General features: G+C 71.5%; 47 protein-coding genes (1 of these 47 running past the window's edge). 24 read left to right on the top strand and 23 right to left on the bottom strand.

What is annotated here, in order from left to right; genetic code table 11:
* Positions 1-108: 108 nt before the first annotated feature.
* The 3 genes from ACZ3I4_RS36270 (at position 109) to ACZ3I4_RS36280 (ending at position 3786) form a co-directional block, all read left to right on the top strand.
* Positions 109-1260, top strand: a complete 1152-nt coding sequence (locus ACZ3I4_RS36270) for a sensor histidine kinase (RefSeq protein ID WP_465386615.1) — start codon at positions 109-111, stop codon at positions 1258-1260.
* Positions 1257-1862 (top strand): response regulator transcription factor, encoded by a 606-nt coding sequence (locus ACZ3I4_RS36275; RefSeq protein WP_465386616.1) that lies wholly within the window; start codon positions 1257-1259, stop codon positions 1860-1862. Before ACZ3I4_RS36270 ends, ACZ3I4_RS36275 begins: the two co-directional genes overlap by 4 nt.
* Before the next feature lie 172 nt (positions 1863-2034).
* Positions 2035-3786, top strand: a complete 1752-nt coding sequence (locus ACZ3I4_RS36280; RefSeq protein WP_465386617.1) for a TIM barrel protein — start codon at positions 2035-2037, stop codon at positions 3784-3786.
* Here the strand turns inward: ACZ3I4_RS36280 and ACZ3I4_RS36285 are convergent.
* Entirely contained in the window at positions 3753-4679 is a 927-nt protein-coding gene (locus ACZ3I4_RS36285; RefSeq protein WP_465386618.1) for a lysostaphin resistance A-like protein, read from the bottom strand. The two genes, ACZ3I4_RS36280 and ACZ3I4_RS36285, sit on opposite strands and share 34 nt — an antisense overlap.
* 92 nt (positions 4680-4771) lie before the next feature.
* Here ACZ3I4_RS36285 and ACZ3I4_RS36290 point away from each other — a divergent pair, with 92 nt between their 5' ends.
* The 3 genes from ACZ3I4_RS36290 to ACZ3I4_RS36300 are packed head-to-tail and all read left to right on the top strand — an operon-like array spanning position 4772 to position 7605.
* The gene (locus tag ACZ3I4_RS36290; protein ID WP_465386619.1) at positions 4772-6664 is read left to right on the top strand and encodes a sensor histidine kinase; all 1893 of its coding nucleotides are present in this window, start codon (positions 4772-4774) and stop codon (positions 6662-6664) included.
* A complete protein-coding gene (locus ACZ3I4_RS36295) occupies positions 6664-7311 on the top strand; it encodes a response regulator (protein ID WP_465386620.1) in 648 nt (215 codons plus the stop codon). Before ACZ3I4_RS36290 ends, ACZ3I4_RS36295 begins: the two co-directional genes overlap by 1 nt.
* Before the next feature lie 30 nt (positions 7312-7341).
* Positions 7342-7605 carry an STAS domain-containing protein gene (locus ACZ3I4_RS36300; RefSeq protein ID WP_465386621.1) on the top strand — a complete coding sequence of 88 codons (264 nt, stop codon included), beginning with the start codon at positions 7342-7344 and terminating at the stop codon, positions 7603-7605.
* Here ACZ3I4_RS36300 and ACZ3I4_RS36305 read toward each other — a convergent pair.
* On the bottom strand, positions 7597-8616 hold the full coding sequence (locus ACZ3I4_RS36305; protein WP_465386622.1) for an aldo/keto reductase: 1020 nt from the start codon (positions 8614-8616) through the stop codon (positions 7597-7599). The genes ACZ3I4_RS36300 and ACZ3I4_RS36305 overlap by 9 nt on opposite strands.
* Before the next feature lie 88 nt (positions 8617-8704).
* On the opposite strand from ACZ3I4_RS36305, the gene ACZ3I4_RS36310 reads away from it, so the two are divergent.
* The 7 genes from ACZ3I4_RS36310 to ACZ3I4_RS36340 all read left to right on the top strand — a co-directional run bounded on the left by ACZ3I4_RS36310 (position 8705) and on the right by ACZ3I4_RS36340 (position 21537).
* Complete coding sequence (locus ACZ3I4_RS36310) at positions 8705-9316, top strand: TetR/AcrR family transcriptional regulator (protein WP_465386623.1); 612 nt, start codon at positions 8705-8707, stop codon at positions 9314-9316.
* A gap of 9 nt (positions 9317-9325) precedes the next feature.
* Positions 9326-11302: an NAD-dependent DNA ligase LigA gene (gene ligA, locus ACZ3I4_RS36315; protein ID WP_465386624.1), complete on the top strand. Its 1977-nt coding sequence runs from the start codon at positions 9326-9328 to the stop codon at positions 11300-11302.
* Positions 11303-11786: 484 nt separating this feature from the next.
* Entirely contained in the window at positions 11787-12488 is a 702-nt protein-coding gene (locus ACZ3I4_RS36320; protein ID WP_465386625.1) for a DUF6338 family protein, read from the top strand.
* Complete coding sequence (locus tag ACZ3I4_RS36325) at positions 12485-13489, top strand: hypothetical protein (RefSeq protein ID WP_465386626.1); 1005 nt, start codon at positions 12485-12487, stop codon at positions 13487-13489. The genes ACZ3I4_RS36320 and ACZ3I4_RS36325 overlap by 4 nt, the downstream gene beginning before the upstream one ends.
* On the top strand, positions 13479-16436 hold the full coding sequence (locus ACZ3I4_RS36330) for a hypothetical protein (protein WP_465386627.1): 2958 nt from the start codon (positions 13479-13481) through the stop codon (positions 16434-16436). Before ACZ3I4_RS36325 ends, ACZ3I4_RS36330 begins: the two co-directional genes overlap by 11 nt.
* On the top strand, positions 16436-18988 hold the full coding sequence (locus ACZ3I4_RS36335; protein ID WP_465386628.1) for a Clp protease N-terminal domain-containing protein: 2553 nt from the start codon (positions 16436-16438) through the stop codon (positions 18986-18988). Before ACZ3I4_RS36330 ends, ACZ3I4_RS36335 begins: the two co-directional genes overlap by 1 nt.
* A 26-nt stretch (positions 18989-19014) precedes the next feature.
* Positions 19015-21537, top strand: a complete 2523-nt coding sequence (locus ACZ3I4_RS36340) for a hypothetical protein (protein WP_465386629.1) — start codon at positions 19015-19017, stop codon at positions 21535-21537.
* 156 nt (positions 21538-21693) lie between these two features.
* Here ACZ3I4_RS36340 and ACZ3I4_RS36345 read toward each other — a convergent pair whose 3' ends face one another.
* Both ACZ3I4_RS36345 and ACZ3I4_RS36350 read right to left on the bottom strand, forming a co-directional pair.
* Positions 21694-22080, bottom strand: a complete 387-nt coding sequence (locus ACZ3I4_RS36345; RefSeq protein ID WP_465386630.1) for an HPF/RaiA family ribosome-associated protein — start codon at positions 22078-22080, stop codon at positions 21694-21696.
* Between the two features lie 68 nt (positions 22081-22148).
* The gene (locus tag ACZ3I4_RS36350; RefSeq protein WP_465386631.1) at positions 22149-22706 is read right to left on the bottom strand and encodes a TetR/AcrR family transcriptional regulator; all 558 of its coding nucleotides are present in this window, start codon (positions 22704-22706) and stop codon (positions 22149-22151) included.
* A gap of 87 nt (positions 22707-22793) precedes the next feature.
* Between ACZ3I4_RS36350 and ACZ3I4_RS36355 the strand changes: the two genes are divergently transcribed.
* Complete coding sequence (locus ACZ3I4_RS36355) at positions 22794-23516, top strand: SDR family oxidoreductase (RefSeq protein WP_465386632.1); 723 nt, start codon at positions 22794-22796, stop codon at positions 23514-23516.
* 112 nt (positions 23517-23628) lie between these two features.
* The gene (locus ACZ3I4_RS36360) at positions 23629-25332 is read left to right on the top strand and encodes a DUF6311 domain-containing protein (protein ID WP_465386633.1); all 1704 of its coding nucleotides are present in this window, start codon (positions 23629-23631) and stop codon (positions 25330-25332) included.
* Positions 25333-25400: 68 nt separating this feature from the next.
* On the opposite strand, the gene ACZ3I4_RS36365 is transcribed toward ACZ3I4_RS36360, so the two are convergent.
* Both ACZ3I4_RS36365 and ACZ3I4_RS36370 read right to left on the bottom strand, forming a co-directional pair.
* Positions 25401-26477, bottom strand: a complete 1077-nt coding sequence (locus ACZ3I4_RS36365; protein ID WP_465386634.1) for a hypothetical protein — start codon at positions 26475-26477, stop codon at positions 25401-25403.
* A complete protein-coding gene (locus tag ACZ3I4_RS36370; RefSeq protein WP_465386635.1) occupies positions 26474-27013 on the bottom strand; it encodes an RNA polymerase sigma factor in 540 nt (179 codons plus the stop codon). The genes ACZ3I4_RS36365 and ACZ3I4_RS36370 overlap by 4 nt, the downstream gene beginning before the upstream one ends.
* A 227-nt stretch (positions 27014-27240) precedes the next feature.
* Between ACZ3I4_RS36370 and ACZ3I4_RS36375 the strand changes: the two genes are divergently transcribed.
* Entirely contained in the window at positions 27241-28206 is a 966-nt protein-coding gene (locus ACZ3I4_RS36375) for a pectate lyase family protein (protein ID WP_465386636.1), read from the top strand.
* Positions 28207-28338: 132 nt separating this feature from the next.
* Here ACZ3I4_RS36375 and ACZ3I4_RS36380 read toward each other — a convergent pair whose 3' ends face one another.
* The 3 genes from ACZ3I4_RS36380 to ACZ3I4_RS36390 all read right to left on the bottom strand — a co-directional run bounded on the left by ACZ3I4_RS36380 (position 28339) and on the right by ACZ3I4_RS36390 (position 31508).
* Positions 28339-29646: an FAD-binding oxidoreductase gene (locus ACZ3I4_RS36380; RefSeq protein WP_465386637.1), complete on the bottom strand. Its 1308-nt coding sequence runs from the start codon at positions 29644-29646 to the stop codon at positions 28339-28341.
* On the bottom strand, positions 29643-30596 hold the full coding sequence (locus ACZ3I4_RS36385; protein ID WP_465386638.1) for an NADP-dependent oxidoreductase: 954 nt from the start codon (positions 30594-30596) through the stop codon (positions 29643-29645). The genes ACZ3I4_RS36380 and ACZ3I4_RS36385 overlap by 4 nt, the downstream gene beginning before the upstream one ends.
* A 99-nt stretch (positions 30597-30695) precedes the next feature.
* Positions 30696-31508: a helix-turn-helix transcriptional regulator gene (locus ACZ3I4_RS36390; RefSeq protein ID WP_465386639.1), complete on the bottom strand. Its 813-nt coding sequence runs from the start codon at positions 31506-31508 to the stop codon at positions 30696-30698.
* A gap of 239 nt (positions 31509-31747) precedes the next feature.
* Between ACZ3I4_RS36390 and ACZ3I4_RS36395 the strand changes: the two genes are divergently transcribed.
* Genes ACZ3I4_RS36395 through ACZ3I4_RS36410 form a run of 4 tightly spaced genes read left to right on the top strand, consistent with a single transcriptional unit; the run spans position 31748 to position 35559 of the window.
* Positions 31748-32764 (top strand): efflux RND transporter periplasmic adaptor subunit, encoded by a 1017-nt coding sequence (locus ACZ3I4_RS36395; protein WP_465386640.1) that lies wholly within the window; start codon positions 31748-31750, stop codon positions 32762-32764.
* Positions 32761-33453 carry an ABC transporter ATP-binding protein gene (locus tag ACZ3I4_RS36400; protein ID WP_465386641.1) on the top strand — a complete coding sequence of 231 codons (693 nt, stop codon included), beginning with the start codon at positions 32761-32763 and terminating at the stop codon, positions 33451-33453. Before ACZ3I4_RS36395 ends, ACZ3I4_RS36400 begins: the two co-directional genes overlap by 4 nt.
* On the top strand, positions 33450-34724 hold the full coding sequence (locus ACZ3I4_RS36405; RefSeq protein ID WP_465386642.1) for an ABC transporter permease: 1275 nt from the start codon (positions 33450-33452) through the stop codon (positions 34722-34724). The genes ACZ3I4_RS36400 and ACZ3I4_RS36405 overlap by 4 nt, the downstream gene beginning before the upstream one ends.
* 10 nt (positions 34725-34734) lie before the next feature.
* Entirely contained in the window at positions 34735-35559 is an 825-nt protein-coding gene (locus ACZ3I4_RS36410) for an arylamine N-acetyltransferase family protein (RefSeq protein ID WP_465386643.1), read from the top strand.
* Here the strand turns inward: ACZ3I4_RS36410 and ACZ3I4_RS36415 are convergent.
* Positions 35539-36414, bottom strand: coding sequence for a DUF998 domain-containing protein (locus ACZ3I4_RS36415; RefSeq protein WP_465386644.1), 876 nt, complete (start codon positions 36412-36414; stop codon positions 35539-35541). The genes ACZ3I4_RS36410 and ACZ3I4_RS36415 overlap by 21 nt on opposite strands.
* Positions 36415-36531: 117 nt before the next feature.
* Here ACZ3I4_RS36415 and ACZ3I4_RS36420 point away from each other — a divergent pair, with 117 nt between their 5' ends.
* On the top strand, positions 36532-37302 hold the full coding sequence (locus ACZ3I4_RS36420; protein ID WP_465386645.1) for an SAM-dependent methyltransferase: 771 nt from the start codon (positions 36532-36534) through the stop codon (positions 37300-37302).
* A 575-nt stretch (positions 37303-37877) separates the two neighbouring features.
* Here ACZ3I4_RS36420 and ACZ3I4_RS36425 read toward each other — a convergent pair.
* The 5 genes from ACZ3I4_RS36425 to ACZ3I4_RS36445 form a co-directional block, all read right to left on the bottom strand.
* The gene (locus ACZ3I4_RS36425; protein WP_465386646.1) at positions 37878-39233 is read right to left on the bottom strand and encodes a M20/M25/M40 family metallo-hydrolase; all 1356 of its coding nucleotides are present in this window, start codon (positions 39231-39233) and stop codon (positions 37878-37880) included.
* 353 nt (positions 39234-39586) lie between these two features.
* Complete coding sequence (locus ACZ3I4_RS36430) at positions 39587-40357, bottom strand: SDR family oxidoreductase (protein WP_465386647.1); 771 nt, start codon at positions 40355-40357, stop codon at positions 39587-39589.
* Entirely contained in the window at positions 40354-41703 is a 1350-nt protein-coding gene (locus ACZ3I4_RS36435) for an FAD-binding oxidoreductase (RefSeq protein ID WP_465386648.1), read from the bottom strand. The genes ACZ3I4_RS36430 and ACZ3I4_RS36435 overlap by 4 nt, the downstream gene beginning before the upstream one ends.
* A 30-nt stretch (positions 41704-41733) precedes the next feature.
* A complete protein-coding gene (locus tag ACZ3I4_RS36440; protein ID WP_465386649.1) occupies positions 41734-44712 on the bottom strand; it encodes an ATP-binding protein in 2979 nt (992 codons plus the stop codon).
* Between the two features lie 352 nt (positions 44713-45064).
* Positions 45065-46270 (bottom strand): AI-2E family transporter, encoded by a 1206-nt coding sequence (locus ACZ3I4_RS36445; protein WP_465386650.1) that lies wholly within the window; start codon positions 46268-46270, stop codon positions 45065-45067.
* Positions 46271-46644: 374 nt separating this feature from the next.
* On the opposite strand from ACZ3I4_RS36445, the gene ACZ3I4_RS36450 reads away from it, so the two are divergent.
* Entirely contained in the window at positions 46645-48036 is a 1392-nt protein-coding gene (locus ACZ3I4_RS36450) for a hypothetical protein (protein WP_465386651.1), read from the top strand.
* Positions 48037-48245: 209 nt separating this feature from the next.
* On the opposite strand, the gene ACZ3I4_RS36455 is transcribed toward ACZ3I4_RS36450, so the two are convergent.
* The 7 genes from ACZ3I4_RS36455 to ACZ3I4_RS36485 all read right to left on the bottom strand — a co-directional run bounded on the left by ACZ3I4_RS36455 (position 48246) and on the right by ACZ3I4_RS36485 (position 55964).
* Entirely contained in the window at positions 48246-49847 is a 1602-nt protein-coding gene (locus tag ACZ3I4_RS36455; RefSeq protein WP_465386652.1) for a PQQ-dependent sugar dehydrogenase, read from the bottom strand.
* 474 nt (positions 49848-50321) lie between these two features.
* A complete protein-coding gene (locus ACZ3I4_RS36460; RefSeq protein WP_465386653.1) occupies positions 50322-51227 on the bottom strand; it encodes a LamG-like jellyroll fold domain-containing protein in 906 nt (301 codons plus the stop codon).
* Between the two features lie 41 nt (positions 51228-51268).
* Positions 51269-52009, bottom strand: coding sequence for an ABC transporter ATP-binding protein (locus ACZ3I4_RS36465; RefSeq protein WP_465386654.1), 741 nt, complete (start codon positions 52007-52009; stop codon positions 51269-51271).
* Entirely contained in the window at positions 52002-52730 is a 729-nt protein-coding gene (locus ACZ3I4_RS36470; protein ID WP_465386655.1) for an ABC transporter ATP-binding protein, read from the bottom strand. The genes ACZ3I4_RS36465 and ACZ3I4_RS36470 overlap by 8 nt, the downstream gene beginning before the upstream one ends.
* 76 nt (positions 52731-52806) lie before the next feature.
* The gene (locus tag ACZ3I4_RS36475) at positions 52807-53856 is read right to left on the bottom strand and encodes a branched-chain amino acid ABC transporter permease (protein ID WP_465386656.1); all 1050 of its coding nucleotides are present in this window, start codon (positions 53854-53856) and stop codon (positions 52807-52809) included.
* Positions 53840-54727 carry a branched-chain amino acid ABC transporter permease gene (locus ACZ3I4_RS36480; protein ID WP_465386657.1) on the bottom strand — a complete coding sequence of 296 codons (888 nt, stop codon included), beginning with the start codon at positions 54725-54727 and terminating at the stop codon, positions 53840-53842. The genes ACZ3I4_RS36475 and ACZ3I4_RS36480 overlap by 17 nt, the downstream gene beginning before the upstream one ends.
* A gap of 7 nt (positions 54728-54734) precedes the next feature.
* Complete coding sequence (locus ACZ3I4_RS36485) at positions 54735-55964, bottom strand: amino acid ABC transporter substrate-binding protein (protein WP_465386658.1); 1230 nt, start codon at positions 55962-55964, stop codon at positions 54735-54737.
* 148 nt (positions 55965-56112) lie between these two features.
* On the opposite strand from ACZ3I4_RS36485, the gene ACZ3I4_RS36490 reads away from it, so the two are divergent.
* Both ACZ3I4_RS36490 and ACZ3I4_RS36495 read left to right on the top strand, forming a co-directional pair.
* On the top strand, positions 56113-57144 hold the full coding sequence (locus tag ACZ3I4_RS36490; protein ID WP_465386659.1) for a LacI family DNA-binding transcriptional regulator: 1032 nt from the start codon (positions 56113-56115) through the stop codon (positions 57142-57144).
* A gap of 73 nt (positions 57145-57217) precedes the next feature.
* On the top strand, positions 57218-57565 hold the full coding sequence (locus tag ACZ3I4_RS36495; protein WP_465386660.1) for a DUF6401 family natural product biosynthesis protein: 348 nt from the start codon (positions 57218-57220) through the stop codon (positions 57563-57565).
* Positions 57566-57622: 57 nt separating this feature from the next.
* Here ACZ3I4_RS36495 and ACZ3I4_RS36500 read toward each other — a convergent pair whose 3' ends face one another.
* Positions 57623-57671, bottom strand: the 3' portion of a protein-coding gene (locus ACZ3I4_RS36500) for a PRC and DUF2382 domain-containing protein (protein WP_465386661.1). It continues 836 nt past the right edge of the window; the window shows 49 of its 885 coding nt (coding positions 837-885); the start codon falls outside the window, past its right edge; the stop codon is at positions 57623-57625.

Below are 57671 nucleotides of genomic sequence, written 5' to 3' on the forward strand. Positions count from 1 at the left end.
ACGGATACCGCCGTTCACGCTCCACCCCGACAGCATCACGGCGTTCCCGAAACGGGCAGGGACACGCCGTGCGACACCACTCTCAAACACTCACTGAGGCCCCGACTCATGAGCAGCCAGACCGACCGGTTCGAGCTCTACATCAAGGCCACGCTCTACAGCAACGTGCTGCTCGTGCCGCTGATCGCCGGCGGGGCGGTGCTCTCGGCCGATCAGATCGGCTCCGAGGTCGTCCCGGTGGCGGTCACCACCACCGTCCACGTTGTCCTGTGCGTCCTGCTGATGCGCGCGGGCATCGCCTCCTACCCCACCGGCCCGCGCCCGGTCCGGCTCATCGCCGCCGGCGCCTTGTCGGCCGCGGTCACCTGCGCCGCCACCGTCATCGCCTATCGGGGCACAGCGCCCGCCGACCCCGACAGCCCCACCGCCGCCGTCCTCCTGATGATCATCACCCTGTACGCCGTAGCCTTGGCCACGGTCCTGCGGGCGGCCATCGTGGTGTGCACGCTCGGACTGGCCGGCGGCGTCACGCTGGCCGCGGTGACCGGCCCCGGTTCCGCGATCGCCCTGGCCGGCGTGCTGCTGGTGCTGGCTCCGGCCACCCGCGTCACGCTCTGGGCGCTGGGCCTGGTGCGCGAGCTCGACGAGGCCCGCCGCGTCCAGGCCGGCCTCGCGGTGGCCGAGGAACGCCTGCGCATCTCCCGCGACCTGCACGACGTCCTCGGGCGTACGCTCTCGGTCGTGGCTCTCAAGGCCGAACTCTCCGCCCGCCTGGCCCAGCGCGGCCGCCCCGAGGCGGCGGACGAGATGCTCGAGGTCCGCCGCATCGCCCAGGACGCGCTGGCCGACCTGCGCGCCGTGGTCGGCGGCTACCGCACCACCGACCTTCCCGCCGAAATCTCCGGCGCCCGCTCGTTGCTCGAATCCGCGGGCATCGCCTGCCAGGTGACCGCCGACGCCACCGTCCTTCCCGGCCCGACCCAGACCGCCCTGGGCTGGGTCGTCCGCGAGGGCACCACCAACGTCCTGCGCCACAGCGAGGCCCGCGCCTGCCACATCACGCTGACCACCACTCCCGGCGCGGTAACGCTGACAATGTCCAACGACGGATCGCCGGCCGGCCCGCCGGTGCTGCTGGGCAATGGCCTGACCGGCCTGACCGAGCGGATCACCGGCCTCGGCGGCACGGTCAGCGCCGAACGGCAGCACCCCGACGGCTTCCGCCTCACGGTCTCACTCCCCCGGACGGAGACGTCGTGATCCGGGTGCTGCTGGCCGACGACGAGCACCTCATCCGCGGGGCCATGGCCGCCCTGCTGGCCCTCGAGGACGATCTCACCGTCTCGGCCCAGGCCGCCACCGGCGCGGAAACCCTGGCGATGGCCCGCGCCCTGCGCCCCGACGTGGCCGTGATCGACCTGCAACTCCCCGACATGGACGGCGTCGCCGTGGCCGCAACCCTGCACCGCGACCTGCCGGCCTGCCGCACGATGATCGTCACCAGCCACGGCCTGCCCGGCCACCTGCGCCGCGCCCTGGCCGCCGGGGTCCGCGCCTTCCTCCCCAAGACGGCCGCGGCCGAAGTGCTGGCCGGCGTCATCCGCACGGTCGCCGCCGGCGGCCGCTACGTCGACCCCCAGCTGGCCGCCGAGGCCATCAGCGCCGGCGACAGCCCCCTGACCGCCCGCGAAACCGACGTCCTCGTCCTGGCCGCCTCGGGCGCCCCGATCGACGAGATCGCCCGCCGGGCCAGCCTCTCCCCCGGCACGGTCCGCAACTACCTCTCCGCGGCCGCCGGCAAACTAGGCGCCGCCAACCGCCACGAGGCCGCCCGCCTGGCCCGCGAACAGGGCTGGATCTAGCCGCCCGCAGGCCCCGCAAGCCGCATCGTTCCACCCGCGCCCGTATGGCCCCGCCACACCGCCTAAAGCATCCTAGGATCCTGGTTCGCTTCTTCATCCCCAAGCCTTGCCACCCCCGCCGCCCCCTCCTAGAGTGAACGTACCGGTTCGTACATAAAGGGAGACGACGGCCATGACGCGCACGAGCATCGCCACCGTCTGCCTCTCCGGCACCCTCGAGGACCGCCTGGAAGCGGCCGCCGCCGCCGGCTTCGACGCCGTCGAGATCTTCGAGAACGACCTCATCGCCTCGGCCCGCTCCCCCGAAGAGATCCGCCGGCGCGTCGCCGACCTCGGGCTCACCATCGATCTCTACCAGCCGTTCCGCGACGCCGAGGGAGCCGACCCGCAGCGCTTCGCCGCGACCGAGCACCGTTTCCGGGCCAAGCTCGACCTGATGGCCCGCCTGGGCACCGACACGATCCTCATCTGCTCCTCCGTCGCCCCCGACACGATCGACGACGACGCCCTGGCCGCCGACCAGCTCCGGCATCTGGCCACGCTGGCCGCCGAACGAGGCATGCGCATCGCGTACGAGGCCCTGGCCTGGGGACGCCACGTGTCGACCTGGGAACACTCCTGGGACCTCGTGCGCCGGGCCGACCATCCCGCGCTCGGCCTCTGCCTCGACTCCTTCCACGTCCTCTCGCGCACCGACGCGTACGGGGAAATCGCCCGTCTGCCCGGTGACCGCATCTTCTTCCTGCAGCTGGCCGACGCGCCCCGCCTCGACATGGATGTGCTGCAGTGGAGCCGCCACCACCGGCTGTTCCCGCTGCAGGGCCGCCTCGACCTGGCCGGCTTCACGCGCGCGGTGCTCGACGCCGGTTATCGGGGCCCGCTCTCGCTGGAGGTGTTCAACGACGTCTTCCGCCAGGCCGATCCGCACCGGACGGCCGTGGACGCCCGGCGTTCGCTGATCGCGCTGGCCGGCGATCTCACCCCGGCGCCGCGCCTGCACGGCATCGCCTTCGCCGAGCTGGGCGTGGACCCCGAGACCGGTCCGCAGCTCGAGAACGTGCTGCGGTCGCTCGGTTTCGCGCACACCGGCCAGCACCGCTCGAAGGCCGTCCAGCTGTGGGAGCAGGGACGCGCCCGCATCCTGCTCAACTCGGGCGCGCCCCGGCCCGACGAGGGTTCGGCCGCGATCCGCGCCTTCGCCCTCGAGAGCAGCGATCCCGCCGCCGGCGCGCAACGAGCGGCCGAGCTTCTGGCCAAGCCCCTCCCCCGGCGCCGCCGCCGGAGCGAGGCCGATTTCACCGCGGTGGCCGCCCCCGACGGCACCGAGATCTTCTTCTGCCGGCACGACGCCGAGGACTGGCGGGGCGACTTCCTGCCCACCGGCGAACGTCCGTCCCAGCAGCTCATCATCGCCATCGACCACCTCTCGCTGGCCCAGCCGTTCGACCGCTACGACGAAGCCGCCCTCTTCTACCGGAGCGTGCTCGGCATGACCGACGACGAGGCGGGCGAGTTCGCGGCGCCGTTCGGGCTGATGCGCACGCTGGCCATCCGCAACGAGGACCGCAGTGCGCGCCTGTCGCTGAGCGTCCCCCTGCTGCGCCGCGGCGACTGGGCCCCGGCCGTGCCGCATCCCCAGCACATCACGCTGCTCACCGACGACATCACGGCGTTCAAGGACACCGTTCCGATCCCGGCCAACTACTTCGACGACCTGGCCGCCCGGGGCCGGACGGCGAGCACCCTGTACGACGAGGACGAACACGGCCACTACCTGCAGCTGTTCACCCCGGTGATCGGTCAGCGGGTCTTCTTCGAGATCGTGCAGCGGGTCGGCGGCTACCGCGGTTACGGCTTCGCCAACGATCCGGTGCGGATGGCCGCCCAGCGTCACGAGCGGATGGCGTCGGCGAACGGCCGCTGATCCGGCACGACCGGCTCCGGCTGCGGCTTGCTCGTCATTTTCCGGACCACGATTGCGTACGCGGTGAGCACCACGACGTCGACGGCGGCCATCTGCCACGGCATGTCGGCCGCCGTCTCGGTGATGGTCAGCTGCCCGTAGGCCGCCGCGAGTCCGGCGCTGACCAGGTTGTTCATGACGTGCAGGGCGATCGCCGCCTCGAGACCACCGGTCCGTACGGTCAGCCAGCCGGTGACCGCGCCGAACACGAACAGGTCGGCGAAGCCCCACGGCGTGCCCCAGCCGTGCGCCGCCGCGAACACCAGCGCCTGGAACGCGATCGGCACCCACGGGCGGCGGAACCACACGCCGGTCGCCTGCAGCAGCCAGCCGCGGGTGAAGTACTCCTCGGCGGCGGCCTGCGGCGGCACCACCATGACCAGCAACAGCATCGACACGGCGAACGGTCCCCAGCCGGCGAGCTGGTCGTCGAGGCCGAGGTCGCCTATCCCGCCGGTGAGGGCCGACAACCCGACGGCGCCCGCGATCAGCACCACGACGGCGATCAGCGCGACCGGAAGCAACCTCAGAAGCAGCCGCCACCGCAGGCGGCCGGTGACCGACGACAGGGTGCCGGCCGGGCGGCGCTGGACCCAGCGGGCCGCGAGCAGGGTCAGCGGCAGCACCACGGCGATCGTCAGGAAGGCGATCGCCAGGTCGGCATGCTCGCCGAAGCTGGGCAGGCCCTCCGCGTTCTCTCCACGACCGGCCAGCACCGCGGCCGCGGTGAGGACGAGGTAGCCGGCCACGGTGGCGAACGCGCCCGCGGCCAGGATGAACAGGGTGCCGAGGACGGGCCGCCACCAGCGGTGGGCGGAGGTCCGGGCGAGGCGGTGGTACGGCGTGGCTGACATGGGGAAAGTCTGTCGATTCGGGCGTCCCGGCGAATCGGGCCGCGGACGGAAAACCGTCCCTGCCCCAGGGCATAGATAAGCTGTCGCCCATCATGGCCCGCTGGAAGGTTTGGTTGCTGCCCGCGCTCGTCGCGGCGGCTCAGCTCGCGTACTGGCCGGGCCTGGATTTCTCCGTACGGGCCGCGGCCGGCCTGGCGATCGTCGCGGTGGTCGTCGCGGGTCTCTGTCTGCGCCGGCGGCGCCCGGTCGTGGCCGCGGCGCTCGTCACCGGCGGGCTGGCGCTCGGCACGTGGGCCGTGCCCCAGCAGGAGTACTTCTTTCCCGGCGACGCCCTGCTGGTGCTCTCGTTCACCGAGTCGATCGCGCTGTTCAACGTGGCGCTGCGCTGCTCGCGCCGCACGACGGTGTTCGTCGTGCTGGGCATGCTGGCGATGCAGGCGATCCTGGTCGTCGACGACGAGCCGCTCGACCTGCTGGTCAGCCTGGCGATGTATGCGCTGGTGGGTGCGGCCGGGCGGGTGCGGCGGCGCTGGCTCGGCGACCGGTCGGCGGCGGCGCACCGGCTGGCCGAGGCCGAGGCGGCCCGGCAGGACGCGGCCGCGGCCGAGCAGCGGCGGCTGGCCCGCGAGCTGCACGACGTCACCGCGCACCACCTCACCTCGATCGTGGTCAACGCGACCGCGGCCCAGTTCGTCGGCCGGCCCGAGTTGCGGGCCGAGTCCCTGGCCTTCGCCGCGCGCACCGGGCGCGAGACGCTGACCGCGCTGCATCAGCTCGTCTCGGTGCTGCCGGACACCCCCGAGGCGGTGACGCTGGCCGATCTGGCCGACGACTTCCGGCAGCTGGGCCAGGTGGTGCAGCTGTCGGAGTCCGGTTCGCCGCCGCCGGCGCAGGCCGAGGCGCTGCACGGCATCGCGCGCGAGGCGCTCACCAACACCCTGCGATATGCGCCGGGTGCGACCGTCACGCTTTCCCGGACGTACGACGAGACGGGCGCGACGCTCGTGGTGGCCGACGACGGCCCGGCGGGCGCGGCCGGTCCGACGGCCGGTCTCGGTGGCGGGCGCGGCCTGTCCGGGATGCGGGATCGCGCGGCGGCGTTCGGCGGCACGGTCGAGGCCGGGCCGCGGGAGCCGGGCGGCTGGGAGGTGCGGGCCCACCTGCCGGTCGAGGCGGCGCCCGCGCGGCTGCGCGTCTGGTTGCGGAGCGAGGCCGTCCTGGACGCCGGGCTGGTGCTGCTGGCTCTTCTGCTGCCGCTGGCCGGGGTGGCGGTGCTGATCGACGAGAGTGGGGTCTCCCCCGCGGCCGCCGCGCTGGCGTTGCTGGCGGTGGCCGCGCACGCGGTGCCGTTGCTGTGGCGGCGGCGGCGCCCGTGGACGGTGCTGGTCGCGGTCGCGCTGACCGGCTGGTCGGGCCCGTTGCTGGTGGCCACCGAGGTGTTGCCGGCCGCCGACGCCTGGTTGTTCCTCTACAGCTCCGGGGCGGACTTCGCGGCCGTGTACGCCGTGGCGGCGTACGGGAAAAGGCCGGCCCTCACCTGGATCAGCCTGGTCGGATCGATGTTCTCGGCCGCGCTGGGACTGGGTGCGCTGGTGGTCGTGGCCGACGACACGGGCGCCGGCACGCTGGTCATGTTCCTGTTCACGGCGGTGCTCGGCTGGTTCGCGCTGGCGGTGCCGTTCTCGGCGAGCTGGATCGCCGGCTACGCCACCCGGCGCCGGCGGGAACGACGGCTGGCCGGCGAGGAGAACGCGGTGGCCGTGGTGTCGGCCGAGGCCTCGCTGCGTGCCCGCGACGAACGGGCCCGGGTGGCGGCGGGTCTGCAAGCGACGGTGCTGTCGGCGGCGGCCCGGGTGCCGCGGGCGGCCGAGGACAATGATCTCGACGGCGTGATCGAGGCGGCCCGGGACGCCTTGGCGGCGATGCGCGGCCTGCTCGACGGTCTGCGCCCGGCTCAGGAGGTGTCATCATCACGATCCGCGTGATGGTCGTCGACGACCAGGCCATGGTCCGCGCCGGGGTGTGCGCGATCGTCGGCTCGCAGGACGACCTGACGGTGGTGGCCGAGGCGGCCGACGGCGCCACCGCCCTGACGGTGGCCGGCGAGGTCCGCCCCGACGTGGTGCTGATGGACGTGCGCATGCCCGGCATGGACGGCCTGACCGCCACCGCCCGGCTCACCTCGGCGCCGGGCGCACCCCGGGTGATCGTGCTGACCACGTTCCACCAGGACGCGTACGTCTATCAGGCGTTGCGGGCGGGCGCGTCCGGCTTCCTGCTCAAGGACTCCGACCCGGCCGCCCTGGTCGCCGCGATCCGTACGGTGGCCGCAGGCGAGGCCATGCTGAGCCCGGCCGTGACCCGGCGCCTGATCGACGCGTTCGCCGGCGGCGCGGTCGCCCCGGTGAACGACGACGACCCGCGGCTGACCCGGCTGACCCCGCGCGAGCGGGAGGTCCTCGTCGAGCTGGCCAAGGGCTTGTCGAACGCCGAGGTCGGTGCGGCCCTGGGCATCGGGGCCGGCACGGTCAAGGCCCATGTGAACGCGTTGCTGCCCAAGCTGGGCGCCCGCGACCGGGTGCAGGCCACGATCGTCGCGTACGACCTGGGCCTGGCCCGCCCGCGGGTGTAACGGAAACGGGGTGCCGCGCGCTCTTGAAGCATGACGACACTGCACGTGCGAGGTGATATCGATCTGACCAACCGCGAGGCCTTCGAGGCGACGATCGAGCGCAGGACGGGCACCGGCGACGACCTGGCCATCGATCTCAGCCAACTGACCTTCATCGACGCCGGTGGGCTGCGCATTCTCGCGCGGGCGGCCACCCGGATGGAACGGCACGGCCGGCTGTTGCGGCTGGAGCAGCCGTCCCGGCACCTTCGCCGGATGCTCAACCTGGTCGGCCTGGCCCATCTGTCACCGTGACGCGGCGCGGTCCGGACGGCGGCGTACGGCCGGGTCGGTCACGGCCGGAGGCACGTACGCCTGGTCGAGGCGGGTGACGTCGGCGCCGGGCGGGACGATCTCGTCGATCCGGTCGAGAATGTCGTCGCTCAGCACGACCTCCGCCCCCGCGAGCAGATCGTCGAGCTGGTCCAGGGTGCGCGCCCCGAGCAGCGTGCTGGTCACACCCGGATGGGCGGCGGTGAAAGCCATGGCCAGGTGGGCCAGGGGCAGGCCGGCATCCGCGGCCACCGGCAGCAGCCGTTCCACGACGTCGATGCGGCGCTCGTCGGTCAGGTGCCGGAAGAAGCGGGCGCGGCTCAGGTCGTTGGGCCGGCCCTTGCGCACCCGGCCGGTCAGCATGCCCTGCCCGAGCGGGCCCCACACCAGCGTGCCCAGCCCGTATCGCTGGGCCGCGGGCAGCACGTCGTTCTCGGCGCCCCGGTTGAGGATGGAGTACGGCAGCTGCTCGGTGTGGAACCGGGCCAGTCCCCGGCGCTCGGAGAGCCAGTGGGCCTCGGCGATGTCGGCGGCGGGAGTGTTGGACGAGCCGATCGCCCGGACCTTTCCCGTACGGATCAGGTCGGTGAGCGCGGACAGCGTCTCCTCGAGGTCCGTGTCCGGGTCGAGCTGGTGCACCTGGTAGAGATCGATGTGGTCGGTCCGCAGGCGGCGCAGCGAGTTCTCGACGGCCCGCATGATCCAGCGCCGCGAGGCGCCCTGCTGATTGGGATCGGTGCCGGTCGGGCGGCCGAACTTGGTGGCGAGCACGACGGTGTCCCGCCGGCCCTCGATCGCCCGGCCCACGACCTCCTCCGAGTCCCCGTACGCATCCGAGGTGTCGATCAGGTTGAGGCCGGCGTCGAGCGCCTTGTGGATCACCCGGATCGAGTCCTCGGGGTCCGGGTTGCCGACCTGGGTGGCGAACATCAGCGCGCCGAGCGCGTACGGGCTGACCTTGATGCCGGTCCGGCCCAGGGTGCGGTATCGCATGAGCGTCTCCTGGCGGTATCGTGACTGAAGCGGAAAGCTTTTCCGGAACTATACGGAAAGCTTTTCCGGATCAGCAAGAGGAGGTTCTGTGTCCGGCACCACCGAACCGGCGAGCCCGCCCCGCCGGATGCGCACCGACGCCCGGCGCAACGTCGAGGCGCTGCTCGACGCGGCCAAGACGGTCTTCGGCACGTCCGGGGTCGACGCGCCCGCAAAGGAGATCACCGACCTGGCCGGGGTCGGCGTGGGCACGCTCTACCGGCATTTCCCGCAGCGCGCCGACCTGATCAAGGCGGTGCTCGAGCGCGAGATCGACGCCTGCGCCGCCGCGGCCCCGGAACTGGCGGCCGAGCACGAGCCCGGGGACGCCCTGGCCTTGTGGCTCGACCGGCTGGCCGTGTTCGTCGCGACCAAACGGGGATTCGCCGCCGCGCTGCACTCCGGCGATCCGGCGTTCGACGGGCTCGCCGCCTTCTTCATGGCGAAGCTGGAGCCGGCCCTCGGGTCGCTGCTCGGCCCGGCGACCGCCGCCGGTCAGGCCCGGCCCGGCCTCAGCCCGCCGGATCTGCTGTACGCGGTGGCCAAGCTGTGCGCTCCCCGGCCGGACGAGGAGCCCGATTACGGCCGTCGCATGGTCGCGCTTCTCGTCGACGGGCTGCGGTCCGGCCGGCCTCCGGGAATTGTCGTACCGGGGTCGTAGGTTGTCGCCATGACCGAAACGGGGCTCTCCGAGGCCGACTTCGCCACTGCTGTCGGGCAGGCTCAGGCCGCCGCCAAGTCGTATTACGACACCGGCGATGTGCTGATGACCGACGCCGGCTACGACGCTCTGCTCGACCGCATCGCCGAGGCCAAGCGGGCCCACCCCGAGTGGGACGACGGCGGCCTCACCACGCGGGTCGCGGCCGGGGCGTCCGGCGGCGGCGACGTGCGCCATCCGGTCCCGATGATGTCGCTGGAAAAGATCAACGGCGACGAGGGCGTACGCGGTTTCGTCGCGACCCTGGGCGGCGAGCCGTGCCTGGTCGAGGTCAAGCTCGACGGGCTGGCGATCCGGGTCGAATACGAGTCGGGGCGGCTCGCGCTGGCCGCCCTGCGCGGTGACGGCAGCACGGGTGAGAACGTCACCGCCCAGGTGCTCCGCGGTGTCGCCGGTCTGCCCGCGCGGCTGGAAACGCCGTGGACGGGTGAGGTCCGCGGCGAGGTCTACATGACCGTCGGCGACTTCGAGGCGGCCAGTGCCAACCGGGTCGCCGCCGGCGGCAAGCCGTTCATCAACTCGCGCGGCGCGGTCGCCGGCTCCATCCGCACGGTGGACCGCGCCTACGACGCGCCGATGACCTTCTCGGCCTACGACATCTCCGGCGACTTCGGCTCGCATCGCGAACGCATGGGCCACGCGGCCGGGCTGGGCTTCCCGGTGGCCGGGCGGCTCGCCACCGGTGACGTCGTGGTCGCCGAGGATGCGGAGGCCGCGCTGGCCGCCATCGCCCGGATCGGCGAACTGCGCCGCGATCTGGAGTTCCCGATCGACGGCGCGGTGCTGACGGCCGACCGGGAATCGACGCGCCGGCGGCTCGGCTCGGGCAGCCGCACCCCGTACTGGGCGGCCGCCTTCAAATATCCGGCCGACACCGGCTCGACGGTGCTGCGCGACATCGAGGTGCGGGTCGGCCGCACCGGTCGCATCTCGCTGCGCGCGGTGCTCGACCCGGTCTTCGTCGACGGCACCACGATCTCCTACGCGACGTTGCACAACCCCAAGTTCGTCCAGGAGCAGGGCCTGGCGATCGGCCAGACCGTGGCGGTGTGGCGGGCCGGCGACGTCATTCCCCGCGTGACCGCACCGATCGGCGAGCAGCCGCACGGGCTCACCCCGTGGGCGCCGCCCGAGACGTGCCCCCAGTGCGGCGAGCCGTGGGACAAGTCGAGCCTGCTCTGGCGCTGCCACACCGCCTCGTGCAGCGCCACCAACGCCCTCGAGTATTGGTGCAGCCGCGAGGCCATGGATGTCGAGGGCGTGGGCGAGGCCCTGTGCGTGGCGCTGGTCAGCACCGGGCTGGCCAACGACGTGGCCGACCTCTACACGCTCACCGAGGAGCAACTGGCCGGTCTGCCGGTCGGCAACACCAAGGCCGGCGGCGTCGTCCTGCTCGGCAAGCTCAACGCGGCCAAGGTGGTGGCCTCCCTCGAACGCAGCAAGGCCCAGCCGTTCAACCGGGTGATCACCGGCCTCGGCATCCGCATGACCGGCCGCAGCGTCGGCCGCTGGCTGGCCGCCCGTTTCAAGACCATGGAGGCGTTGCGAGCGGCCACGGTCGAAGAGATCGCCGAGATCGACAAGATGGGCCTGATCAAGGCCCAGCACGTCGTCGACGGCCTGGCCGCCATGGGCGGCGTCATCGACCGCCTCGCCGCCGCGGGCGTCACCATGAGCGTCCCCGAAACCGAGGGCGAGAAGCCTTTCGAGGGCCGCACTTACGTGGTGAGCGGCAGCGTGCCCGGCTACACCCGCACAACCGTCAGCGAGCGCATCGAGCAGCTGGGCGGCCGCGCCACCGGCAGCGTCTCGGCCACCACGACAGCCCTGATCACCTCCGAAACCACAACGGCCAAGGCCACCAAGGCCGCCAAGCTCGGAATCCCCATCATCGACCCAGCCGACTTCGCCCAGATGCTGAGCTGATCCACCACGCCCCAGCCGGCCGGGCCACGCGTACTCGGGCAAGGTGGAGCACCCAAAGCCCGCAAGCCTGCGGTCACCGACCGAAAACCCGCGCCGCCGGCAGTTTTGGCGCCGACCCACCCGGCGCTGCTTGCCTCCCTGGCCGGTCGGCACCCGGACGCCCGGGTGCCGATTGGCCGCGCCGTCACCACCGCCTATTTGCCCCTGAGGCGTTGCCACCACGTCTGTTTGGGTTCGGGCTGTTTCGGACCGGCCGGCAGAGCGCCCGGCACCGTCGCCGAGGTCGGTGGCCGTTGCCCGGAGACGGTCGTCTGGCCCAGTGGACCGCCCAGATCGTCGTCGTCGAGATGCCCGGAAACAGACGGCGGATCCGCCGGTTTCGGTCCATTTTCGTCCGGCATCTAGTACCCCCTCAGTCTATGGACACTCGACTCCGGCTCCGCCTAATGTGCACTGAAATTGCATCCTGGACCTCGGAGAGCGCATGCCCACGACGGTTGTGAGTCTGTTGTTGACAATCGTCTTCGCACTGCCCGGCCATATCTACCACAGGATCACGCAACGCAAGAGACCCGAACGCGTGGAAAGCGCCGTCCAGGAGGTGCTGGTCACCATCTTCACGGGCGCCGTGATCGATCTGGTGGCGATCGCGGTACTGAGCATCGTCGCCCGGGTGTTCTCACTTCCGGTGCCGGACTTCTCCCGCATGCTGCTCGGTTCGAGCCGCTACATCTCCGCGCACCTGCCGCTGGTCGCCACCTGGGGCGTGGCCCTGGTCGCCACCACGATCGGAATCGCGGTCGTGGCCGGTCTGACCCGCTGGGAAAGGGTCCTCCCACCCGGCATCCGGCGGCGGCGAGCCGATTGGCTCCGGCGTACGCAATCCCAGCAGTCGGCCTGGTGGCTGCTGTTCCATGAGCACAGCCACGCCGACATCCACGTCGGATGCTCGCTCGACGACGGCAGCTACGTCGCGGGCAAGCTGCACTCCTACAGCCGCGCGCCGGTCGAGAACAGCGATCGTGAGCTGACCTTGAGTGGCGAGATCTTCTACCGCCCGTCGGGCGAGCCGGACGGCGCGGTGCTGCCCGACGTCAACGCGGTGTCGATCAGCGCGCGACGCCTGGTGCTGATGACGGTCACCTACGTCGTGCCGCCGGTAACCGCGCCGCAGGTCGCGCCGTGACCGCGACGGTTCTGCTGGCGGGCGAGTCCTTCCCGGTCAGTCATGTGGTCGCGACCGCGCTGGCACAGGCGCGGTCCCGATCGGAGGCCCACGACGGGCGCCTGCCCGACCCGGCTGAGTTGGCCGTCGCGGTCCTCGCCGTGCCGGACGCGCTGGTGGCGCGGGCGCTGATCGCGACCGGCCGGGATCCGGACGATCTCATCCGCGCGATCCGCTCGCCGTCGCACCCGGACGGGCCCGGGCAAAAGCGCGATGGAACGCTGGTGGCCGTGCTGCGGCGCGCCGACGAGGAACGCCGCAGCCGGGACGACGTGGTGCTCGGATCGGTGCATCTGATGTCGGCGCTGGCCGAGTCGGGCGATCCCGGACTGACGGCGCTGCGCACGGCCGGGATCGACACCCACCTGCTGCGCACCGGGCTCGCCCGGGTCGCCGACGGTGAGCCGCGAGATGACGACGACGCGTACCGGGCCGCGCCGGCGCCGCCGGTCCTCGAGATCCCGCCGCTGCCGGACCTGGACGACCTCGGCACGCGGAGCCCGACCCCCCGATCGGGGGACCTCAAGAAGATCCTCGACGCCCAGCTCGTGTCCGGACGGAACGCCGTGAGCTCGCCGTACGGGCAGGTGCGGGCCAACCGGTGGGCCCTGATCAATGTCGTGCAGCAGGTGATGATGATCGCCATCGTGCTCGTCGCGATTCGGCAGCACGCGCCCTGGTACGCGTACCCGCTGATCATCGGCGGAGCGACCATCACGACGCTGGCGCCGGCCTGGTTCATGGTGGCCCAGATCGTGCTCCCGGTGATCTTCCTGCCGACCGGCTTGCTGGCGCCGGTGATCGCGGCGGCGCTGGTGTCGATCGTCAAGTGCTGGTACGACCTGTCGATCAAGCGGGTCGATGTCGGCGAGCCCGCCCTGACGCTGCGCGGGTTGCGGGCGCAGGCCGGCGGCACGGCGAGGTCGATGTTGATGAGGCGGTTCGGGCTCGATGACGACTGACCGGACCGTCGGCACCAGGCGGCAGCTGCACGAGTACGCCGCCGAGGAAAAGCGGATCTTCCAGCTGGCGACTCCGGTCGAGGTCTTGCTCGCCGCCCGGAACTTCGGACCGAAGAACGCGGTCGAGCAGTTGCTGGCCGCGTTCGACGCGAGAAGCGAGTTGCGGTCCGCGCGGACCACCGGCGAGCGACTGGGTTCGTTCCACGCCGACGCGGTGCGGCCGCTGACCCGGACGGCAGCTCGTCCACTGTGGTGGCGGCTGGCCGTCGCGACGGGCATCGTCGCCGCGCTGGCGGCCACCCGCTGGCCGCTGGATCTGCAAGCGGCCGCACAGATCGGTTTGGCGGCGCTGTGCGTCCCGTTGGTCGGCCGGCGCGATCGCCGTGCCGTCATGGGCCTCTGCGCGGTGGTGATCGCCGCGGCGGCGGTTGACCATCGCGCTTGGTGGGTCGGCGTGCTCAGCGTCTACGCTGCCTGGCTGTTGATCAGCTACGGCGCGATGGCCCCGGTGCGGGACGCGCCCTGGTGGGCGCGGGGGCCGGTGCTGGGCATGGTGCCGCTGCGTCTCCGGTTGCGGCTGGCGATCACCGGCCGTTCCGTACGCCTGGCCAACGCGGTTGACCTGGCCACCTCCTCCCGGGCCCACCTCGCTGAGCCGTTCGTCGCCACCTGCGCCGACCTGCCGGAAGCCCTGCGACCGCTCGTCGACATGTGCTCGGCGCTGGTCGCGTTCGATGAGGGCGAGGTGGACACCGCGCTGTCGCTGGCCTCGACGGCAACCGAGCCGCGTGACGGCACGCCGGCCACCGTTGAGGGATGGTGTCTCGCCCAGCTGGCGACGATCCTTGAACACAGCGGCGCAGCCAACGTCGCGCAGGTGCGGGCACGCGCGCTGGGCCTGCTGCAACCCCGGTCCTGCCGGCGGTACGCGCGGGCGTTGGAGCTGATCGAGGCACAGCGCCGGATAGCCGAGGCGCCGGTCGCCGAGGCCCTCGCCACCGTGCACGAGTACCGGATGCTCGGCGTCCGCCTGAGCGACTTCGACGTGCTGCAGACCACCGAGATGTGGATGGCCCGGCTGATGATCCGCGAGGGGCTGACCACCGACGCCGCGGTGCTGCTGGAGTTTCTCGTCGGCGGCGAGGACGGCCGGATCGGCATGTTCGCCGCCCGGGACGAAACAGCCGGCAACCTGCTGTTGCGGGCGAGCGTGCAGGTCGGCCGGCTGGCCGAGGCGCGCACCGATCCGCGGAGGGACGTCGTGGCAGCGCTTGCCATGATCGACGCCGACAGCCGCCCGCTGGCCGCCACCACCGGCCGGCTGTTGCTGGCCAAGCTCGACCAGGCCGCGGGCGAGCCGCGGCGGGCGCTCGCCTACGCGGCGTCCGCCCTGGTCGCGGCCCAGCACGGCCGATACATGCTGCCCTCGGCCGAGTGGCGCGAGTCTTGGAGCCGGACGCAACTCGACGCCCACGCCACGATGCTGGCCTTCGCCTCCGCGGACGCCGACAGCACGCTGGTCGCCGAGGTCATCGAGCTGACCCGCGGCGAGGCACTGCCGGCGGCGACCGACTCACGCGCACTGTCGGCCATGGGCGCGCTGGACGCGGTCGCCGCCGGGAGCCGGCGAGCCGGCGAGCCGGTCATCGTCTCCGGTCCGGTGGCCGAGGACACCGAAGCGGTTGCTGTCCTGCAGGGGCTCAGCCCGGTTCGACAGCCACCCAGGGTCCGGGTCGGCTCGGGTCTCCGGCTGCCGCGACTCGACGACTCGGCCGCCGAGATCGTGCTGGACCGGGAACTGGCCGCGATCGGGCCGCGCACCTGGTATTGGAGTGCCGCGACCGTGCTGGACGACTGCTTCTGGGCCGTTCGGGATCCGGGAGGCACCTGGTCGCACGGCCGGATCCCGCTCGGTGCGGACTCGGCGGCCGCCGAAGCGTACGCCGCCTTGCTCGCGGCGCTGCCGTTCACCCTGCCGGAAGAAAGCCCGGACGACGTGCGCGAGCGCCTGTCCTCGGGCGCCCTCGGCCCGAAGGCCACCCGGGAGGCGGAGCGCGAGTTGCTCGCCCGCGTCACCGCAGCCTTCCTTCCCGAGCCGCTGGCCGACGGCCTGCTCCGCAGCCACGACGGCACCCTGGTCGTGTCGCTGCCAACCGCGCTCGGGCACCTGCCGGTCGCCGGGCTGCCGCTCGGGCCCGGCACCGATCTGCGCGTGGTCGACCGCGCCGCGGTCATCCACATGCCGTCCTGGGCGGTGATCTATGCGAGGCCGCGGCCGGGAACAGCCGACCGACCCGGACGCCGGCCCGCCCGGCTGGCCGTCACCGCTCCACATGGCGACACCGACATGGAAATCCTCACCCAGCCCGAAGGCGTCGATCGGGTGGTGCGCGGCCCGCTCAGCCGCGAGGACTGCCGCCATCTGCTATGCACGTTCGCGGACGACCGGGCGTGGACGCTGACCGTCGTCGGCCACGTCGACGCCGAACCCGGCAATGCCACCCGCAGCGGCCTGCGGCTGGCGTCGGACGGCAACGAGGGCAACGAGCGGCTGACCATGGCCGACCTCGTGCCGTCCGGCGACGCCGGGCCGGGGTTCGCCCTGCCCGAGCGGGTGGTGCTGATCGGTTGCGGCAGCATCGGCATCGGGACCGCGCCCGAGCTGGTTTCCGGGCAGACCCCGACCAGCGAGTGGCTGGGTCTGGGCGCCGCCGTGGTGCTGGCCGGGGCGACCCACGTGTGCTGCACGCTCTACACCGTTCACGCCAACAAGCACGTCAAGCGCATCACCGACGCGCTGATCGCTGGGTTCTCCACGGAACCGGACCCGGTGGCGGCGCTCCGCCGGGTGCAGCTCGGCGAATTGGACCGGTGGCGGGCGGATCAGAGCACCTACCCGGCAGCGTGGCTGTCGCTGGCGTACGTCGGCGCCGGTTGGGAGCGGTGATGCTGCGGCGAGTCCTCGCGTTCCTGCCGGGAGCCCTGCCCTTCCCGTTCTTCGCGTTCGTCTGCGTCACGCGGCTCGGGTGGATAGATGGCGCGGCCGTGCTGCTCGTCTGCTTGCTCACGAGCCGGCACGCGATCTCGGCCGCGGTGGTCGCCGTGGCCGCCCTAATCGGTCTGAACATTCCGCTGAGTTTCCTGATCGTCGCGGTGACGCTACGGCTCTGGGACGGCGCGTGGGAGTCGTTCGTCGCCGGTCGGATCCGGTTGCCGGACAGGACCGTGCCGGTGGTGCCCCGGCTGCGTTGCCCACACGGGGTCAAGGCGCGGCTGACCGATGCCGATGAACAGCTTCGGTACGGCGATGCGCGGACCGCCGTGGACGGATACTTGGCCCTGATCGCCGACCATCCGCCCGCGACCCCCTGCGAGCCGCGGCTGCTCCTGCGGGCCGCGGAGGCCGCCGCCCGCGCCGGCAGCCTCCAGCTCGCGACCGAGCTGGCGGACGCGGTGACCGCTGACGTCTCGCCTGACGCGACCGGCAAGGCGGCGACCCTCGCGGTGCGCGCCCATCTGACCCGCGCCACGGCTCTGCTCGGGCTCGGCGACCAGGAGAGGGCCCGCGCTGCTCTGCGGCGTGCCCAGCGGCTGACGCAGAGCGACCGGCGCACCGATCAGGATCTGCGCTGGGCCGCCGCTGACGTCTTCCTCGCCGACCGGCCGGTGCGCACCGTGGCGGGTTTGCACGAGGAGCTCACCCCGGTGCTGGTCGGGCAGGGGTTGAAGCCCGGCAACAACGTGCGCTTCGTGAGCCTGCTGAACCGGCAAGGGTGGCGGATCCTGGCGAACGGCGAGGCCGGGGAGGCGAGGCTGGCCTTCGTCAGCGCGGTCAACCGGATTCACGAGGAAATTTCCGATGAAGACATCCGCGATGCCCTGGGAAACATCAAGATACGGCGGGCCGACCGGCCGGGCTGGCTGGCCATGCTGGGTGGCGTCGATGGCATGGTGGCCGCTGTTGCCGCTTCGCCGTCCGGGACGCTGGACGATGACGAACAGGAGATGGCGACCGTGACGGTCGACATCGCCGGTCACCTCGGCGAGCGGCTGGCCGAGGTGCGCCTGCTGCGCTCGCTCGCGATCATCGGCCATCGCCGGGCTGACTCTTCCGCCGAGGTTGCCGGCCTGCTGCGCCGGGCGCTCGCGGTCGCGGACCACCGCCCGCACGTGCTGGCCGACGAACACCAACTCGTCGTCTGGGGCCGATGCCGCCGGGAGGTCGCGGAGTCCCTGCGGCATCTGACCGGCGTCGACGAGCCGGAACCACCATCGCCCAGCCGCGCGGAGGCCGGTACGCTCTTCGATCGCCTGGCCGCCGGTCGTCCCGACGTTTTCGGCCCGGCCCGCGACCGTCTGGCCGGATCGCCTGCGCCTTCGCCGGACAAGGCGACTCTCCGGGCGGTCTGGGGACCGCCGCCCGAATCATCATCCGCGCCGTTGCCGGTCACCGCCGAGCCGTTGCCGGTCACCACCGAGCCGTTGCCGGACACCACCGAGCCGTCGCTGGTGACTGCCGTGCCGGCCGCGGTGGTCATACCGGAGCCTGCCTGGCTGGCGAGCCTGACGGCCGAGACCGGAGGCCGGGCGTGGACCTTGCCGCTGGCCGTGGAGATGGCGCGTGACTTGGGGCACCTCCATGTCGGTCCGGAGCATGTTCTGCTCGCCACCCTGTCCGACGGTGGCTGCGCCCAGTTGCTGATGCCGATGGGCGGGACGTTCGCTGAGCTGCGCCGGACGATTTCGTCGTGGTACGCCTCCGGCGCGGACGACGTCACCGAGGCCGACCCAGCTCTGTGGACACTGGCTCGCTCCGCCCTTCAGGTGGCCCGAGGGGCCGGCGAGACCCGGGTGCGGCCCGCGCACCTGCTGCTGGCCTTGCTGGCCGACTCCGGGAGTGGCGGCGCGGCGGTCCTCCTTCGGCACCGGGTGGACCTCGAGGAGGCAGCCGTCCGGATCACGGCAGACCTTCTCGGCCCGGCACGGGAGGCCTGGCTCGCCCCGCTCTTCGCCGCGGGTCCGGTCGCGGGCCGGCATCGGCTGACGCTACCGGCCTGGCTGGCGATCGGCGCCGCGCTCGACCTTGCCGCCGAGGCGCCCGGCGCCATCCTGGCCCCCGCCCATCTCCGGGCCGGCCTGCACGCCCCGGCCGCGCCGGCTGACCCGCGCCGGAGTCACGTCCGGGTCGGATCCGAGGCGCGTGCCGTGCTGACGGCGGCCCGCAACACTGCCGATCACGACCGAAGCTGGGGAATCGAGGTGTCGCACTTGGAACGAGCGTTGACCGGCGACCCGGGCCGGTCGCCGGCCGGAGCCACCGACCTGACCCGCGCGGCCGCCGCGGCCGCATGGCGCCGCCGTTCCCGCTGGATCGGCCCGGAGGACATCGGCGCGGCGTCCGAGGCGTCCCAGGAGCCGGCGGGCCGGCCGTTGCCGGTGCTGACCCCGCAGGCGAGGCGGATGATGGACACCCACCGCCCCGTCATGCGCGTCGCATGAGAGGGTGCCGGCACGATCGGGCCGCGGTGCGGCGGGCGGCTCGGCTGGAGAGCGCCGGACGGCTCGCCGAGGCGCTCGACGCCTCTCTGGAAATCCTGGCCCGCCACCCGGCCGGGACGCGATGCCGCTGGCCGCTCGCTCTGCGCGCCGGCAACCTGGCCTACCTGCTCGGAATCTTCGAGCTGGCCTGGCGGCTGGCCGGCGCCGCCTTTGACGACTCGCCCGCCCGCAGCCGCGGCGAGGCGCGGGCCCGGTTGCTGATGGCGCTGACTGCGGCGCGCGGCGGCGATCACGAGGCGGCCGCCGACCACCTCGGCAAGGCGGCCGCCGAGGTCCGCCGTCCGGACGCCCGGCTGAAGCGCCTGCTGGCGAACGCGCGAATCGTCACGGCCGTGCTCGCCGGCTCAGACCGGCCTGACACGGTGATAGCCGGTGCCGACCGGACCGAGCGCGCGTCGGCCGGTCTGGACCGGGCGTCCGCGTTGCGGGTCCGGGGCCGGGACGAGGAGGCGGCGCGGGAGTACGCCGGCGTCCGGGAACTGCTGGCCGGCGCCGACGACGCGCTCGAACGGATCTGCTGGGCCCTCGCAGTCGAGCCGGGCGGCGCGGACGCCGCGTCCGCCGCCTCGATCCTGGCCGGGGCCGGACTCGTTCCGCAGGCGGCACGGCTCGAACCCAGGCAGCGGTACAGCTCTCAAATCTGCTGGTACGCACAGGCCGACCTGATCGGCGACTGGGCCGGAGCCGCCGGGCCGGTCGGCGGCTGGCTGCTCGATCAGGACGCGGGTGCCCTGATCGAGCGTCTGCAAGCGGTCTACGGCGGCCTGAGCCGGATCGACCCGGAAAACTTCACCCGCGCAGACCTGCGTGCGCTGCGCAGCGTCTCGTTGCACCTCGCTCGCATCGGACACCGCGCTCTCGCGCTGGAGGCCTCGGCGACCGGCCTGCGCGTGGCCCGTGCGCGGTTCGCGGACAGCGGCGGGGAGTCCTGGAGGGACCTGGCCTGGGCCCTGGCCAGGCGGTCCTGGTCTCTCGAGGAGGCCGGCGCGGTCCGCGGCCGGCGCGCGGCGCTGACCGAGGCGGCCGAGCTCTTCGGGCAGCACGGCACGGACGAGGACGACCGCGGCACCGCGCGTGATCTCTACCAGGAGATCCGAAAGATCCATGAGCAGCGTGGGGAGTGGGATGCTGCGGCCGGCGTCGCGGTGCACATCGCCGAGGTCCTCGGCGGGCCGACGGTCGACGTCGCCCTCGGCGCGTTGCGACGCGAGGCGCTCAACGATGGCGCAGGACTGGCCGTCGCCCGGTTCGATCAGGAACGGCTGGAGGTGCTGCGTCTGATGGCGAGCCGCGATCCCGCGGTGTACGCCGCCGGCTATCTCGCTCTGCTGCTCGGCGATCCAGCCGACGCCAGCCACGCGTCCGGGGAGGCGTTCGGCTACCTGGCCCGGATCCTCGGCGACCACCGGCTGCTGGACAAGGCGGCGCTGAACCGTATCGTCCTGGACGCCGCCCGCCGATGTGCCCGCACCGCCCCCGATCGGACGCTCGACTTGCTCGACCGCAACGCGGCCACGCTCGGTCTCCGCGAACGGGCCGAGTTCCACCGCATACGGGCGGCCTGTCTCACCGCGCTCGGCCGCAGCGACGATGCCGCCGACAGCCTGGAGGCCGAGTTCCCGGTGCTGCTAACCGGGCGGCGGCACGACGACGCGTTCCGCGGCCGCGCCGCGCAGATCGCGGACGAGCTGTGGCAGGCCGAACGACCGGAAGCGGCCGTCGCCGTGCTTGACGCGGCGATCGCCGTCACGAGTGTGACCTGGCCACTTCGGTTGAGACGCGCGCGCCGGCTGGGATATCTGGCCCGAACGGCCGAGGCGCTCATCGACCTCGACGCCGTCGACGAGCAGACCGGCGGGAGCCTGCTCGGGCACGCCTACCGCGGCCTCGTCCTGTGGGTGGCGCAGCAACGGCCGGAGGCGGTGGAGTCGCTGGACAGGGCAATCGCGATGGACCCGGACGGGCACTACGCGCGAAACATGCGGGCCGGATTCCACCAGCTACTCGGCCGGCCGGAGGAGGCGCTGGCCGACGCCGAGGTGGCGATCCGGGCGGATTCAGAGGCGTGGACCAGTCGCGTCACGGCGGCCGACGCCTGCCTGGCGCTGAGTGATCCGGAGCGGGCGCTGCGGGAGGCTCGGCTCGCCGTCGATCTGGCGCCGGAGTTGCCGGAGGCTCGCCGGACGTATGCGACCGCCCTCCTCGCCGGTGGCTGGTCGGCGGACGCCGCGTCCGAGGCCGGGGTGGCGACCGAGTTGCAGCAGGCGCGGCCGGCCGGCGCGTGGAGCGGCGACCGATGGCTGGGGCTGGCGCAGTGCCATGTGCTTCTCGGCCGGGCGGACGAGGCGATCGCCGCGGTCCGGAAAGCCCGGGGCGCCGCGGTCCAGTCGTACGTGATCTGGGAGACCGCGACCGAGTTGCGCGCGCTGGCGGCCGCCGCCCCGAGCACGGCCGCCGCCTGCAACGCCGTCCTCCCGCACCTTGACTGACCTGGAGTTACGACCCTTCGACGCCAACCTTTGGGTCGGCACCGAACAACCCCGCGGCCAATACGTCGGCCGCGGGGTTGTTACGGAGTATTCCGGCGCTGCCGCGACGGCCTGAGGACTGTCCGCTGCGGACGCCCGTCGGCCGGCAACGCGTGACTATTCGATCAGCTCGCCGTCCGTTTCGACCTCGGCGCCCTCGCGTAGGTGGCGGTTGTGGCGCGGCTCCTGCTTGGTCTTCGAGTCGTTCAGCTTGCGGCGCAGGTCGTCGCGGACGTCGTTGAGGGCTGCCCGCAGGTCCTCCTCGGTCGAGGTGGTGACGATTTTCTGCCGGCCGGCGATCCAGCACTCGAGCGTGACCTTCTGCCCGCGCGCCTCCCGGTCCTTCACCGACACCTCGAGTTCGGTGGAGTCGGCGTGGAAGGCGGCCAGCCGCGCGTCGAGCGTGCCGAACTGCTCGGCGATCCAGTTCAGGTCGCCCTGCGAGAAGCCGGCCCCGGCGCGAAGGCATTCGCTGACGGTGGCGGGATCGGTCACAGCAGTCATCACATCTCCTCGAATCGGCTGAAACGGTGCGTGATCTTCTTCCCCGTTCCGGGACCGGATGAAACAGCTCACTCGTACGGGGTCCGCCGCAAGCCGTTGAAGAGCAGATCCAGCAGGTGGTGGGCCCGTTCTCCGGCCTCGGCCTCCTCCAGGCGGGAGAGGAAGCCGAGCAGGACGAGCACGTCGCGGGAGCCGACGTCGTCACGGATTGTTCCCTCGGCCCGGCCCGCGGCGAGCAGCAGGTCGATGGCCCCGCCGATCGGGCCGGTGTGCCCGGCGGCGAGTTCGTTCCACGAGTTCGGCTCGAGCGCGGCCAGCACCCCGCGTTTGACCCGGGCATAGTCGGCCACGTTGTCGAGCCACAGACGGAACGCCGTGGCCGCGTCGTGGTGTGTGAGCAGGTCCGGCGCCGAGGCGACGAGCTGGTCGACGTCGGCCCGGTAGACCTCGGCCAGCAGCGCCTCCCGGGTCGGGAAGTTCCGGTACAGCGTGCCCTGCCCGACGCCGGCGGCCTTGGCGACCGCGTTCATCGGGAGTTCCGACGTCGAGGTCAGCAGCTCCCGGGCGACCTGCACGATGCGCGCCCGGTTGCTGACCGCGTCGGCGCGCGTCCTGCGTTCGGCCATGTGACGAAACTCCCTTAAGTGGACACGTGTCCGGAACAGCCGCACACTGAAGCGGACACCTGTCAACTTAGACGAAGGGAAGTCCGGATGCGCACCGTCATCATCACCGGCGCCAGCAGCGGGATCGGTCAGGAGGCGGCGACGATGCTGGCCGCGCGCGGGAACGCGGTTGTGCTCGCGGCCCGCCGCCGCGAACGCATCGACGCCCTGGCCACGGAGATCACCGGGGCGGGCGGGCAGGCGATCGCCGTGCCGGCCGACGTGACGAACCCCGGCGACGTCCGCCACCTGGTCCGGAGCGCGCTGGACGCGTACGGGAAGGTCGATGTGTTCGTCAACAACGCGGGGATCGCCCGGCTCGGCCGCCTCGATCAGCTCGGCGTGGACGACTGGACGGCGATGATCGACGTGAACGTCCGCGGGCTGCTGCACGGCCTGGCCGCCGTCCTGCCAGTCTTCCGCGACCAGGGGCACGGGCACATCGTCACGATCGTCTCGACCGCCGGCCTCAAGATCACGCCGACGATGGCCGTCTACGCGGCGACGAAGAACGCGGCCCGCACGATCATGGAGGGACTGCGCACCGAGTCGACCGACGGCGCCATCCGGACGACCGAGATCTCCCCCGGCTTCGTCCGCACCGAACTGGCCGACGGCATGGACCCGGCCGCGCGGGAACGCATCCAGGCCGGCATGCGCGAGTTCGGGCTCGACCCGGTCGCGGTGGCCCGCGCGATCTGCTTCGCCGTCGAGCAGCCGGCCGACGTGGAGATCGGCTCGCTCACCATCCGCCCGACCGTGCAGGACTGACCGCCCGTCGAGGGGAACGCAGCGCGGTCACCATCTCCGCCGTTCCGGGATCGGGCAGCCGTTGCTGATGCAACCATGACCTGAGCCGCACCGAGCTCGGGGGGAATGGTTGGTGACCGGCGACGCCCCTAGGCGATTTCGCGCCGATGCCGCCGCCCTCGGCGTCTTTCTGATGCTGGGCCTCGTCGTCATGGCGCAATATCTGACCGACCCGGACGGCCGCGTCGCCGCGCACCTGGCCATCGACAACACCTGGTTCGAATGGCTGCTCGCGCACGGCGCCTACTCCGTGCGTCATCTCAGCAATCCGCTGTTCTCCATGCGCCAGAACGTGCCCGACGGCGTGAACATGATGGCCAACACCTCCGTACTCGGCGTGACGATTCCCCTGGCCCCGCTCACCCTGCTGCTCGGGCCGAAGACCGTCTACGTCGTGTGGATCGTCGGCGCCTGTTGCGCCACGGCGGCCACCACCTACTGGGCGCTCGCCCGCCATCTGGTTCGTTCGCGCGCGGCCGCGTTCGCCGGGGGCGCCCTCGCCGGTTTCGCGCCGGGCGTGATCAATCACGCGAGCGGTCAGCCCAATTTCGTCTCCCACTTCCTCCTGCCGCTGATCGTCGTCAAAGTGTTGCGGCTCGGCGTGGACGGCCGCCGGTTCCGTGACGGTCTGATCCTGGGCCTGCTGGTGACGTGGCAGGTTTTCATCAACGAGGAGATGCTGCTGATCACGGCGGGCGCACTGGCTGTCGTGGTCGGCGTCTACGCCCGGCAGCGGCCCGAGGTGGCACGGGCCCGATGGCGTACGTTCGCAACGTCGCTCGCCGTGTGCGCCGTGGTGGTGTCCGCGCTGTGCGCCTACCCGCTGTGGATGCAGTTCGCCGGGCCGCAGAGCTACCGCGCCCTGCCGGACTTTCACTGGTGGGGCGAGGATGTGGCCGCCTTCGTCAGCCTGGCCCGCGACTCGGCCGGCGCGTTCGGCACCGAGCCGCCGTTCAGCCGCACCGAGCACAACAGCTGGTTCGGGTGGCCCCTGGCCGTCGTCGCCGTGCTGCTCGGGTTCCTGCTCTGGCGGGTCTCGGTCGCCGCGCGCATCGCGGCTGTCGTGGCGGTCGTCTTCGCGCTCGCCGCCCTCGGTCCCGAGATCAAGATCAACGGCCTTCCCACGTACGTGCCGGGGCCGTGGGCCTTGATCTCGGACCGCACGCCGGTGCTGGGCCTCATCATGCCGAGCCGTCTCTCGTACGCGGTGCTCGGCGCCGTTGTCGTGCTGGTTGCGCTCGGCTGGGAGCACGCACCCCGGTTCGCCCGGCTCGGGCGGGCCGTCATCGCCGCGTCCCTGCTTCCCCTGCTGCCCGTGCCGCTTCAGACCGTGCCCGACACGCGGCCCCCGGATTTCATCACCTCCGGCGCGTGGCGGCCCTATGTTCCGGCCGGCTCCACCCTCGTACCGGTGCCGTTGCCCGGCCTGGACCTGGGCCGCCCCACGCTTGGCTGGAGTGCCGTCGCCCGGCACGAGTTCGCCGTCCCGTGCGGCTATTTCCTCGGCCCCGACGAGCACGGCGTCGCCCGGATGAACCCGGCGGCCCGCGTCGTCACCGCCCAATTGTTCTACAAGGTCATGCTCACCGGCCGGGTGCCGCCGGTGACCGCCGAGATCCGCGGGTCCGTACGGGCCGACCTCCTCCGATGGAAAGCCGCCGTGGTCGTCCTCGGATCACCGCCCGCCGAGGCGCAGTTGAGGACGCTGCTGGTGGATCTGCTCGGGCCGGGCGAGCGGCGTTCCGACGTGTGGCTCTGGGACGTGCGCCGGCCCTGACGGCCCGGCCCCGGCCGGCCCGGACCGGCGAACCGGCGAACCGGCACATCGGCGCATCGGCGCACCGGTCAGCACAGAGCGTCGCGGTACCCCTTGATCTCCGCCTCGCCGGCCTGGTCGCCGGCTACCCGGGTGGCCATCTTGGTGATCGTCTTGCGCAGGTCGGAGCCCTGCCGTTCGAGATCCTGCAGCACGGTCCAGTTGCTGCTGCTCAGCAGGGCCTCGCGGGCCTCTTGCAGGGCACGGGTGTCGGTGCCCGCCTTGGCTCGCTGCCACTCGGTCAGCCAGCCGCACGCGGCCTGTTTCGACAGCGCCGTATCGAATTCGAGCGCCGTGGCGGTGGCCGGGATCTTGTCGAGCTCGGGGTCGTCCCAGGTCGGCGGCCTCGACAGGCCGCCGTTGGCGAAGAAGCGGTAGGCCCGGTCGCCCGCCTCGCCCCTGCGCGTGACGTCACCGGAGGCGGCGGCGCTCCACGCGTCGACGTCGACCGTCCGCAGACCGGCCAGGAACGTACGGAATCGGGCTCTGCTGAAGCCTTCGCCGCTGTCCATCGAGGCGAAGACTCCGTCGCTTTCGCGCGGTTCGGTCATCACCCGCAGGGAGCCGCCACCGTTGCCCACCATCCAGCCGGCGTAGTCGCCGATCTTCACCTTTTCCGCGCCCTTTTGCTTGTCCTGACGGCGGCCGGCGTACTCGGACTCGGGATACCACGACAAATTGATCATGGTGTCCGCCTTTTCCCACGCCATCTCGCCCATGTGATCGGCGAACGGCTCGAGGTGGATGATCTTCCAGCCCGGCTCGCCGATGAGGATGCGCGGACCTTCCTCGGCCGCCTTGCGCACCTTCTGCGGCTCGAGCAGCGAACCGGACCCGGGCGGCGGCGGGGCCACCGATACCGAGGGTGACGGCGACGGAGCAGCCGGGACCGGCGGCGGCGACGAGTTCCGGCCCACCGCGATCACGACGCCGACCGCGGCCACCAGCACGGCGGCGGCCACGCCCACGATCGCGAGCCGGTGGGCGGGCTTCCGGCGGGGCTCGGCCATGATCTGCGCCAGCAGCTCCTGGTCGGCGGCGAGGAACGGGCCAGGCCGGTACGGGTCGGCCTCGCGCAGCATCTGCTCGTGCGACTTGCCGGTCATCGCTGCTCCTTCGGGCCTTGCGCGGCCGCCACCGGGTCGGACGGTTCCACCAGTTCACGGAAACGGGCGCGGGCCCGCGACAGCCGGGTCCGCGCGACGGTGGGGCTGACCCCGAGGACGAGGGCCGCCTCGCGCGGTTCGAGCCCCTCCCAGAAGGTCAGCATCAGCACCTCACGGTCGGGCTCGGCCAGCCGCCCGAGCATGGCGCGCACCGAGAGCCGCTCCGGCACCTCGTGACCGGGATCTTGTGCGAAGGTGTCGCCGAGTCGCTGTCTCAGCCGTTCGCCGAGCTGCTCCCGGCGCACCCCGCCGCGATGGTGGTTGGCCAGCACCCGGCGGGCGACGCCGTACAGCCACAACGTCGCCTCGTCCCCGTCCGGCATCTGCCGGCCACGCCGCCACGCGATGAGGAACGTCTCCGCGATCACGTCCGCCGCGTCCGCCGGTTGATCGACCCGCCGCAGCGCGTACGCCAGCAGCGGTTCGAACGAATCCTGATAGACCCGGCGGAAGCGGTCCTCGTCGTCGTTGCCCACGTAACTTCCTATGTCCGGCTGCGGCCACATCGTGACAGGCCCGCGGGAAAAGACTGCAAAGATCCCCCGATTGTTTTCACAGGTGCCCGATTCCACCCGGCCAGTGACATTGATGTCCATGGATGCGTACTCTGACTACGCCCTGGTAAGCGCTTACCCGGGCTCAGGAAGGCGCCGCGCGCCTCCACCGACACGTGGCGCCGCACCCCCCACGTACGGAGGAAACAATGCCCGCAAGAAAGCGTCGCAGGACGCTGATCTCCGCTCTCTCGGCCGGCGTCCTCATGGTCGGCGGCGTGCTCGCCACCGGCCAGGTCGAGGCGTCGGCCGCCGAAAGCAGCCCGGTCGGTTTCGCCAGTCTCAACGGCGGCACCCCGGGTGGCTCGGCCGGCACCGTGGTCACCGTGACCTCGGCGTCCGCCCTCAAGTCCGCGCTCAGCGCCAGCACGTCGCAGACCGTCCGCGTCAGTGGCCTGATCTCGATCTCCGGCATGTACAGCGTGGCATCGAACAAGACGGTCATCGGCGTCGGATCGGGCTCGGGCATCACCGGCGGCGGCCTCAACCTGTCCGGCGTCAAGAACGTGATCATCCGGAACCTGGTGTTCCGCAACGCGAGCGACGACTCGATCAACGTGCAGAGCAGCACGACCAACGTGTGGATCGACCACAACGACCTGGCCAACGGCTACGACGGCCTGATCGACATCAAGCGCGGGTCGGACTTCATCACGGTGTCGTGGAACCGGCTGCACGATCACGACAAGTCGATGCTGCTCGGTCACGACGACGGGAACGGCTCGCAGGACCTCGGCCACCTGCGCGTGACCTACGTGCACAACTGGTTCGAGGGCACCAACCAGCGGCACCCGCGCGTGCGCTTCGCCAACCCGGTGCACGTGCTCAACAACTACTACAGCAACATCGGCTCGTACGGGGTGGCGTCCACCGAGAACGCGGGCGTCTTCGTCGAACGCAACTACTTCGAGAACGTGAAGAACCCGACGGTCACCCAGACCGGCGACTCGGACCCGGGCAACATCAAGGTCCTGAACAACTACCGGGTCAATTCCGGCACTGAGCAGGTCCGCAACGGCGCCTCGGTCGCGGCGATCCCCTACTCGTACAGCCCGGAAGCCAACAACACCGTGAAGGCCACCGTGACCGCCGGGGCCGGAACCGGCAAGATCTAGCCCGTACGGCTTCCCGCCCGCACGTGGGAGGACGGGAAGCCGCCGGCCGCCAGCGGGACCCGGACCGGTCACCGTCCGCCACTTCCGCGACCCGGACGCACCGGGCCAGGGCGGCGACCATGTCGTGTCCCTTCAGGACTGGTCGCGGATCGCGTCGACGTCGCCGGCGAACAGGCCGGTCGGGTCGGCACCGTGGCGGATGCGCTCGACCCGGACGCGGGTGTGGTCGTCCAGCGTCCGTTGCCGCTGGTCGAAATGGTCGATGAAGGTGGGGGCGGTGTATCCGGTCCGGAACGGCTCGACGGCCGACCTGACCGCGGCCAGAACCCTCGCGGTGTCCGCACCGGCCAGACCGACGGCGTGATAGAGCAGCGGCGCCGCGAGACGGTCCAGGGCGCCGCCGTCCGTCACCGGATCGGCGAAGGCGCCGCCGAGCTGACGCAGCTCGAGCGCGAGCAGGCCCGGTCCGGCGTTCAGGATCCGGGCCCAGCCGGTGTCGTCGATCTCGTTGAGCAGCGCGGAGTCCGACCGGAAGGCCACCGGCTGCGGCGGGTCGAGGTGGGTCAGCGGAAGGGCCAGCGGTGAGGCCGGCGCCCAGGTGCTGGTCAAGGGCGGGTCGAGCGCGGACAGCATGTCGTCCACCAGGCGCCGCGCGGCCGGCAGGTCTGACTCGGCCGGGACGGCGGCGGCGCCGTCGAGGGCGAGCACCCGGCGCCCGTCCCGGGACAGCAGGCGCAAGGTGGTGGTGATCTCCGGCGGGGCGTTGCGGGCCCACTTCTGCCAGAGCGGGGCCAGCCGGGACGCGTCGGCGGGGTCCCAGACCGCCATGCCGGTGACGACGCTGTGCATGGGCATCAGGTCGATCTCGGCCTCGACCACAACACCGATCCCGCCCCCACCGCCACGCAGCGCCCACAGCAGATCCGGGCGGCGCGTGGCGCTGGTCTCGACGACCTCGCCGTCGGCCAGAACCACGGTCAACGAGCGGACCCAGTTCGCGGCGAGGCCGAAGCGGCGGCCGTAGAAGCTGATTCCGCCGCCGAGCAGATAGCCGATGACCCCGACGGTCGACGACGAGCCGTGCACAGCGGTGAGCCCGTGCCGGACCAGCTCGGGCAGGACGTCGCCCCACGTCCGGCCGGCGGGCACCCGGGCCGTCCGGGCCGCCGGATCGACCCGTACGGGAGCCTCGATCCGCGGACGCAGCAGCAGCGAACCGGTCAGCGGGGCGGTGCGGCCCATCGCATGGCCGGTGGTGGTCACTCGCAGCGGCCGGCCCGCCCGGCGCGCGGCGGCGACGGCGTGGACGACGTCACCGACGGAACGGGCGGTGAACGCCCCGTCCGGGTCGACCGGCGCCGCGAGCTGGAAGGAGGCGCCGGCCCGGGCGTACTCGGCGGTTCCGGGCGGATGGAACGGGGCGATCCCGGCGCCGGTCACCGGAGTTCCGGAGTCTCCGCGGCGATGACGACCTTGCCGTGCAGTTCACCCGCGCCGGCCCGCGTGTGGACGGCCGGCAGCTCGGCCAGCGGCACCCGCTCGGCCACCTCGACGCGCAGCTCACCCCGGTCGATCAGCTCGACCAGATGCGCCAGCTGCCCGGCATCGCTGCGAACGAACAGATCGATTCCCCGTACGCCGCGCGCCTCGTCGCTGGGCGCGGGCATCCACACCGTGGTGTTGACCAGGACCCCGCCCGTACGAATAAGCGTGAGCAAAGCGGCCAGCCCGGTCGGCTCGATCGGCGCCAGATTGAGCACCACATCGACCGGCTCACGCACCGCCGCGTTCACCTCCGTGCTCGTGTGATCGATGACCTCGTCCGCGCCCGCGATCTTGGCCCGGTCGACGCTGAGCGGGCCGCCCACGGCGATCACGTACGCCCCGGCCTGCTTGGCCAGCTGCACCGCATAACCCCCGACCGCCCCGCCCGCGCCGTTGATCAGCACCCGCTGCCCGGCCGTCAGCTTGGCGTGATCGAACAGCGCCTGCCAGGCGGTCAGCCCGACCAGAGGCAGCGCGGCCGCGTCGGCCAGGGCGATGCTCGCGGGCGCCCTGGTCAGGATCTCGGCCGGGGCCAGAACGTACTCGGCAGCAGCGCCGACTCCCGCCATCGGCAGGAACCCGATGACCCGATCGCCCTCGGCCGGCCCGGTCACGCCGGAACCCAGCGCTTCGACCGTGCCCGCGACGTCGATGCCGGGCGTATGCGGCAGCGTCACCGGGATCGGCCCCTGCATGAACCCCGCGCGGATGTTGCCGTCGACGCCGTTGAACGAGGTCGCGGCGACCCGGATCAGAACCTGCCCGGCGCCGGGAACGGGCTGCTCGACGTCCTCGTATCGAAGGACACTCGGGTCGCCGTACTCGTGGAAACGAACTGCCTTCATCACGAACTCCTTTGTGCGCCCCGTGTTGGGCTGCTCCAGCCTGGCGCGATCGGAAATCCGGTTGAAGGCCGTACTTATCCACGGACAAGTCGTCCGGGTCTAAAGATTCTGCAGCTTCTCGTGGCTCGGGGTGCCGGGCAGCGCCGAGAAGACCAGCAGCTCCTGGCCCTGGTCGGGGTCGACCAGCCGCTGGGCGTACAGCTCCATCTCGCCCAGCTCGGGATGGCAGTACCGCTTGAGGTCGAGATGGTGGTTGATGTCCACCTCGTGGCGCCGCCAGACCTCGGCGAACTCGGGGCTGACGGCCAGCAGCGCGGCGACGATCTCGCCGGCGCGGCCCTCCGGGTCGGCCGTGTAAGCCGCCCGGATCTCCGAGGCGAAGACCCGACCCCGCTTGTCGTGGTCCTCGGGCGGATAGAGCGCGCGCTGCGCCGGGTCGGTGAACCAGCGGTAGACCAGATATCGCGACCATCCGCTGAACCGGGTGTAGTCACCGAGCAGGGCCACCGCGGGCCGGGTCTGCAACAGGGCCTCGCCGAAGCGCGACAGCACCAGCGCCGGCGTGTCGGCCAGCCGGTCGGCGACCCGCCGCATCGTGGGGCTGACCACCTGGTCCTCGTCCGCCGCCCGCCGCGGCGCCGAGTGGCCGCCGAGCGTGAACAGGTGGTCCCGTTCGCTCAGGCCGAGCTGGAGGGCCCGGGCGAGCGCGGCCAGCATCGGCTCCGACGGCACGGGGCCGCGCTGCTGCTCGATCCGGCCGTAGTAATCGGCCGACATGCCGGCCAGCGCCGCGACCTCCTCCCGCCGCAAACCCCCGGTACGCCGCCGCGGCCCGCGGGGAAGCCCGACGTCCTCCGGTTGCAGCGCCTCGCGCCGGGACCGGAGAAAGTCCGCCAGCAGTGCCCGGTCCATGTCTGTTCCCCAGCCTTCCGCGTCCGACCGGCCGACCGGGACGTGCGGCGGCCGGGCCGCACGACCGCCCGATCGGCCGGATCAACCTTATCGAGCGGACCGGATCGGCAATTCGCGCAGGCCCCGGGCCCTTCTCCAATCCGGGACATCGACACTTGCATGATCCTTGTAACCTCTGCCCGGCCGGGTCGTATCGCGTTTCCCCGGCCGTCCGAAGAAAGTCTGGCAAAGGGGTACAAGTGGCGTCACGCAGAGTGGCCGGAACGGGTGCGGTGGCGATGCTCGCTGCGGTGCTCTGCGGGTGTGATTCGGGCGAGGCATCCGTGACGACGCCCGGGCTCGAGGCCCGCGGCACGGTGCTCACCACGGTCAAGCCCACCCGGCAGGACCTGAGCAACCAGATCAGCCTGTCCGGCTCGGTCACGATCAACCCGGTCTTCGGCATCGTCGCGCCGACCGACGGCGAACTGCGTTACCTCGACAAGAGGCCGTCGGCGGTCCCGGCCGTACGGCCGAAGTGGGTGGCAACGGTCTGGGACGACGACGGGGCCCCGCGCCGCGTGATGATCCCGCAGGGCTCGATCCTGGCCGGCCGGCTCATGGACGACCGCGCCGACGTCGCGGCCGGCATGCCGATCATCTCGGCCAAGCACTCCGGTTACGGCATCGTGGCCGAGATCGAGAGCGCCCAGGCGTACCGGATCTCGGGCGCCGTCACCAACGTTCGCGCGCAGATCAAGAACGGGCCAGGACCTTTCGCCTGTACGGCGCTGGGCACCATCGCCGCGCTGCCGGCCGGCTCGATTCCCGAGCCCCCGCCGCCCACCACCCAGCCGACGAACGGCCCGTCCGGCGCTCCCCCGGTCGCCGAGGCCCCGCAGCAGGAGGACACCGGCGGCAGCGACGGTTCCGAGGCCACCGGCATGCGGCTGGTCTGCGTGCCACCGAACAGCGTCAAGCTGATCAACGGCGCCCAGGTGACGCTGCAGGTGATCACCGCGAAGGCGGCCAAGGTCATGGTGCTGCCGGTCGAGGCGGTGGCCGGTGTGCAGGGCAAGGGCAAGGTCGACATCGTCGGCCCCGACAAGCAGCGCAAGACGGTCGACGTGGTGCTGGGCCTGACCGACGGCAAGGTCGTGCAGATCAAGTCGGGGCTCAAGGGCAACGAGACCATCGCCGTGCCCGGCCCCGACCTGCCCGCCGCCGCGCCCGGCGCGGAAGGTGCCGACGGCGGCATGAAGGGCCCCAACGGATGACGGCCCTGATCGAGCTCGAGGGCATCACCAAGGTTCTCAAGGGCCAGGAGCAGCCCCGCACGATCCTCGACGGCGTCGGCCTGACCGTCGACCGGGGCCAGAGCGTCGCCATCGTCGGGCGTTCCGGCTCGGGCAAGAGCACGCTGCTCAGCGTCATCGGCCTGTTCGACCGGCCCGACTCGGGCAGCTACCAGCTCGACGGTCAGGAGATCGCCCGGCTGCCCGAGCGCCGCGCGGCCAAGCTGCGCAGCTCCCATTTCGGGTTCGTGTTCCAGCGGTTCTTCCTGCTCAAGCATCTGACCTCGGCTCAGAACGTGGCGATGGCGCTGGTCAACGGCCAGGGCTGGCTGCCCCGGCGGCAGCGGCGCATCCGGGTGATGGAGGCGCTCGAGCAGGTCGGCATCGCCCATCTGGCCAAGAGCCGGCCGGCCAAGATGTCCGGCGGCGAGCAGCAGCGGGTGGCGATCGCGCGGGCCCTCGTACGGGACCCGAAGATCTTGCTGGCCGACGAGCCGACCGGCGCGCTCGACACCGAGACGGGCGCCCTGGTCATCGACGCGCTGCTGGCGGCCACCGACCGCGGCTGCGGCCTGATCCTGGTGACACACGACCGTGATCACGCGGCGCGGATGGGCCGCATCCACGACCTCGTCGACGGCGTGCTGACCGAGCGGGTGATGGCCCGATGAGGCGCCTGTCCGGACGCTTCCGGTCCGCCATGATCATCGGCATTCAGGGCATCCGCGCCCGCAAGCTGCGCACCCTGCTGTCGATGATCAGCCTGTTCCTCGGCGTGCTGGCCGTCGTGGTCGTGCAGGCCGGCGCGAGCATCGCCGAGCGCGCGCTGCTGGCCGACCTCGAAGTCACCCAGGGCTACGACGGCACCCGGGTGATGGAGATGCCGCTGCAGCAGGAGGCGACCGAGATGGTCACGGCCACGGTCGACGGGCGCGACGACGCGGTGGCCATGCTGGCGGTCAGCGGCATCGTCGGCGAGCCCGGCGTGCTGCCGGTCAACCCCGGCGGCGCCCCGCTCGACCAGGACTGGGGCCCGGCGATGGTCTGCAACGACCAGGGCTGCGAGCCCGCGCCGGGCGTGAAGGGGCAGGCCGTCGAGGTGCGGCTGACCGCGCTGTCCGGCGACGTCCGCAAGTTCCGGCCGTACCGCACGGTCTCGGGTCAGTGGCTCGACTTCTCGCGGGTGCCCGCGATGTCGCCGCGGCTGGTGCTCAACCAGCCCGCCGCCAAGGCGTTCGAGCAGTACCGGGTGCCGGCCGAGATGCGCGTCGGGGGCGCCGCGGCCAACGTCACGCCCCAGTTCGTCGGCGTGATCGACGACGGCGACGTGCAACCCCGGGCCTACGTACGCCTGGACGAGCTCACCACCTGGCTGCCGCCCTCGCGCATGTCCGACCCCAACACCGGCGGCGAGATGCGCCTGCTGATGACCAAGGGGTCGCCGGTCGAGCCGGTCGTCGCCTCGAAGCTCAAGGCCCTCGGCAACGATCCGTACGCCTACACCGTCGAGTCCCGCAAGGAACAGGAGAAGCAGCTCACCCTGATGCGGCTGGTGTTCTTCTCGATGGCCGGGCTGGTGCTGCTGATCGGCGTGGCCGGCATCCTCAACGTCGGCCTGGCCACGGTCGGCGAACGCGTCGAGGAGTTCGCGCTCCGCCGCGCGGTCGGCACCCCACGCTCGTTGCTGGCCGGCATCGTGCTCGCCGAGACGTTACTGACCGGCTTGTTCACCGCGGCCGCCGCGATCGGGGCCAGCGCGGCCGCCCTCAAGGTGGTGACCATGCTGGTCGGCAGTTCCCAGCCGATCCTGCGCGACGTCCAGTTCCCGTGGGAGGCGGGCGTGGCCGGCATCATCGCGGGCATCGTCGCCGGAATCCTGGGCGGTTTCGTACCCGCCCTGCGCGCGGCCGGCATCCCGATCGCCACGGTGATGCGCGCCTAGGCTGTTCGTCATGGACGTCAACGCCTATCTGACGCGGATCGATCTGGCCCGGCCGCCCACTCCCGACGCGGCCGGGCTGTGCGAGCTGCACCGGGCCCACCAGCGGACCGTCCCCTTCGAAAACCTCAGCATCCACCTGGGCGAACGCATCTCGCTGGCCCCCGGCGACCTCTTCGACAAGATCGTGCGGAGGCGCCGGGGCGGCTTCTGCTACGAACTCAACGGGCTGTTCGCGATCCTGCTCGAGGAACTGGGCTTCGGCGTCGAACGGGTCGGCGCGCGCGTGCACGGCGACCGGCTGGGCCCGCCCTTCGACCACATGGCCCTGCTGGTGACCACCCCCGGCGGAGACGGCCCGTGGCTGGCCGACGTCGGTTTCGGCCGGCACAGCACCGACCCGCTCGACTTCCGCAGCCGCACCCCCCAACCCGATCCGGGCGGCGTCTTCACCATGATCGACGTTCCGGGCGGCGACGACGTGGACGTCACCATGAACGGCAAACCGCAATACCGGATCGAACGCCGGACGCGCACCCTGACCGACTTCGCCCCCACCTGCTGGTGGCACTCGACGTCCCCCGACTCCCATTTCGGCAACGGCCCGGTCTGCTCCCGCATGGACGGCGACGGCCGAATCTCCCTGAGCGGCCGGACGCTCATCCGCACACACGACGGCCGGCGCGAGGAAACCGTGCTCGACACCGACGACCAGGTGCAGACGGCGTACCGGCAGAACTTCGGAATCACCCTGGACCGGGTGCCCACTCCTCCGCGGCGCCTCGGGGCTCCTGCCTCGCGCGGTTCGGGCCGCGACTCACCGCCAGTTCGCTGCTGAAACTGTCTCTGCTCGCGCGTCGGTAGTTCGTGCCTCCGCCCTTCCGCGCACGTGAGCCTCCCCGGCCGAGGCTATTGCTGTCCAGCCCAGACCGAGGAACATCGCGACCCTTTCCAGCAGACCGCTCGGGTTGCCCGGCAGCACACCGGAGGCGTCGAGCAGCACCAAAATGGAGGCGGCGATGAACGTCACCGTCATGACCGCGGCGACCGCGTAGGCCACTGCCGCGCGACCAAGCAACGCCGCCGCCCCGACCCCGGCAACGCCGAGCGTGATCGCCACGATCTGGTGCACAAGCCCGACCACCGTGTGGGTCGGTTCGACGCCGGGCGGATAGCCGATGCCGGCGTCGGTCGGAAGCGCGGCGAGACCAACCATGCTGATGCCACACCAGGCGACAAGCGCGACGGCCGTCTTCCGGAGCGGCCGGTGGCGCGGATCTTGGCGGCGCACGCTTCCCACCCCGGAGTGGCGCAGGCCACGTGCATCGGCGCGGGTGCGGCGCAGGCCGCGTGCATCGGCGCGGGTGCGGCGCAGGCCGCGTGCATCGGCGCGGGTGAGGCGCAGGCCTCGTGCATCGGCGCGGGTGCGGCGCAGGCCCTCGGCGCCGGCTAGCAGCCAGAGGCCGCACAGGGTCAGGTTGAGGTCGTTGAGCCAGCCGCCGGGGCCGAGTGACAGCTGGCTGACCCAGTTGCGGCTGGAGTCGTAGCCGGGGCGCAAGAAGCCCGCCACGGTCACGAAGGCGATCATCTGGACCGCGGCCACGGCGCAGCCCAGCGGCAGCAGACGAGCAACGCGGGCCGGGACCGCGGCGCAGCCCAGCAGCAGCAGACGGGCAACGCGGGCCGGGACCACATTTTGCAGCCTGCCACCCGGTTGCAAGAACGGTTCCGGCCGAGCCACAAGGACCGCCGCGATCTGCCTTGTCATCACTGCAGCCCGGACGCGCCTGTCCACACTAGACTCCGCGGAATGACGGAGCTCGATACCGGCGTCCCCCACTCCGCCCGGGTCTGGAACTACTGGCTCGGCGGCACCGACAACTTCCCGGCCGACCGTGCGGTGGGCGACGAGTTCGCCAAGCTCTATCCCGACATCGTCGTCGTGGCCCGCAGCTCCCGGGCGTTCCTCAAGCGCGCAGTCACCTATCTGGCCGCCGAGGAGGGCGTACGCCAGTTCCTCGACGTCGGCACCGGCATCCCCTCGGCCGAGCACACCCACCAGGTCGCCCACGCCGTGGCACCGTCGGCGCAGGTCGTCTATGTCGACAACGATCCGCTGGTGCTGGCCCACGCCCACACCGTGCTGGCCGGCGAGGCCGTCTACGTCGACGCGGACGTGCGCGATCCCGGCTCGATCATCGCGTCGTCCGGCCTCGACCTGTCCCGCCCGGTCGGCCTGATCATGATGAACATCCTCGGCCACATCCCCGACCCGGACGAGGCCGTGACGATCGTGCGCACCCTGATGGACGCCCTGCCGTCCGGCAGTTTCCTGGTGACCGCCGACGGCACCAACGTCCTGGACGGTCCCGCCTTCACCGCGGCCATCGACGTCTGGAACGCCAACGCCCCGCTCTCCTACCACCTGCGGCAACCGGCCGAGCTGGCCCGTTCTCTCGAGGGCCTGGAAGTGCTCGAACCCGGCCTGGTGCCGTGCGCCCGCTGGCGCCCCGCGCCGCATGCCGGACCGGACGAGCTGCGAGAGACCGACGAGTACGGTGCGGTGGCCCGGAAGCCCTGATCTTCGTTCGCCTGACGGGTTCGGTGGACCGGGCCGCCGGACGAGTCCGGTAAGCCTGGACCGCCGAACAGGAGCGGTAAGCCGGGGCCGTCGAACAGGAGCGGTAAGCCGGGGCCGTCGAACAGGAGCGGTAAGCCGGGGCCGTCGAACGACACCCCGTGCCCCGGACCATCGGAGGAGCACTCTGGGGCGCGGCGGTCAACGAGTTCGGGAGGCCCTGGCCGTTCCACGAGGCCCCGGGGCGGCGACCGTCGAGTGAGCCCATGGGCCTGGACCGTCCAACTGGTTCGCTGGGCCGGGACCGTACAACAGCCGCCCCGCGTTCTGTTCTGGCGAATCTGCAGTGCCGGTCGCTCCACGACAACTTTCTGATCGCAGAGCTCATCGCGCTTTGCGGGCCGCCTCAGATCTCGTTCCTTGCGTTTGCGGGCGGTGGCGCCGCGGGCGGGAAAGGGCCGGGTTTGAGCAACCCCTCGGGGGCTTGCTGGAGGGGACGACGCGTACGTTGGCCGAGGTTTGGATTTGAGGGTTTTGGCAGGCCGGACGGGTAAATGACTCGTCCGGCCTGCCTGCAGCTAGCGGGCCGTGGCGTAGGCGGCGGAGCCGATCAGTTCGAGCGAAACCTGCAACCGCTCCAGGCTGATGTTCTTGGCGATGGTGTCCTCGGGGCTGTGGTACGGCGGTTCCAGCAGCGCGGGCGACTCCTCGCCGCGCCACGAGAAGTTCGCCGCGGCGATGCCTACCTCCTGGAACGACTGGTGGTCGGACGAGCCGCGCAGCGTGACAGGGCTGATCCGCGGCTGGTAGCCGAGCCGGGTGGCGGCCGCGGTGACCTCGTCGGTGGCGCGGTTGGCCAGACCGTCGAACGACAGCAGCCAGTAGCGCGTGGCCGGATCCCAGCTGGTGGCGACCATGTCGTTCTGGTAGACGGCCAGGATGCGGTCGCGCTCGGCCTGCGGCAGCTGGGCCACGTAGTAGCGCGATCCGATCAGTCCCTGCTCTTCCGAGCCCCAGAGTGCGAACCGGACCTGCGCGTTCGTCGGCAACTTGCGCAGTGCCCGGGCCAGTTCGAGGCACAGGACCGTGCCCGACCCGTCGTCGTTGGCGCCGGGCGCGCCGATCACCGTGTCGTAGTGTGCGCTCACCATCACAACCGGCCCGGTGGACGAGCGGCGGGGCTGGTTGGCGATGACGTTGTTCGAGGTCAGGCCGCGGTGAGCCGTCGTCGAAAGGGTCAGCGACAGCTTGCGGGCGGCGAGCAGCGCGCGTAGGCGGTGCTTCTGGGCCTGGGCCACGCCGACGACTGGGATGGGCGCGGGAGTGGCGGCCAGGCCGGGCAGCTGCGGGCTGAACGCCGAGGCCCGGCGCGGCTCGACCAGATCGGCCGGCAGGAAGATCACCGCGGCGGCCTGGCGGGCCACGGCCAGGGCGACGACCGTCTCGCGGGTGGCGGCCACGTAGTCGATCAGCAGGATCTTGCCCTTGACGTCGGCCGGGTAGTCGGCCTCGCCGCCCAGCTTGGCGTCGAGCACGTCGCCGCGCACCTTGACGTCGAGCGCCGCGTGCGGTGAGGCGCCGCACTGCCAGTTCAGATCGTTCGGCAGGCCCCGAGGCGAGCCGAGCTGGGCCAGGAACTTGTCGGCGACCGGGAACGGCTGCAGCTCGACGTCGTAGCCGAGCCGGTCGAGCACGCCGGCGAGGTAGCCGGCCGCGACCCGCTCGGACCGGGTGCCACCGATGCGCGGCCCGATGCCGATCGACAGCACCTTGAGGTGCTCGAGGGCGCGCTCCGCCGACACCCGCTTCGCCACGTCGATGTCGTGGCCGGTCAGCGTGGGCGGCAACGCGGCGCCGGGCCGCTGCCCGGTGGCGCCCCAGGCGGGCGCCGGAAGCGCGACGGTGGCCGCTCCGCCCAGCGCGATGGAAAGCATGCGCCTGCGGCTCACCGATGACCGGCGCGATTGCGTGTCCAAGGTTCCTCCTCGTCGATCCGGCTCGTGATCCGGCAAGGACGGACGGCCCTGGTCAGGCCGACGATCCCCGTTGACAAGCAACCTAGGGGTGAAATCGCAGATCTTCAATATTGACACCGATGAAGGCAGGCGAGGCTCCCGCGATCCCATCGTGATCGCGGGAGCCTCCGGGCGCAGCCGGATGAGGATGATTCAGCCCCGAACAGCGTTTGCCGGCGGCATGCGCGCAAAGTGAGCGAACGTGCATGCCGTCAGCAGCCACCGAACGCCGCTGCGTGCTTCATGCGCGAACTGAGCGAATGTGCGCGCGGTCAGGCTCCGAACGCCGCTGCGTGGTCGTGTGCGAACTGGGCGAACGTGCGCGGTTCGTGGCCGGTCAGGCGTTGGACCGTGTCGGTGGTGCCGGCCATGCTGCCCGCGCGCTGGGATCGGAAGATGGCCACGATCGCGTCGGCCAGGAACGGTGGCAGGCCCTGGTCGGTCAGAGCGGCGCGGGCCTGGTCGTCGTGGACGTTCACGTACGGCACCGTACGGCCGAGAACGCGCGACAACGTTTCGGCGACCTGCGCGAAGGTGATCGCCTCGGGTCCGGTCAACGTGTAGGTCGCGCCCTCGTGGCCGTCGCCGGTCAGGATCGCCGCCGCGCAGGCCGCGACGTCGCGCGGGTCGATGAACGAGATCGCGGCCTCCCCGGCCGGCGCGAAGATGGTGCTCGCCGGGGCGTACGCGAAAAGGTTGGTCATGAAAGTGCGCGGTCTGAGCGACACGTGCGCAATGCCGGACGCGGCCAGATGCTTTTCGATCCGGCCGTGCCACTGCTCGAAGATGAGCGGCGACTGCACGTTCGCGTCCGGGCCGGACAGTTTGACGATCAGTTTGACCCCGGCCGTGACGGCGGCGTCTATGGCCGCGCATTCGAAGTCGACCTGTTCGGGCACGTTCGCGCAGGCCAGGAACAGCCGGTCACCGCTGGAGAAGGACAGGTCACGGCCGACCGCGTGCACGTCCGCGCCACGTTCGCTCAGGAAACGAACAACATGCGCGCCGACATTGCCGGTCGAACCGGTCACGAGAATGGTCATCGGGTGCCTCCAAGGCTGGGTTTGATGTTGGGGTTGAGACGGAACACGTTGTCCGGATCCCAGCGGTCCTTCACCGCCGTGAGCCGCGAGAGCCTTCCCCCGTACGCGGTGCCGGGGTCCTCGTCGGACAGGAAGGCGGCGTACTGACCTTCGGCGTACGGGCGTAGCCGCTGCCAGCCGGCCCGCACCCAGGCGCGGTGCTCGTCGCCGGCGGAACCGGACCAGTTGGCGATCAGGCGCAGTTCGAAACCGGGCGTACGCGGTCCGACCGCGGTGGCGTCCGGACCGACCCGGCTCGCCGCGCCGCCGATCACCCAGCCGTTGAGCAGCGACTGCGGCGTGGGCAGCGTCGCCACCAGGTCGATCACGACGTCGAGCGCCGGGTCGGGCAGGCCGGGCAGCTTGTGCGAGCGCCAGTAGGAGGACAGCCCGGGCGAGGCGGCCAGGTCGAGAAGCGACTGCACGGCCCGGTACGGCATCGGCCGCACAAAATCGGCGAGCGGCGCGCCCAACGCCCGCAGTGGCGCCAGCACCCGCTCCCCGGCCGCGGGGTCGCCGCACCACACCGGGAGCAGCCCGAGCACCGGCGTACCGGCGAGCCCCGGGACCGGCGCCGACTGCGTGGCGATGAGCGCGACGCCCAGTTCGTCGGGAGCGTCGGGTGCCCATTCGCGCAGAAAGCGCAGAACCGTGCGCGCACGATCGAGCGGCCAGAAGATCGGTCCGCCGAGCACCATCGGTCCGATCGGGTGCACGTCGTAGTCGAACGCGGTGACGATGCCGAAGTTGCCTCCGCCGCCGCGCAGAGCCCACAGCAGGTCGGCGTCCGCGCGTACGAGATCGCCCTCGGCCGTGACGAGCGAAGCGCCGCGCAGATTGTCCGCGCTCAGCCCGAACTTGCGCATCAAGTGGCCGAACCCGCCGCCCAGCGTGACGCCCGCGATGCCGGTCGAGCTCACCGAGCCGCCCGTGGTCGCCAGCCCGTGCCGCTGGGTCGCCAGGTCGAACTCGGCCCAGGTCAGCCCGCCTGCCGCCCGCGCGGTCCCGGTCGCCGGATCGACTCGGACGGCCTTCATCGGGGACAGATCGATCGTCAGCCCGCCGTCGGCGACGCTGTAGCCCTGCACGGAGTGGCCGCCGCCGCGCACCGCGATCGTCAGGTCGTGTTCACGGGCGTACCGGACGGCGGTCCGCACGTCGTCGGCCCCCGCGCACCGCGCGATCAGGGCCGGGTGCCGGTCGAAGGCGCCGTTCCAGACACGCCGGGCCTCGTCGTAGCCCTCCTCGCCGGGCCGGAGCAGTGCGCCGCGGAAGTCGCCGCGCAAGGTAAGAGATGATGTGGTCATGCCGGGCAGCGTGCGCCGGCGTGCGTTCCGTCAGCGTTCCGCCAGAATCGCGCGGGCCTCGTCGTCCCAAATGAGCACTCCGTCGGCCAGCAAACGCTCAGCCGTTGCACGTTTCTCCACCCGTGACCCGATCGCCCGGGCCGCCTCCAGCCGCAGGCGCAGCAGCATGGCCGGCACCCCGGGCGCGGTAAAACGCGCAGGATCGCTCAACGCGGCGTCGATACGCGACAGGTCATGTCCGTCGAGGTAGCCGTTCAGCGCCTCGGCGAAGATCCGGATCGGCCCCGCGTCGAGGTGCAAACTGGTCAGCTCGGCCGCATGCTCGCGCAGCGCCTCGTGATCGCCGAGGTCCAGATCGCACAGCGAAGCGAACAACAACGCACCGCCCAGAGTGAACGGATGGCCGCCCATACGCGCAAGTTCGAGCGCTCGTTCGCGCAGTCGCCGGGCCTCGTCCGCCGCGCCCAGCCGCACGCGCACATGGGCCAGCCGCACCAGGCACAGAACCTGAGGATCTTGCCCGTACGCGAGCAGATGGGCCGTCCGGTTCGCGGGGCGATAGCGGTCGAGCGCCGCCGACAGATGCTCGCCGGCCTCGACCGTGCGGGCCCGCCAGGCCGCCGCCACGCCCCGCACGAAGTCGCCCTCGACCGCGAGCACGTCGTCGTCCGCACCGAGCGCGCGCAGCTCCGCGCCATGCCGGAGAGCGGCTTCGAAATCGCCGCGCGACAGCACGGCCATCGCCTGAGCGCGCAGCAGGGGTGCGGCCGGTGCGGGCCCGGCGATGGCCAGCGCCCGGTCGAGCACCTGGCGGAGCCGCGGGGACGCGTAGCCTTCGGCCGAACTGAGCGGCCCCGGCACGAGGGTCAGCACATCAAGTTCACGGTCCTGCCCCCGTACGAGATCGGCCGCTCTCAGCAGCAGCCCGGCCGCCTCGGCATCGGCGTAGACGCGCTGGGCGGCCTGCGCGGCGCGCACGAACCAGCCCGCCGACTCGTCACGCGCGCCGGATTCGAGCAGATGCACGGCGATCCGCCCGGCCACCGCGTCCACGTCCGGCGAGTTCTGCAGCGCCCGGGCGATCAGTGCGTGATGGTGGCGCCGAAGAGCGGGCGAGAGCATCCCGTACGCAGCCTCGCGCAGTTTGTCGTGACTGAACTCGTACGTTTCGCCGCCGCCGGTGACCAGGATCTGCCGGCGCCACAGCTCGTCGAGCCCGGCCGCCGCGTCCGCCGGGAACACCGAAACGGGCATCGACGAGCCGGCCGCCGCCGCGATCCCGGCCAGCTCGAGCGCGCCCGGCGACAGCTGCCGCAGCCGAGCCTCGAGCACCGCCTGAACGCGCGGGGTCGGGAACGACTGCGGACCCGCGCGCAGCGCCTCCACCACGAACAGCGGGTTCCCGTCGGTCTCGGCGTGCAGCCGGTCGGCCTCCGGCGTGTCGAGCCGGTGCCCGAGCCGCTCGGCCAGCGCAGCGGTGGCATCCCGGCCGAGCCGTTCGAGGGGCAGGTCGGTGCGGCGGTCGAGCAGCCTGAGCCCGTCGAGCAGGGTGCGCGCCGGGTGCCCGGGGTCGATCTCGGCGAGACGGGCAGTTGCCACGACGAGAAGCGGGCCGGGCGACCCGCGTACGAGAAAGTGCAGGAACTGGCAGGTAGCAGGATCAGCAGCGTGCAGGTCGTCGGCGACGAGCAGCAACCCGCCCGCCGGCGGCCGCAGAGCACGCATCATGGCCTCGAACAAGCGCAGCCGGGCGGCAGGGTCGGGCGCCATGTCCGGCGCAGGCAGGAATGAGCCGAGCGCGGCATGGTCGGTCGCGTCGTTTTGCCCGGACAGCAGCGGGGTGAGCGCAGCGCGATCGGGCCCGACGTCCCGGTCGACCTCCCCGAGTGTGAGCAGGGCTCGGTCGGTCGGGGCGTCGCGTTCAGGCAGCAGCGGGGCCGGCGTTGGCGGGTCGGGCCGGGCCTTTGGTTCGTGTGGTGGCTGGGCGGCTCTGGACGATGGCCAGCGATGAGCGAGCGGTGATCGATCGGGCGGGGCGATCAGTTCCGGCAACAAGGGCGCGAGTGTGGTCGGATCTAGGCGGCCGACGCCGAGTTCGCGCAACCAGGCGACGATCGGCGCATATGCGAGTACGCCCTCGGCCGGGTAGGACCGGGCCGACGCGGTCGCTGCGCCCTGCCGCGCGGCCCAATGCCGGAACTCCTCGGCCAGGCGCGACTTGCCGATTCCGGGCTCGCCGCTGATCAGGACCAGGTGCGCCCCCCTGTTCTCGCGCCACAACCGGATGAGGCGTCGGCGCTCGTCGTCGCGGGCGACGAACGCGCTGCGGCGGGGCGCTTCGACGGTCGTGGGCACCAGACCGGCGTACAGGGAAAGGGTTTCCTCGGATGGCGTGACGCCCAGCTCGTCGCGCAATGTGGCTGCGCATTCATGGAAGGTTCGGACGGCTCGCGCACGATCGCCCATTGCGGAGTACAGGCGGATCAGTGCTCGATAGGGCTCCTCGGACAGTCGATCGAGTGCGCGATATTGCTCGGCATAGTGGATCCCGTCGTGATCGAGCATGGGTACCAGTCGTGCGAGCACTTCGGTCATCCGGCGGCGGCATTCGTCCCGGCCCTCGAGGACCCAGTCGTCGTACCAGCCTTCGAGCAGGTCACCCCGGTACAGGTCGGCGGCTGCGCGCAGTTCGTCCACGGTGTCGCCGTGCAGCGCGGCCACGTCCACATCGATGTCGCTCAACGTGAGCGTTTGTGGCGTTGCGCGCAAGTGCGCATCGATGCCTGGGACCGCGGCGCGCAAAGTGTGCAACACATGTCGCAGGTTTGTGCGCGCTTGCCGCTCGGTCGAGCCGGGCCAGAGAGCCGAGGCCAACTGCGTTTTCCCGTACGGGGCCCGGCCGCGCAACGCCAGGAAGGCGAGCACGGCCTGAGCCCGTACGGACGTGAGCGTCACCGGCTCTCCCCCGGCGCGCAGCTCGAAAGCGCCGAGCAGCCGCAGCTCCAGCATGGCGCCATCGTCGCCCGGCGCCCGCCTTTACGCCAGCGCCCTACGCGTCAGTTCTTCGACGCCGGGGCCGCACGCGTCCGGCCATTGCATCGCGCCGTGCTCCTGGTCCGGAGCCCTGCTCGACCGGACTTGCGCCGGAGCCGTGCGAATCCGGACTGTTGCATCCCGCGCCATACTCGTCCCAACTCCAACGCCCGGCGCCAAACGCGACCCACCCTTTACGCCCGGCGCGCCGTACACGTCCGGACTCTCGCGCCCGGCGCCAAACGCGACCCAACTCTTACGCCGGAGCGCCGTGCACGTCCGAACTTCTGCGCGTGACGCTGCACGCCTATCGGAACTTCGGCGGTTTTTACGCGAGTGACGTGTGCGCGGGGGGCGGGGTGTGCGGGCCGGGCTCGGGCTCGTCGGGTTTGGAGTCTTCGCCCGGGGGTTCGGTGCCGGGCGATTGGCGGTCGGGGGTTGGTTCGCCGTCCGGGTGGTGGACCAGGTAGCGCACGGCGGTGTTCAGTACGGCCAGCAGCGGTACGGCGATCAGGCCGCCTACGATGCCGGCCAGCACCACGCCGGACGCGATGGCCAGGATGACGGCTAGGGGGTGCAAGGCCACGGCGCGGCCCATGATGAGCGGCTGCAGGACGTGGCCCTCCAGCTGCTGTACGGCGATGACGACGCCGAGCAGGATCAGTGCCTTCACCGGGCCTACCGTCACCAGCGCGACCAGGACGGCGACGGCGCCGCTGACCGTTGCACCGACCACGGGGATGAACGCGCCGAGGAAGACTAGCGCGGCCAGTGGCAGGGCGAGTGGGACGCGCAGCGCGAACAGGCCGATGCCGATGCCGATGGCGTCGACGAACGCCACCAGGACGGTGGCATGCACGTACGCGACCAGCGTGTGCCACGAGTAGTGGCCGGCGCGCGCGGTTCGCACCTGGGCGCCCTTGGGGAGGAGACGGCAGATGAAACGCCAGATCTGGTCGCCGTCGCGCAGGAAGAAGAACAACGTGAACAGCGTGAGGAAGAAGCCGGTGCCGACCTCGCCTACCGTGGTTGCCGTGGTCAGTGCGCCTGAAGTGAGCGCGCCCCGGTTCTCGGTGATCGAACGCTGGGCCTGGGCGATGTAGTCCTCGATCTGCTGCTGCGAGATGTGCAGCGGGCCGCGGGCCAGCCAGTCCTGCACCTCGCGGACACCGTCGCCGACCTGGTCGCTGAGCGTGCCGACCTGGGAGACGAACGTGTTGATGATCAGACTGAGGCCGCCGAAGACCAGGATCAGGGCGGCCACCAGAACCAGTGCCGCTGACAGCGAGCGGCCCATGCCGCGTTTGCGCAGCCAGGCCGCGACCGGCTGGAACAGGGCGGCCAGCAGTACGGCCACCAGCACCGGGATGATCACCAGGTCGAGGTGGGCGATGATCCGCAGCAGGATCCAGCCTACGGCTACGAACAGCAGGAGCCGCCAGGACCACGCGCCGGCTACCCGTACCGGCCGGGGCAGCCCGTCCTCGTCGCGCGGCGAGGCGTCGACCATTACCACCGGGGTGGGGCTCTCCATCGCAACATCACCGGGGAACGGTGGTGGCCCGAAGCCTTTGCGTGCCTGTTCGATCCGGGCTTGTGCCCGTGCGCGAACCTCGTCCATCCAGGCCATGGCGCCTTCTTCCGCATTGATCCGACGGCTCGCGATACCCGGGCCGACCAACGCGGAAACGTACGCTTCATCGCGTTTGCCGCCGGGTGTACGAAATCACCCGGCAACAAGCGTGAAGCTGCTTGGTCTACCCGCTTTGAACAGGCTTATTCATGCCTTTTTTCGCTTCTTTTCCAGCGTCCGGAAAGGGTTGCCGGAATAGCGGAAAACGAGCGTGCGACTCACATTCCTGTGTTGAGCTGACGGAGTCCAACAAGAAGTCCCGGAGGGAATTTGAGATGCGCAAGAAATTGTCAGCCGGCGCCTGCCTGGCCGCCGGCGCCGCGCTGGCGCTCGGCCCCGCAGCGACCGCGCTCGCCGCCGAGCCCGACCCGGCCACCGCCTCGGCCAGCTACGTCCCGGGCCCGCTGGGCAACTCGAGAATCGTCGTCATCATCATGGGCGACATCAAACTGCCCGACCTCATGAACCTGCCCGGAATGCCGGCCGGCTGGCCCGCACAGGGCGGCTCGGCGGGACAGCCCGAGCCGGGCGGCTCGCTCGGAGAGCCGGGATCGGGCAGCTCATCGGGACAGGGTGATTCCGGAGGCTCGACCGCTCAGCCGACCCCCGCGCCGACCGGCAGCGCGACACCGGAGCCCACGAACACGGCCGGCCCGGCTCCTACCGACACAGCCGGCCCGGCACCCACTGACACAGCCGCCCCGGCACCCACTGACACAGCCAGCCCGGCACCCACCGGCGCGACACCCACCGGCACTGCCAGCCCGGCTCCGGCGCCCACAGACACAGCCCCGGCGCCCACCAACACGACGGGCCCGGCGACCACCGGAACCACCGGCACGACGGCCACGGGCGCCACCGGCTCGGCGACCACGGACGCCACCAGCTCGGCCGCCAGTGACACCACCGGCACGGCCGCCACGGACGCCACCAACACCGGCTCGACGGCCACGGACAACACCACCTCGGCCGCCAGTGACACCACCGGCTCGACCGCCACGGACGCCACCAACGCGGCCGCCACCGACACCACCAGCTCGGCAACCACGGACGCCACCAGCTCGGCCGCCACCGACAGCACCGGCTCGACGGCCACGGGCACCACCGGCACGGCCGCCACGGATACCGCCAACACCGGCACGACGGCCACCGACGCCACCGGCTCGGCAACCACGGACACCACCGGCTCAAACGCCACCGACACCACCGGCACGAACGCCACGGACACTGCCAACACCGGGTCGACCGCCACCGACACCACCGGCACGACGGCCACGGACACCACGGCCACGACCGCCACGGGCACCACCGGCTCCGCGGCCTCGGACACCGCCAACACCGGCACGACCGCCACCGACACCACCGGCACGACGGCCACGGACACCACGGCCACGGGCACCTCCGGCTCCGCGACCTCGGACACCGCTAACGCGGGAACCACGGACGCCGCCGGCTCGACGGCTACGGACACCAGCAGCCCGGCGAGCACGGGTACGACGAGCCAGGCCCCCGCGGCCGCCGCCACCGGCGGGACCGGCACGGGCGCTACCGCCGGCTCTGAGCCCACCACCGCGGCCGACCAAACCATGGCCGGCATCGACATGAGCGGCACCGCCACCACGCAGAACGGCACCGCCGGCACCCCGGCGGAAGGCGTCACGCCCTGATCGTGACTGTCCACTCAGTGCGGACCTTCAGCGACAAGGTGCGCCCGCCGTCACGACACGTGTCCAACAGCCACTCGTGCACCACCACCGGCAGGACACCCGGCCGACGGTGAGCCCGGCAGCCACCGGTACCACGACGTCCCGCCAATCACGAAACGGGCCGGCTTCCCACCAGGGAGGCCGGCCCGTCAGTTCAGAGGCCGATGCGGCTAGGTGGCGGGTGTGCCGGTGACGACCAGGTCGCGTAGGCGGCCCCGGTTGTCGAAGGAGCCGAAACCGACCCGGCCCGACGTGAAGGTGGTGTCGCGGGCGGTCATCAGCGGATCGGATCGGCCGTCCACGTAGACCGCGATCTCGCCGGTGGCGGGCAGGTGCTTCACCCGTACGTTGTGCCACTTCTCATCGACGATGGCCGGGTTCGCCCCGCGGGAGCGGCCGTTCCATTGGTAGTCGATGCGTTCGCGGTCGGCGTTGTTGACTTTGAAGATGCCGTTGTGGGGCAGGATCGTGTTGTCGGTCGACAGGTGGGCGTAGTAGAACTGCGTGTCCGACTGGTAGCCGAAGACGATGATGACGTCGCGGTTGGTGAGGGTCACCGGTTCGTCGAGGCGCACCTCGGCCCGGATGTCGACGGACTTCCAGGTCGGTCCGGCGGTCAGCACCGCGTATTCGAAGGGCCGCCGCGGGCCGGGCCGCTCGCTGCCGGCCTCGGCCAGGATGACCTGGCCGTTGGTGAACTGCCACTTCGACGGTGTGACGGGCGCCCAGTTGGAGGACCGTGGCGCGGGAGCGATGCGGGTGTGGCCGGCCGAGGCGCCGGCGAACACGCGGGTTCCGGTCACCTTCCAGATCTTGCCATTGGCCTTGGCCAGGATGTAGAGCTCGCCCTGGGCGTCGGAGCCGAAGCGCAGGTCGACACGGTTGGGGTCGCCGGGCGCTCCGGGGGCGGAGAGGTCCTGCATCCGTACGGGGGTGCCGTCGGGGGTGAAGAGGTTGAGCCGGTGGATCGTGGCCGGGGCCCGTCCGCGGCGCATCTGCGAGGCCTCGGTGTAGAGGACCCGGCCGTCGACGAGGTCGCCGAAGACGTATTTGCCGCGCAGCGCCGGCACGTCCCGGCCGCGGTAGACGAAGCCGCCGGCCACCGCGACACCGACGTCGGAGGTGCAGTTCCAGCCGGGCGCCGGGTTGTGGTCGTACGCCGCGACCGGGTAGGTGTAGCCGCTGTCGTCGGCGGGCAGCGGGAACAGCCGGTCGCAGGCAGTGGCCGGGGTCTTGTCGAAGACGAACGCCCCTTCGCGCTCGCTCCAGCCCATGTTGTCGCCCGCCCGGACCTCGTAGATGGCCTCGATGGCGTGTTCGCCGATGTGGCCGAGGTAGAGCTTGCCGGTGGCGCGGTCCCAGCTGAACCGGTGCGGGTCCCGATACCCGTACGAGTAGATCTCCGCGGCGGCGCCGGTCTGACCGACGAACGGGTTGGCCGCCGGGATCCCGTATTTGCCGTTGGGCGAGTTGCGGCCGGCCGGGTCGATGCGCAGCAGCTTGCCGTGCGGGATGGCCAGGTTCTGCGGGTCGGTGTTGTTCGCGCCGAGCCCGCCGTCCCCGACGGCCAGGTAGAGCAGGCCGTAGTCGGCGGAGCCGGGCCGCGCGGTGGGATTGAAGTTGATCTCCTGGATGCCGTGGATCTGCCCGCCGAAGCCGATCCGCAGCAGCTCCCGGTGCGTGCCGGCGAAGGTGTCGGCGGCCGGGTCGGTGGCCTTCCATTCGTTGATGACGCCGTGGAAGAGCACGTTCGCCTGGGCGTAATCGGGCACCGCGTGGTCTGCGAGGCCTGCTCGGTGTGGATCGTGTAGAACAGGCCGTTGCGCTTGAAGCCGGGATGGAACGCCACGTAGCCGAAGCCCTGGCCGAGCCCGCGGCCGGAGAAGAACTGCGGGGCGAAGGTGGACGCCACGTCGAGGTAGACGCTGGGCACGCCGTTCTTGACGATGTACAGGTTGCCGTTGAGGTCGGGCACCGCGCGGCGCCCGGAGCCGTCGGGCACTTCCATGATCGTGTTGATCCGGGCTACCCGGTTGAGCCGCGGGTCGATCAGCGGCGGGTTGGTCTCGCTCTTGGGGAACTGGGCGTATTCGGTCAGTTCCAGCCCGAGCTTGGAGGTGACCGGCTCGGTCGGGATCGGGTCGTAGACCGGGGTCGGATCGGCGGCGTAGGCCGGGGCACCGACCAATGTGGACGCGAGGAGAAGGCCAGTGGCGGCTAACACAAGACGACGCATCAAGGGGCTCCTAGAAGAGGCGGTACTGGTTCGCGACTTCGCGCGCCGAGAGCGAGCGGTCGAGGAACATCAGCGCGTCCATCCGGCAGTCGCACGGATTGCGTTCGAGCGTGTTCTGCGGGAAGCTCCCGCCGATTTTGATGCCGCGCGGGTCGGTCGCGCTGGTGACGTGCGGACCGGGCCCGTTGACCAGCCAGGGGTCGTCGGTCCGGGTGTAGCTGCCCGGCACCGTCCGGCCGTTGCGGTAGAGCGCCATCGTGCCCTTGGTGAAGTCGAATGTGGCCGTCAGGTGCACCCACTTGTCCTTGGGCAGCAGGGTGCGCCAGTCCTCGGTCGCGGCGAAGGTCTGCGAGTTCCCGCCGTCGAGGCGCCGGCCGAGCGCGACCAGTTTCAGTTCACCGTTGACGTCGATCAGTTCGAGCAGCGCCCGTACGCCGTGACCGTCGGAATCGCCGGTCAGCACGCCGGCCAGGCCGATCGCGTTGAAGCCGGCGGCCGGGCCGTCCATCTGGCGCTTGAACCAGCCCATGACCGTGGCGCCCTCGACGGAGTTGAAGGCCCGCAACGTACGCACGCCGCTGGCCGAATAGATGCCGGCCTTCCAGTCGTCGTTCCCGGTGACGCCGGGGTTGACCTGCCGGGTCTGCAGAACGCGCCCACCCCCGGGATAGGCACGGTCGGCAACCCGCATGGCGGCCCCGCCGTTGACCAGTTCGATCTCGGTGCTGGATCGGCCCTGGTCCTGTTCGAGCGCGGGGTCGCCGCGCATCGGGTGGTCGAAGTCGTAGTAGGCGACCAGGTTCGGCCGCAGGGCGGGATGGACGTCGCCGGGTCCGGAGTTCCCGGCCGCGGCCGGGGACGCGGCCAGCGTGGCCACGAGGACGGCGGAGACGGCGACGGCTCCTGTTTTGCGCATGGAACACCTCTCAACTCACGAGTGACAGGTGAGTGGCCGCCTCACACAGCAGGCGGCTTTTCGGCGGGACGGCCGCCGAGGTAGAGCTCCCCGAGCTGGGGGTCGGCCAGCAGGTCGGCCGCCGGCCCGGAGATGTGCACGCGCCCGAGGTCGAGCACGCACCCGAGGTCGGCGGTCTCCAGCGCACGCCGGGCGTTCTGCTCCACCAGCAGCACGGCCGTCCCGGCGTCGCGCATCCGCACGACCTGTTCGAAGATGGTGCTGGTGGCCTTGGGGTCGAGGCCCATGGACGGCTCGTCGAGCAGCACGACCTTGGGATCGACCATGAGCGAACGCGCGAATTCGACCTGTTTCTGCTGCCCGCCGGAGAGCAGCCCGGCCAGCGAGTGCCAGCGCTCCCCCACCACCGGGAACAGTTCCTTGACGAATTTCGCGCGCTGGGCTTTGAGGGCCCGGTCGCGGAGGGTGTAGCCGCCGAGCAGCACGTTCTCCTCGACCGTCATCTCGCGGAACACGCTGTGGCCCTGCAGCACGAGCGCGACCCCTTCGGCCAGCATCTTCTGCGGTCCGGCGCCGGTCAGGTCGTGGCCGCCGACCAGCACCCGGCCGGAGCGGGGACCGAGGAGCCCGGCCGCGACCTTGAGGACGGTGGACTTGCCGGCGCCGTTGGGGCCGACGAGGCAGACGACCGTGCCGGCCGGGACGGCGACGCTGAAGCCGCGCAGCACGGGCGCGGCCCGTCCGTAGCCGGCCTGGACGTCGACGAGTTCGATCTCAGACACCAAGGTAGGCCCCCAGCACTCGTTCGTCGGCGCGGATCTCGGCCGGCGGCCCGGCCGCGATGGGCCGGCCACGGTCGAACACCACGATGTGATCGCTGATGCTCATGACGAGGTCCATGTTGTGCTCGACGATCACGAACGTGCGTCCCTCGGCGTTCAGTTCGCGCACGAGCGTGCCGATGCGGTCGAGCAGCGCCGGGTTGACGCCGCCGGCCGGTTCGTCGAGCAGGATGGTCTCCGGCTCGGCCATCAGCACGCCCGCCAGTTCGAGCAGTTTCTGCTGGCCCCACGACATGTTGCGCGCCTCGGCCCCGGCCAGGTGCTCGATGCCGAGCCGGGTGAGCCAGTGGTGCGCACGCTCGATCTCGGTGCGCCGGTGGGCGCTGCGCAGGCCGTGCAGCACACCGCCCGGGCGGACGGCCGCGAGCACGTTCTCGACCGCGGTCATGCGCGGGAACGTCCGGCAGAGCTGGAACGTGCGCCCGACCCCGGCGCGGGCGATCACGTGCGGCGCCCGGCCGGTGAGGTCGCGATCGCCGAAGACCACCGAGCCCGAGTCGGGCTTGATCATGCCGGTCACGCAGTTGAAGAACGTGGTCTTGCCGCTGCCGTTCGGCCCGATCAGCGCGTTCACCCGGCCGGGGAGGAAGGACACGTCGGCGCCGTCGATGGCGACCACGCCCCCGAACGCCTTGCGCAGACCGGTCGTCTTGAGCGTCACGAGCAGCCTCCGTCATCTTGTCGTCGTGGCCACCCTGGCCGGGGTGGCCGAGAGCGCATCCGGACCGTCCCGGGCGTCATGACCCGACCTCTTCACGCTGCTGCCGCCGCTGCTCGGCCAGGTCGGCCGCGGTGACCTCGCGGATCGAGCTGTCCTCGCGTTTCCGCAGCCGCTGGACCAGCGCGGTGATCGACGGGATCACGCCGTCCGGCATGAACATCACGACCAGGCCGAGCAACAGGCCGGTGGTCACCAGGTGCAGGGGGCTGTTGCCGAACTCGACCTTGAAGTACTCGAGCGCGACCCCGACCACGATCGCCCCGAGCACCGGGCCGTACAGGTTGCGGACGCCGCCGAGCAGGGCCATCAGCACGATGTACGACCCGGTCAGCACGCTGAACTGGAAGACCGGGTCGAGGTCGCCGAACCAGAGGGCGTAAAGCCCGCCGGCCAGCGCCGTGAACGCGGCCGACACGACGAAAACCGTGAGCTTGTACGCAAACGTCGGCGTGCCCAGCGACTCCGCCTTGTCCTCGTCCTCGCGGATCGCCTTGAGTCCCATGCCGAACCGGGACCGGTCGAGCAGCCACCACGTGGCCAGGGCGAGGACGAGCAGACCCCCGTACAGGAAGAAGAACGCCCGGTGATGATCGGGCCGCAGCATGCCCGGGAACGGGCGCGGGACGACCAGGCCGCGGGACCCGCCGGTGACCGACGACCAGCTCTGGAAGACCAGCAGCAGGATGAGCACGAGCGCGATCGACACGATGACGAACGACGCACCGCGTACGCGCAAGGCGGCGAAGCCGATCGGCACGGCCAGCGTGGCCACGAGCAGCGCCGCCACGACGAGGGCGGCGAAACTGGGCAGGTCGGCCTTGGTGATGAGCAGGCCGGTCGCGTAGCCGCCCAGACCGGCCAGGGCCCCGTGGCCCAGCGAGATGTAGCCGGTGAAGCCGCCGACGAAGTTCCACGCCGTCGCCAGCACGGCCCAGTTGAGCACGATGACGCCCGACGACAGGATGTACGGGTTGGGGGCCAGGCTCGGGAAGACGGCGATCGCCGCGATCAGGACGAGCGCCGGGATCGCGTACGAGAAAATGGCGCCCTTAGAAGCGTTGCGCAAGACGGCCTCCGAAGAATCCCTGCGGCCGGACGGCCAGGGTGGCGAACAGCGCCACGTAGAACACGGTCTGGGCCCAGGTGGCGCCCATCGGGATCTGCAGCAGGCTCTGGGCCAGGCCCAGCAGCAGCGCCGCGGCCGCCGCCCCCGGCACACTGCCCAGACCGCCGACCACGATGATCGCCATCAGCGGGCCGATCCAGTGCCAGTGCAGCGAGGGATAGATGGTGGTGTCGAGCGACAACGCGGTGCCGCCCACCGCCGCGGTGGCCAGTCCCAGCCCGAACCCGTAACCGGCCGTCCGCTCGGTGTCGATGCCGACCAGCCGGGCCGCGTCCCGGTGCTGGATCGTCGCGCGCAGCGCCCACCCGAACTGGGTGCGCTTCATCAGCACGTACAGCGCGGCCAGCGAGATCGCCGCGAGGCCGAACGCGATCAGCTTGACGACCGCGACCCGGGCCCCGAAGAACTCGAAGCTCGCGGTGCCGTAGCCGAGCTGAATGCGGCGCTGGGTGCCGGAGAAGGCGTACCCGAGCAGGCCCTCGATCATCAGCGCGATCGCGAACGTGATCAGGACCGACATCATCGTGAGCGTGGCCGGGCGCAGCCGCGACAGCAGTCCCCGTTGCAGCAGCACTCCCGCGCCGAAGAACAGCGGCACGGTCACCACCAAGGACAGCAGCGGGTCGATGCCCAGCCGGTCGTTCGTCCACCAGGCCAGGTAGGCGGCCAGGATGAGGAACGCCGAGTGCGCGATCATGACGACCCGCATGATGCCGAAGTAGAGGGTCAGCCCCGCGGCGAGCAGGGCGTACAGCCCGCCGAGGAGCAGACCGAGAATGATGCTCTGGAACAGCAGGGCGCCGGACGGCATCAGCTGATCACCAGGCCGGCTTCGGGTAGACCAGATCGGCCTCCTTGGCTTCGGCCGGAAGGACGATCTTGATGTCGCCGCCGACCCACTGCTGGATCATGTGGGCGCCCTGCGGCTTGCCGGTGGCGTCCCACTTGAGCGGTCCGACGACGGTGTCGACCGTGTTGCTGTGCAGCCAGTCGATCAGCTTCTGCTGGCAGTCGCCCTGCTCGGCGCAGCCCGCCGCCTCGACCGCCGCCGCGACGACCTGGCCGGTGGTGTAGCCGTTGGCCTGGTCCTCCTCGGGCGCCTTGCCGAACTGGGCCGTGAACTTCTCGACGAACTCCTTGTTGCTCTCGTACGGCGCGTCCTGGCTGTAGCCGGTGGGCGAGAGGATGCCCGCCGTCTTGTTGCCGATCGCCTTGGCGAACTCGGGGCTGGTCGGGGCGGTCGAGAACGCGGCCAGCTTGGGCTGATAGTTGAGCTGCTGCAGGGCGACGATCAGGTTGACGCCGTCCTGGTACTGCGAGCCGCCGACCACCATGTCGGGTTTGGCCGCCGCGATCTTCGCCGCGATGCTGCCGAAGTCGGTGGTGTTGGGCGGGTAGACCTCGTCGACGACGGTCTTGATGCCGCCCGCTTCCAGTTTCTTCTTGAGCCCGTACGCCGTTCCCTGCGCGAACGGGTCGTCCATGGCCGCGTACGCGACCGACGCCGGCCGCTCGCCCGCGGGCAACGCCAGCAGGTATTCGGCGAGGTGGTTGTAGTGGTCGTCGGCGACCGCCGGGGCCGCGTAGAAGAGGTTCTTGAAGCCCTGGTTGAACACCTCGGCGGCGGCGCCGGCGGGCTCGACGAAGAGCATGCCGTACTCCTGGGCGACACGGGCCGAGGGTACGACCAGCCGGGTCGAGAACGGCCCGACGACCAGGTCGACCTGGTCGCTGCCGATGAGCTGCTCGTAGTCGGCGACGACCCGGTCCGCGTTGGACTGGTCGTCCAGGATCTTCAGTTCGATCTTGCGGCCGCCGAGGAGGCCGCCCTTGTCGTTCGTTATCTTGGCCCAGGCCTCGTACCCCTCCTGCACACCCTTGCCGGGCTCGGAGAAGTCGCCGGTCAGCGGCAAGGAGATGCCGACGACGATCGGATCGCCGCCGCCTTTTCCACCGCTGTCGTCGTCCCCGCCGCAGGCGGCGAGGCCGAGGGTGAGGGCGGCGCTGAGCACCAGGGCCCCAGTCGTACGTCTCGCGGGTGAACGCATCCTCGCAGCTCCTTTGCCGGGACGTAAGCGCTTGCGAAAGCGCTTACGTAGCCTAAAGTGATCGATGGGTCACACGCAACACCCCGGAAACTTTGTGGCACCCCGGCCCGCCGATCCGGCCCGTTCCCGGCTCAGGGAGAGTTGACGCATGCCCAAGCCCGGTGTGAGGCTCCGCCTCGTCGACATCGCCGAACGCGCCGGTGTCTCGCTGGCCACGGCCTCACGCGCGCTGGCCGGCCGCGACGGCGTGAGCGAGGAGGTCGCGGCCCGCATCCGGCAAATCTCCGAGGAGATGGGGTACGTCGCCAACCCGTACGCGCGCACCCTGGCCGGCGGTGCGAGCTCGACCGTCGGGCTGGTCGTGCATCAGGTGGACGACCCGTATTTCTCCGAGATCGCGGGCGGCGTCATCCGGGTCGCCGACGAGCAGGGCCTGCTCGTGCAGATCTGCCACTCCGGCCGCGACCCCGAGCACGAGCTGCGCCAGATCCGGCACCTGATCAACCAGCGCGTCCGGATCATCATCGTGGCCGGTTCCGGTTTCGCCGACACCCGCCACGAGACCGCCGCCCGCGACGAGCTGTCGGCCTACGTCCGCGGGGGCGGCCGGGTCGCGGTGATCGGCCGGCATTCGCTCGGCGTCGACGCGGTGCTGCCCGACAACGAGGCCGGCGGCAAGGCTCTCGGCGAGCACCTGCTGTCGCTGGGCCACCGGCACATCGCGGTCGCCTCGGGCACGGCCGAGCTCAACACCGTCGTCGACCGGATGGCCGGGGTCGCCGCCGCCCTGCGCGAGGCCGGTCTGCCGCCGGACGGCCTACCGGTGATCCACACCGACTTCACCCGCGACGGCGGCGTCGAGGCCACCGAGCGGATCCTGCGCGAGCACCCCGAGACCACGGCGATCATCGCGCTCAACGACGCCATGGCCATGGGGGTGCTGTCCACGCTGCGCGCCCATGGGGTCGCGGTTCCGGAACGCATGTCGGTGGTCGGGTTCGACGACGTCTCGGTGGCGGCCGACCTGGCCCCCAGCCTGACCACGATCCGCCTGCCGATGACCGACATGGGCAAGATGGCCCTCGCCCTGGCCCTGCGGCCCCCGGCCGCCCGCCCCCGCCGCCGCTCGACCGGTCACACTCTGGTGGTCCGCGATTCGACCGGTCCGGCCCCGGGCTGAACGGCTGATTGTCGTTCACACACCGGTGACCACGCTTGTGGGGGGCCGGGCGTCCTTCGTACGGTGTATCGCCATGAACCTCGACGGGCGAACCGAACAGGCCGTCGTCGCGGCGGCCACGCTCGCGCTCGAGCAGTGGACGCGACGACTGGGCGACGCCGGGATGGCGGCCATGCGGCTCAGGCCGGCCCTGCGCGCGGCGGTCGACCAGCACGCCGCCCAGATCCGCGACCTCGTGGGCGACCCGCGCGGTCAGGTGCATCCGGCCCGCCTCGCCGCGTACGCCGACGGGGTGGCCGATTCGGTGACGGCCAAGGGCTGGTCGGTGCGGGAGACGGCGACCGGCGGATGGGAACGGGCCTCGTGGCCGTCCCTGCACCTGCTGGCCGTCTGCGTGCTGGCCCGCGACTGCGCGGTCTGAGCAGGCGGATGCCCCGCTCGCCGGGCGGTGACGAACGGGGCATCGACGCGAACGGGATCAGTCGAGGGTGCGGCGCCCGTCCTGGTCCGGCAGCTCGGCCTCGATG

This window comes from Actinoplanes sp. NPDC021490 (genome assembly GCF_055562135.1).

Bases quoted from the DNA above. Each gene is read 5' to 3' on its own strand.
- ACZ3I4_RS36270 (WP_465386615.1), top strand. From the start codon at position 109: ATGAGCAGCCAGACCGACCGGTTCGAGCTCTACATCAAGGCCACGCTC.
- ACZ3I4_RS36280 (WP_465386617.1), top strand. From the start codon at position 2,035: ATGACGCGCACGAGCATCGCCACCGTCTGCCTCTCCGGCACCCTCGAG.
- ACZ3I4_RS36285 (WP_465386618.1), bottom strand. From the start codon at position 4,679: ATGTCAGCCACGCCGTACCACCGCCTCGCCCGGACCTCCGCCCACCGC.
- ACZ3I4_RS36290 (WP_465386619.1), top strand. From the start codon at position 4,772: ATGGCCCGCTGGAAGGTTTGGTTGCTGCCCGCGCTCGTCGCGGCGGCT.
- ACZ3I4_RS36295 (WP_465386620.1), top strand. From the start codon at position 6,664: ATGGTCGTCGACGACCAGGCCATGGTCCGCGCCGGGGTGTGCGCGATC.
- ACZ3I4_RS36300 (WP_465386621.1), top strand. From the start codon at position 7,342: ATGACGACACTGCACGTGCGAGGTGATATCGATCTGACCAACCGCGAG.
- ACZ3I4_RS36305 (WP_465386622.1), bottom strand. From the start codon at position 8,616: ATGCGATACCGCACCCTGGGCCGGACCGGCATCAAGGTCAGCCCGTAC.
- ligA (WP_465386624.1), top strand. From the start codon at position 9,326: ATGACCGAAACGGGGCTCTCCGAGGCCGACTTCGCCACTGCTGTCGGG.
- ACZ3I4_RS36320 (WP_465386625.1), top strand. From the start codon at position 11,787: ATGCCCACGACGGTTGTGAGTCTGTTGTTGACAATCGTCTTCGCACTG.
- ACZ3I4_RS36330 (WP_465386627.1), top strand. From the start codon at position 13,479: ATGACGACTGACCGGACCGTCGGCACCAGGCGGCAGCTGCACGAGTAC.
- ACZ3I4_RS36335 (WP_465386628.1), top strand. From the start codon at position 16,436: ATGCTGCGGCGAGTCCTCGCGTTCCTGCCGGGAGCCCTGCCCTTCCCG.
- ACZ3I4_RS36345 (WP_465386630.1), bottom strand. From the start codon at position 22,080: ATGACTGCTGTGACCGATCCCGCCACCGTCAGCGAATGCCTTCGCGCC.
- ACZ3I4_RS36350 (WP_465386631.1), bottom strand. From the start codon at position 22,706: ATGGCCGAACGCAGGACGCGCGCCGACGCGGTCAGCAACCGGGCGCGC.
- ACZ3I4_RS36355 (WP_465386632.1), top strand. From the start codon at position 22,794: ATGCGCACCGTCATCATCACCGGCGCCAGCAGCGGGATCGGTCAGGAG.
- ACZ3I4_RS36365 (WP_465386634.1), bottom strand. From the start codon at position 26,477: ATGACCGGCAAGTCGCACGAGCAGATGCTGCGCGAGGCCGACCCGTAC.
- ACZ3I4_RS36375 (WP_465386636.1), top strand. From the start codon at position 27,241: ATGCCCGCAAGAAAGCGTCGCAGGACGCTGATCTCCGCTCTCTCGGCC.
- ACZ3I4_RS36385 (WP_465386638.1), bottom strand. From the start codon at position 30,596: ATGAAGGCAGTTCGTTTCCACGAGTACGGCGACCCGAGTGTCCTTCGA.
- ACZ3I4_RS36390 (WP_465386639.1), bottom strand. From the start codon at position 31,508: ATGGACCGGGCACTGCTGGCGGACTTTCTCCGGTCCCGGCGCGAGGCG.
- ACZ3I4_RS36400 (WP_465386641.1), top strand. From the start codon at position 32,761: ATGACGGCCCTGATCGAGCTCGAGGGCATCACCAAGGTTCTCAAGGGC.
- ACZ3I4_RS36405 (WP_465386642.1), top strand. From the start codon at position 33,450: ATGAGGCGCCTGTCCGGACGCTTCCGGTCCGCCATGATCATCGGCATT.
- ACZ3I4_RS36410 (WP_465386643.1), top strand. From the start codon at position 34,735: ATGGACGTCAACGCCTATCTGACGCGGATCGATCTGGCCCGGCCGCCC.
- ACZ3I4_RS36420 (WP_465386645.1), top strand. From the start codon at position 36,532: ATGACGGAGCTCGATACCGGCGTCCCCCACTCCGCCCGGGTCTGGAAC.
- ACZ3I4_RS36425 (WP_465386646.1), bottom strand. From the start codon at position 39,233: ATGCTTTCCATCGCGCTGGGCGGAGCGGCCACCGTCGCGCTTCCGGCG.
- ACZ3I4_RS36430 (WP_465386647.1), bottom strand. From the start codon at position 40,357: ATGACCATTCTCGTGACCGGTTCGACCGGCAATGTCGGCGCGCATGTT.
- ACZ3I4_RS36435 (WP_465386648.1), bottom strand. From the start codon at position 41,703: ATGACCACATCATCTCTTACCTTGCGCGGCGACTTCCGCGGCGCACTG.
- ACZ3I4_RS36440 (WP_465386649.1), bottom strand. From the start codon at position 44,712: ATGCTGGAGCTGCGGCTGCTCGGCGCTTTCGAGCTGCGCGCCGGGGGA.
- ACZ3I4_RS36445 (WP_465386650.1), bottom strand. From the start codon at position 46,270: ATGGAGAGCCCCACCCCGGTGGTAATGGTCGACGCCTCGCCGCGCGAC.
- ACZ3I4_RS36450 (WP_465386651.1), top strand. From the start codon at position 46,645: ATGCGCAAGAAATTGTCAGCCGGCGCCTGCCTGGCCGCCGGCGCCGCG.
- ACZ3I4_RS36460 (WP_465386653.1), bottom strand. From the start codon at position 51,227: ATGCGCAAAACAGGAGCCGTCGCCGTCTCCGCCGTCCTCGTGGCCACG.
- ACZ3I4_RS36480 (WP_465386657.1), bottom strand. From the start codon at position 54,727: ATGCCGTCCGGCGCCCTGCTGTTCCAGAGCATCATTCTCGGTCTGCTC.
- ACZ3I4_RS36485 (WP_465386658.1), bottom strand. From the start codon at position 55,964: ATGCGTTCACCCGCGAGACGTACGACTGGGGCCCTGGTGCTCAGCGCC.
- ACZ3I4_RS36490 (WP_465386659.1), top strand. From the start codon at position 56,113: ATGCCCAAGCCCGGTGTGAGGCTCCGCCTCGTCGACATCGCCGAACGC.
- ACZ3I4_RS36495 (WP_465386660.1), top strand. From the start codon at position 57,218: ATGAACCTCGACGGGCGAACCGAACAGGCCGTCGTCGCGGCGGCCACG.